The following is a 56121-nucleotide window of genomic DNA, read 5'->3' as shown; positions in this document are numbered from 1 at the left end:
CTGGGTGATGAAGAACGGTGCGCGAACGTTGATCGCGAACTCTCGGTCGAACTGCTCGGGCGTCGCCTTTTCGACGGTGGCCTCGGCGGTGGAGATCGCCGCATTGTTGACCAGGATGTCGAGCGGACGGCCATCGAGTTCCTTCTCGAGCGCGCCGAACAGGGTCTCCACGTCGCCGTCGACACCGAGGAATGCGCGCACGGGGAACGCCTCGCCGCCGGCGGCGCGAATCGCGTCGATCGTCTCGGCAGCGGCGGCGTCATTGCTTCCGTAATGCACCGCGACCAGCGCGCCGTCGGCGGCCAAACGCTGTGCGATGGCGCGCCCGATCCCTCGCGATGCGCCGGTGACAAGTGCGGTCTTACCCGTCAAAGAGGTCATGACGGCCACAACCGACGTTAGCTGACGGCTATTCCCTGCCTATTCCGGGGACTATTCCGGGTCGTCGATCTGACCCTTGTTTCGCTCGCTCACCGCACGGAACCGATCGCCGAGTCCTTCGAAGTCGCGCTGCTGCGCGAATGCGATCTTCTGCTCGGCCGCCAGAGCAGGCTCGATGACGGTCGCCGCGCCGGTCGTGTAGATCTCCTTGAGCCCCAGCATGGTTGGACCGGGCACCTCGGCGATCTGCGCGGCCAACTCGATCGCCCGGTCGAGCAGCCGATCGTGGGGGACGACCTCGGTCACCAGCCCGATGCGTTCGGCACGCGCCGCGTCGACGACTTCACCAGTCATCGACAGTCGTCTGGCCATCCCGAGCCCGACCAGTTGGGGCAGCCGCGCCGTCATGCCGCCGCCAGGCAGGATGCCGACGCGGGCGTGGGTGTCGGCGAACACCGCCCGCTCAGAGGCGATGAGAAAGTCGCAGCCGAGCGCCATTTCGAGGCCGCCCGTGAACACCGGCCCGTTGACCGCGGCGATGATCGGTGTGCGCATTCTTCCCGTGGCTTCGATGCAGCTGTGCTCACGAAACTCCGCGAAGTACATGATGCCGTCGCGCTGCGCCTCCTTCAGGTCGACACCCGCGCAGAACGCCGGATCGGTTCCGGTGAGCACCACCGCCCGCACCGACTCGTCGGAGTCGGCCTCAATGAAGGCGGCATAGGCCGCCTTGATCAGGCCGCGGCTCAACGCATTCCGCGCCTCCGGTCGATTGAGGGTCAGCACACGGACCGGGCCGTGGTCGGCGACGATGACGAGCGGCTGCGTCATGCGACGAAGCTAGCGCAGGAACTGGTTGGCGGTGTTCGCCAGGTCCAGCAGCGGCTGCGGCAGCGCGCCGAGGGCGAAGGTGATTGCCGCGGTGACTGTGACGACCGCGGTGCTCAATGCGCTGGGCACCACCACTTGCGGCGCGTCGTCGGGCGGGTCGGTGAAGAACATCAACACGATCACCCGCACATAGAAGTACGCGGCGACGGCACTGGCCAGCACGCCGACGATGACCAGCGGTATCGCGCCGCCCTCACCCGCTGCCTTGAAGACGGCGAACTTGCTGACGAACCCGCTCGTCAACGGGATGCCCGCGAACGCCAGCAGGAACAGTGAGAACACCACTGCGACAACGGGATACCGCCTACCCAACCCCGCCCAGCGCGCCATCGCGGTGTCCTCGTCACCGTTGGCGTTCCGCACCAAACTCACGACCGCGAATGCGCCGACCGTGCTGAACCCGTAGGCGAACAGATAGAACAGGGTCGACGACAGGCCTGCCTCGTTCTCGGCGATCACGCCGGTGAGGATGAAGCCGGTATGCGCCACCGCCGAATAGGCGAGCATGCGCTTCACGTCGGTCTGCGTTATCGCGGTGACGGTTCCGACCACCATGGTCAGGATCGCGATCGCCCACAGCACCGGACGCCAGTCGTCGCGCAGTTCCGGCAGTGCGACGTAGAACAGTCGCAGCATCGCGCCGAACGCGGCGATCTTGGTGGCGGCGGCCATGAACGCCGTGATCGGCGTTGGCGCACCCTGATAGACGTCGGGAATCCACGAGTGGAAGGGCACGGCCCCGACCTTGAACAGCACTCCGACGAGCAGCAGGCCCGTACCCATCAGGGCCAGCGAGGTCTTCCCGGACCCGGCCGCCACCACGCCGGCGATCTCGCGCAGATCCAGCGTTCCCGCGTAGCCGTACAGCATCGCGGCACCGAACAGGAAGAACGCCGACGAGAAGGCGCCGAGCAGGAAGTACTTCAGCGCCGCTTCCTGCGAGAGCACACGACGTCGACGCGCGAGACCGCACAGCAGATACAACGGCAGCGAAAGCACTTCGAGCGCAATGAACATCGTGAGCAGATCGTCGGCTGCAGGGAACAGCAGCATGCCGCCGACCGCGAACATCGTCAGCGGGAAGACCTCGGTCTGGATGGCGCCCGCCTTGGTGGCGAGTTGTTCGGCCACCGCGCCGGGAATCGCGGACGCCTGCGGGGTGAACGCGTCCAGCCCGCGAACTCCCTTGCCTCCCTCCGCGTCTGCACCGATCTGACGCTCGGCGATCAGCATGATTCCCAGCACGCCGACCAGCAGGATGGTGGCCTGGAGGAACAACGCGGGTTTGTCGATCACGACGGAACCCATCACCGCGGTCCGACCGACGCTGCCCTGCAGGCCTAAGGCGAGATCCACGACCGACACCAGCGCGGCGACCAGTCCGACGAGGGCCAGCGCCAGTTGTGCTGCGTACCTGCGCTGCCGCGAGACAAACGCCTCGACGAGCACACCGAGGATGGCCACGCCGAACACGATCAGCATCGGAGACAGCAGGTCGTACTCGACGACGGGAGTGGGCAGATTCATCGCGTCGGCCCTTCTGCGAACTGAGGCACCGGGTCAGGCTGATCGATCGTGGTCAACGTGTGCGTGACCGCCGGATTGATCACATCGAGTGCGGGTTTGGGATACACGCCCAGCACGATCAGCAGCGCGATAAGCGGTGCGACGACGAGGATCTCGCGGGGAACGAGATCCCGTAGTGAGTCGTTGCCCTCCTTGACGGGGCCGCCCATCATGCGTTGGTACATCCACAGGATGTACACCGCCGACAACACCAGTGCGGTCGACGCGAACACCGCGAACGCCGGGTACCGGGTGAATGTGCCTATCAGCACCAGGAACTCGCTGATGAACGGCGCCAACCCGGGCAGCGAGAGTGTCGCCAGACCCGAGACCAGGAACGTGCCCGCGAGGACCGGTGCGACCTTCTGTACGCCGCCGTACGCCTCGATGAGGCGACTGCCCCTGCGCGACACCAGGAAGCCGGCGATCAGGAACAGCGCCGCAGTGGACAGGCCGTGGTTGACCATGTAGAGCGTCGACCCGGACTGGCCCTGGCTCGTCATCACGAAGATGCCGAGGATGATGAAGCCGAAGTGGGAGATCGACGTGTAGGCGATCAGGCGCATCACGTCGGTCTGGCCGATGGCCACGATCGCCCCGTACACGATGCCGATCACCGCCAGCGTGATGATGATCGGCCGGAAATACGTTGACGAGTCAGGGAACAACTGCAGGCAGTACCGCAGCATGCCGAACGTGCCGACCTTGTCCATGATCGCCATCATCAGCACTGCGCTGGCAGGGGTTGCCTCGACCGCGGCGTCGGGCAGCCAACGATGGAAGGGCCACAGCGGCGCCTTCACCGCGAACGCGAACATGAAGCCGAGGAACAGCAGGTGCATGACGGTCGGGTTGACGACGAAGGCACCGCTCGACACCGCGGTGACGATCGCGCGGAAGTCGAAGGTGCCGCCCTCGAACGCGTCGCTGCCCGCGGTCACCACGTAGAGGCCGATGACCGCCGCGAGCATCACCAGACCGCCGAAGAGGTTGTACAGCAGGAACTTCACCGCCGCCTTCGACCGCCCCGCGCCGCCGAACCCGCCGATGAGGAAGTACATCGGGATCAGCATCGCCTCGAAGAAGACGTAGAACAGCAGCACATCCAGCGAGGCCAGCGACATGATGACCATGCCCTCGACGGCCAGCGTGAGCGCGAAGTACGCGTGCGTCGAACGACCACCCCACGCGGCCTCGTCGCTGACGTCGTTCCAGCCGGCGATCAGCAGTATCGGAACCAGCACCGCGGTGAGGGCGACGATCGCGAGCGCGATGCCGTCCAACCCGAGGATGTAGCCGGTACCGAACGACGGGATCCAGCGGTGCTCCTCGACGAATTGGTATTGCTCACCAGCGGGATCGAAGTTCACCGCCAGCAGCACCGTGATGGCCAGCACCACACCCGAGACCGCCAGCGCCAGCCACTTGGAGGCGGCGCGCAGCGACGCGGGCAGCAGGATCACCACCGCCGCGCCCACCGTCGGCACGGCCCACAGAATCGTCAGCCAGGGAATCGAGGTCACCACAGCTGCACCGCCAGGATCGCGCCGACGACAAGTAACGCGCCGGCCAACATCGACAACGCGTAGGAACGCGCATATCCGGTAGCCAACAGTCGCAAGCCCTCCGATGAGCGGGATACCAAGGCGGCCAACCCGGTTCCCGCGCCGTCCACTGCCTCGTCGTCGATTTCAACCAGCCCCTTGGTGAGCAGCTGACCCGGTCGCATGAAGAGCTCTTCGTTCAGCGCATCGCCGTAGAGGTCTCGGCGTGCCGCCACGGTGAGTGCGGAGCCGACGGGTACTTCTTCGGGGACCGGCCTGGTGCCGTACATGCGGTAGGCGATGGCGATGCCGACGGCGACGACGGCCAGGATGATGGTGGTGATGACCCACACGGGTGCGATGTGGTGGATCTCGTGGGTGCCGACGACGGGTTCGAGCCAGTGCTCCAGGGTGCCGCCGATCGCGAACGCCGCACCCGAGCCCACCGAGCCGATGGCCAGCAGGATCATCGGCCAGGTCATCACCGCCGGTGATTCGTGCGGATGCGCCTCAGGGGCCCAGCGCTTTTCGCCGAAGAACGTCATCAGCATTACCCGGGTCATGTAGAACGCGGTGATCCCCGCACCCAGGATGGCCGCGCCGCCGAGAATGATGCCTTTGGCGCCACCCGCACCCAGGGCGGCTTCGATGATGCCGTCTTTGGAGAAGTACCCCGCCAGCGGCGGGATGCCGATGATGGCCAGATACCCCAGCCCGAAGGTGGCGAAGGTGATCGGCAGGGCCTTGCGCAGGCCGCCGTAGCGACGCATGTTGACCTCGTCGTCCATCCCGTGCATGACCGAGCCGGCGCCGAGGAACAGTCCGGCTTTGAAGAAGCCGTGGGTCAGCAGGTGCATGATCGCGAACGCATAGCCCGCCGGGCCCAAACCGGCGGCCAATACCATGTAGCCGATCTGCGACATGGTGGAGGCGGCCAGCGCCTTCTTGATGTCGTCTTTGGCGCAACCGATGACCGCGCCGAACAACAGGGTCACCGCACCGACGATCACCACGCCGAGTTGGGCGTTGGGGGCCAGGTCGAACACCGGTCCCGACCGCACGATGAGGTAGACGCCGGCGGTGACCATGGTGGCGGCGTGGATGAGTGCGGAGACCGGGGTGGGGCCTTCCATCGCGTCGCCGAGCCAGGACTGCAGCGGCACCTGCGCGGACTTGCCACAGGCGGCCAGCAACAGCAGTAAGCCGATGGCGGTGAGGACGCCTTCGGAGACCTGGGGGGCGGCGGTGAAGACGCCGGCGAAGGAAATGGTGCCGATGTGGGCGAACATGACCATCAACGCGACGGCCAGGCCGATGTCGCCGACGCGGTTGACCACGAACGCTTTCTTGGCTGCGGTGGCCGCGGACGGTTTGTGTTGCCAGAACCCGATCAGCAGGTAGGAGGCCAGGCCGACGCCTTCCCACCCGACGTAGAGGCCGAGGTAGTTGTCGGCGAGCACGAGCAGCAGCATTGCCGACAGGAACAGGTTGAGGTAGGCGAAGAACCGTCTGCGGTCGGGGTCGTGGGCCATGTAGCCGATGGAGTAGATGTGGATCAGTGAGCCGACGCCGGTGATCAGCAGCACGAAACACATCGACAGTTGGTCGAGCTGCAGACCGAAGTCGACCTGCAGACCCGCGACAGGCACCCAGGAGAACAGCGCCTCATGCACGCCGCGGTGTTCGGGGTCGCGGCCGAGCATGTCGGTGAACAGCACCGCCCCGACAGCGAACGCGCCGAGTGAGGCCGCACAGCCGAGCAGGTGTCCCCAGCCGTTGGTGCGTCGTCCGCCCAGCAGCAGGATCGTCGCGCCGGCCAGCGGCAGGGCGATGGTGAGCCACACCGGAAGTGTCATCGTCACCTCAGTGCTTCAGCAGGCTGGCGTCGTCGACCGAGGCCGAGCGGCGGGTACGGAAGATCGTCATGATGATGGCGAGTCCGACCACCACCTCGCAGGCGGCGACGACCATCGTGAAGAACGCCACCATCTGACCATCGAGATGCCCATGCATGCGCGAGAACGTCACGAACGCGAGGTTGCAGGCATTGAGCATCAACTCCACACACATGAACATGATGATCGCGTTGCGCCGCAACAACACTCCGGCCGCACCAATGGTGAACAACAACGCAGATAGATACAGGTAGTTGTCGGGATTCATTCGTCTTTTCCGCCGCCGTTGGTCTGACTCACGGTTCGTTTCTGCAGTAGGGCACTGACCGACAGTTCGGAAGGCGATCCGTCGGGAAGACGAGCCGCCATGTCGACGGCGTTGTTGCGTGCGTACACACCAGGATTGGGCAGCGTCGTCGGATGGCCGCCCTTCTTGAACCGCTCCTGGGCGAGTTCACGCTGCGTCTTACGGTGTTCGAAGCGTTCGCGGTGCGCCAGCACCATCGCGCCGAGGGCGGCGGTGATCAGCAGTGCACCCGTCAGCTCGAACGCCCACAGGTACTTGGTGAAGATCAGCGCGGCCAGGCCCTGGACGTTGCCTCCGGCGTTGGCCTGGGCCAGGCCGACGAAGCCGCCGACCGAGACGCTGCCGATTCCGGCGATGAGCAGAATGCCGAATCCCAGGCCGACCACGATCGCCGCAACGCGTTGTCCCCGAATGGTTTCCACCAGGGACTCCGAGATGTCGACGCCGATGAGCATGAGCACGAACAGGAACAGCATCATCACGGCGCCGGTGTAGACCACGATCTGGACGACGCCGAGGAACAGCGCGTCCTGCGCGATGTAGAAGACCGCCAGCACGATCATCGTGGTGGCGAGGAACATCGCCGAGTACACCGCTTTCCTCGCCGCGACCACACCGACGGCTCCTGCGAGCGCCACGGCGCCCAGCACCCAGAACAACACCGCTTCAGTCGTTGACGTGCGACCGGCTACGTCGGCGGCCGCTGAGGCGAGGAGGTCCACCGTCACGTGACGTCCTCGGTGACGGGCTTGATGTTGCCGAGGTAGTAGTCCTCGTCAGTGCTTCCCGGGGCCATCGGATGCGGCGGGGGAAGCATGCCGGGCTTCAGCGGGGCGAGGAGTTTGTCCTTGCCCCAGATCAGGTCGGCGCGGTTGTCGTCGGCCATCTCGTATTCGTTGGTCATCGTCAGCGCGCGCGTCGGGCATGCCTCGATGCACAGCCCGCACCCGATGCAGCGCAGATAGTTGATCTGGTAGACGCGGCCGTAACGCTCACCGGGGGAGTACCGTTCGTCCTCCGTGTTGTCTGCGCCCTCGACGTAGATGGCATCGGCGGGGCAGGCCCACGCGCACAGCTCGCAGCCGATGCACTTCTCCAACCCGTCGGGGTAGCGGTTGAGTTGGTGCCGACCGTGATAGCGCTTGGCCACCGGGCCCGGCTTCTCCGGGTACTCCTCGGTGAGCCGCTTCTTGAACATGGTGCCGAACGTGACCCGGAAACCCGCGATCGCGTCGAGGAACTTAGGCATGTGTCTTCTCCTTTGAAGACTTCTCCTTCGGGGTCTCCGCTTTCGAGGACTCCGTGGAAGCCTGGGTAGCCGTCCCCTTGTTGGGCAGGGGCGGTATCGGGAATACGCTGGGGTCGAGCACCTGCTCGGGGACTTTGCGAATCTCCTTGCCGCGCAACCGTCTCCACAGCACGACTAGCAGGAGCAGACCGACCACAGCGGCCACGGTGATCAGCGCCGTGACGAGCTGGTCGACGCCGTGGTTGCGTAGGCTGCGCGCGGACGACACGATCACGATCCAGGCCAGCGAGACCGGAATCAATATCTTCCAGCCCAGCGCCATGAACTGGTCGTAGCGCATGCGGGGCAAGGTTCCCCGCAGCCAGAAGAACAGGAACATGAAGCCCCAGAGCTTCGCCGTGAACCACAGCAGCGGCCACCAGCCGGTGTTGGCGCCGTCCCACATGTTGATGGGCCATGGGGCGTGCCACCCACCGAGGAACAGGGTTGTCGCGAGCGCCGACACCGTGAACATGTTGACGTACTCGGCGAGCATGAACATCGCGAACTTGATCGACGAGTACTCGGTGTGGAATCCGCCGACGAGTTCACCCTCGGCCTCGGGCAGATCGAAAGGCGCGCGGTTGGTTTCGCCCACCATGGAGGTCACGTAGATGACGAACGACGGCAGCAGCGGGAAGATGAACCACAGGCCGTGCTGGGCGGCGACGATGCCCGACGTCGACATCGTGCCCGCATAGATGAAGACCGCCGCGAACGACAGCGCCATCGCGATCTCGTAGGAGATCACCTGGGCGCTCGAGCGCAGCCCGCCCAGGAGTGGATAGGTGGATCCGGAAGCCCAGCCGGCCAACACGATTCCGTACACGCCGATGGATGTGGCGGCCAGCACGAACAGCACCGCCACCGGCATGTCGGTGAGCTGCAGAGCGGTGCGATGCCCGAATATCGACACCTCACCGCCCATCGGGATCACCGAGAACGCGATGAACGCGGGCACCACGGAGATGACCGGTGCCGCAAGGTAGATGAACTTGTCCACCCCGGCGGGGATCAGTCCCTCCTTGAGGGCGAGCTTGACGCCGTCGACCAGCGACTGCAGCAGCCCCCACGGGCCGACGCGGTTGGGGCCCGGACGCATCTGCATGTAGCCGAGGATCTTGCGTTCCATCAGGATCGCCACCAGCAGGGACAGCATCAGGAACGCGAAGATGGCAACGGCCTTGATGAGAATCAGCCACCACGGATCGTGGCCGAAGAGTGTCGGATCGGGATGGGTCATCGCTGTGTCCGTCCGATCGAGACGACGGTTCCAGGAGTCACGCCGAGCTGCCGGTGGACCGCCGAGCCCGGCGAGTTCAGCGGCAGCCACACGACGCCGTCGGGCATGTCGGTGATCGAGAGTGGCAACGTGATCTCCCCGCGTTCCGTGCGGACGGTCACCAAATCGTCGTCTGCGACGCCGATCTCGGCCGCGGTGGCCGCCGACAGCCGGGTGACGGGTTCGCGGGCGGTACCGGCGAGGTGCGGTTCACCGTCCTGCAGGCGTCCTTCGTCGAGCAGCAGCCGCCAGCCGGCCAGCACCGCCTGACCCGTGCCGGGCTGTGCGGGCTGTGCCGGCGGCACCGATGGGGCGCTCGGCCGCTCGCCGGCCCAGAGTCCCAGCCGCGCCATCTCCTCACCGGCGACCAGAGCCGAAGGCACGTTGAGGTCGTACCCGAGCTCGTCGGCGAGGAACGCCAGCACCCGCCGGTCGGGTATGGCGTTGGTCTGCAACGCCGCCTCGAAGGGGCGAGTCCTGCCCTCCCAGTTGACGAATGCGCCGGCCTTCTCGACGACGGGTGCCACCGGGAAGACCACGTCGGCTCGTTCGGTGACCGCGCTCTCGCGCATTTCGAGGCTCAGTACGAACGGTGCGGCGTCGAGGGCCGCGAGGGCGGCGTCCGGGTCGGGCAGGTCAGCGAGTTCCACACCGCCGACCACCAGCGCCCCCAACTCACCCGCGCGGGCCGCGTCGAGGATGGCGGTGGTGTCGCGGCCCGGCGTGCTCGGCACCTCACCGATATTCCATCCCGCCGCGGTCTGTTCGCGCGCAGCGGCGTCGGCGAGGGGTCGGCCGCCGGGCAGCAGGCCGGGCAGTGCCCCGGCCTCCAAGGCGCCGCGCTCACCGGCACGTCGCGGTATCCACGCGAGTCGCGCACCGGTCGCGGTGGCCAATCTGCTTGCGGCGGAGAGCGCTCCGGGCGAGGTGGCCAGGCGTTCGCCGACGAGGATGATGGCGCCGGGCAGCTTCAGCAGGGTGTCGTCGGCCAGCGCGTCAAGCGCCGCACCCTCACCGCCGGGCGCCGTCGCGATCAGCTGTCCGCTCAGCTTGCCCAGCGACCGGGTGGCGAACGGTGCAATCGACTTGACCTGAAGCCCGTGCTTGCGGACGGCCTTGCGCAGCCGCAGGAACACGATCGGCGATTCCTCTTCGGGCTCGAGGCCGGCCAGCAGGATTGCGGGCGCCTTCTCCAGATCGGCGTAGGTGACCGTCATCGGCTGTCCGGCGATATGCGCGGCGAGGAACTCGGCCTCCTCAGCGCTGTGTGCACGGGCGCGGAAGTCGATGTCGTTGGTGTGCAGCACCATTCGGGCGAACTTGGAGTAGGCGTAGGCATCCTCGACGGTCAACCGTCCGCCGGGCAGCACGCCAGCGCTGCCGCGGGCGGCGGCGAGTGCCTCGGACGCCACGGTGATGGCCTCCGACCACGACGCCGGTCGAAGCTCACCGTTTTCGCGGACCAGGGGAGTGGTGATGCGATCGCCCTGGGTGGTGTAGGTGAACGCCCACCGGCCCTTGTCGCAGTTCCATTCCTCGTTGACTTCCGGGTCGTCACCGGACAACCGGCGCAAGACCTTTCCGCGGCGGTGGTCGGTGCGCTGAGCGCACCCCGAGGCGCAGTGTTCACAGACGCTGGGGCTGGACACCAGGTCGAACGGCCGGGCGCGGAAGCGGTACGCCGCACCGGTGAGCGCGCCGACGGGGCAGATCTGCACGGTATTGCCGGAGTAGTACGACTGGAACGGTTCGCCGGGGGCGATGCCGACCTGCTGCAGCGCACCGCGTTCGAGCAGTTCGATGAAGGGGTCACCGGCGATCTGCTGGGAGAAACGGGTGCAGCGCGCGCACAGCACGCAGCGTTCGCGGTCCAGCAGCACCTCGGACGAGATGTTGATCGGTTTGGGGAAGGTTCGCTTGACGTCCTCGAAGCGGGTTTCGGCCCGCCCGTTGGACATCGCCTGGTTCTGTAGCGGGCACTCGCCGCCCTTGTCGCATACCGGGCAGTCGAGCGGATGGTTGATCAGCAGCAGCTCCATGACGCCCTGCTGCGCCTTGTCCGCGGCCTCCGACGTCAACTGGGTGCGCACCACCATGTCCGGTGTGCAGGTGATCGTGCACGAGGCCATCGGCTTGCGCTGGCCCTCGACCTCGACGAGGCACTGCCGGCAGGCCCCCACCGGGTCGAGCAGCGGGTGATCGCAGAACCTCGGGATCTGGATGCCGATCAGCTCGGCGGCCCGAATCACCAAGGTGCCCTTGGGCACACTGACCTCGATGCCGTCGATGGTGAGGTTCACCATCTCGACAGCGGGGGCGTCGTGGGCCGGTTCGGTCACGGTCATCTAGACCCCCACCCCTTCCTCGGCGAGCAGACGCGAACTCCCCCTTTTTCGCGGCAATTTGGGGGTTTTCACGTCTGCTCGCGCAGAAAATGGACCCATCTAGACCCCCACCCCTTCCGTTGCCATCAGCGTCGAGGCGTGCGGGTCGAACGGACATCCGCCGGCCAGGTGCTCGACGTACTCGTCGCGGAAGTACTTGATCGACGACAGGATCGGTGCGGCGGCGCCGTCACCCAACGCGCAGAACGACTTCCCGTTGATGTTGTCGGCGATGTCCAGCAGCTTGTCGATGTCGGCTTCGGTGCCCCTGCCGGTCTCGAGCCGCTCGTAGATCTGCGCCAGCCAGTAGGTGCCCTCTCGGCACGGTGTGCACTTGCCACACGATTCGTGTGCGTAGAACTGCGTCCAGCGCCGCACCGCACGCACCACGCAGGTGGTCTCGTCGAACACCTGCAACGCCTTGGTGCCGAGCATCGTCCCGACGCTCGCCATGCCCTCGTAATCCAGTGGCACGTCGAGATGTTCGTCGGTGAGCAGCGGCGTGGACGAGCCGCCGGGCGTCCAGAACTTCAGCTTGTGGCCCGCCCTTATTCCGCCGGCGTACTCGAGCAGCTCGCGCATCGTGATGCCCAGTGGCGCCTCGTACTGTCCGGGCGTGGTGACGTGACCCGACAGCGAATACAGCGTGAAGCCGGGCGATTTCTCGCTGCCCATCGACCGGAACCAGTCGACCCCGTTGAGCAGCACGGGCGGGACGCTGGCGATCGATTCGACGTTGTTGACCACCGTCGGCGACGCGTACAGGCCCGCAACCGCCGGAAACGGCGGGCGCAGGCGCGGCTGCCCGCGTCGACCCTCCAGCGAGTCCAGCAGCGCTGTCTCCTCGCCGCAGATGTAGGCGCCCGCGCCGGCGTGCACGATGAGTTCGAGATCGAAGCCCGAGTCCAGAATGTTGGTGCCGAGATAGCCGGCGTCGTACGCCTCGGCGACCGCGGCCTGCAGGCGCCGCAGCACCGGTACGACCTCGCCGCGGACGTAGATGAACGCGTGGTGCGCCCGGATCGCGTAGGCCGCGATAATGACGCCCTCGACCAGGAAGTGCGGCGTGGTCAGCATCAGCGGAATGTCTTTGCACGTACCGGGTTCGGACTCGTCGGCGTTGACCACCAGATAGTGCGGCTTGGCGCCCGCCCCCGTGTCGTCCTGGGGAATGAACGACCACTTGGTACCCGTCGGGAACCCTGCGCCACCACGCCCACGCAGGCCCGAGTCCTTCACGGTGGCGATGAGATCGTCGGGATCCATGGCGAGCGCGCGCTCCAGCGCACGGTAGCCGTCATGGCGACGGTAGGTCTCCATCGACCAGGGTTCAGGTTCGTCCCAGAACCGGCTCAACACGGGAGTCAGTGGTGTCATTCTTTCGAATCCGTTGCCTTCGGGTCGGTTTCGGGCTTATTCGGCTCGGGCGGCACCGTGGCCGACGGGCCCGCCGCGGGCTGGTCCCTCGTGGCCTCTGCGGCGACCTTCGCGTCGTCGGGTCCACTGGCCGAGTCTGTCACCGCGTCGACCGCGGGCGCCTCCATGCCGCGTTCCTTCGCGATGCGCAGCCCCGCGAGAGTGGCGTTTCCGGCCGGTGTCTGTGCCGCGGCCGCCTCCGGATCGGGCAGGCCCGCAAGCACTCTCGCAGTCTCCTTGAACGTGCACAGCGGCGCACCGCGGGTTGGGACGGGTGGTCGGCCCTCGCGCAGTGCATCGACGAGGTCGCGGGCCGAGGATGGTGTTTGGTTGTCGAAGAATTCCCAGTTGACCATGACGACGGGTGCGTAGTCGCAGGCGGCGTTGCACTCGATGTGTTCGAGGGTGACGCGGCCGTCGGGGGTGGTTTCACCGGCGTGCACACCCAGGTGCTCTTGTAGCGTGTCGAGGATCGCGTCGCCGCCCATGATCGCGCACAGGGTGTTGGTGCACACCCCGACCAGGTACTCACCGGTCGGCGTGCGACGGTACATCGAGTAGAACGTCGCCACTGCGGTGACTTCGGCGTCGGTCAGGCCCAACTGCTTGGCGCAGAACGCGATTCCCGCCGGTGTCAGGCACCCGTCCTCGGACTGGACGAGGTGCAGCAGCGGCAGCAATGCCGAGCGGTTGTGCGGATACTTGGCGATGATCGTCTCGGCATCGGCCGCCAGGCGCGCGGCCACGTCGGCGGGATATGTCTTGGGGCCCTGGATCGGTGGGCCGGGCTCGTCGGGTCGCTGACCGAGCTCGAGGAATACGGTCATCGGTCGACGCCTCCCATGACGGGGTCGATGGATGCGACGGCGGTGATGGCGTCGGCGACCATGCCGCCTTCGCACATGGCTGCCACGGCTTGGAGGTTGTTGAAGGAGGGGTCGCGGTAGTGCACGCGGTAGGGGCGGGTGCCGCCGTCGGAGACCATGTGCACACCGAGTTCGCCGCGGGGGGATTCCACGGCGACGTAGACCTGTCCAGGTGGGACGCGGATGCCTTCGGTGACGAGTTTGAAGTGGTGGATCAGCCCTTCCATGGAGTGGCCCATGATTTTGGCGATGTGTTCGGGGGAGTTACCCAACCCGTCGGGGCCGAGTTTGAGGTCGGCGGGCCAGGCGAGTTTCTTGTCTTCGATCATCACCGGCCCCGGATTGGGCACATCCAACCGATCCACACACTGGGCGATGATCTTCAGCGACTCGTGCAGTTCTTTGACCCGGATCAGATACCGGCCGTAGGAGTCGCAGGCGTCGTCGGTGATGACGTCGAAGTCGTAGGTCTCATACCCGCAGTAGGGTTGGGCCTTACGCAGATCATGCGGCAGGCCGGTAGAGCGCAGCACCGGCCCGGTGACCCCCAGCGCGATACAGCCGGTCAGATCCAGGTAGCCGATGCCCTGGGTGCGGGCCTTCCAGATCAAGTTCTCGCTCAGCAGGTCTTCGAGGTCTTTGAGCCGTTTGGGCATCAGCTCGAGCATGTGGCGGATCTGGGGGATGGCTTCCTCGGGTAGATCCATCGCGACACCGCCGGGGCGGATGTAGGCGTTGTTCATCCGTAGCCCGGTGATGGTTTCGAAGATCGACAGGATTTGTTCGCGTTCGCGGAAGCCGTAGAACATCGCGCCCATGGAGCCCAGTTCCATGCCGCCGGTGGCCAGGGCGACCAGGTGGCTGGAGATGCGGTTGAGTTCCATCATCATCACGCGGATGACGCTGGCGCGTTCGGGGATGTCGTCGGTGACGCCGAGCAGTTTCTCCACCGCGAGGCAGTAGACGGTTTCGTTGAACAGCGGGGACAGGTAGTCCATGCGGGTCACGAAGGTCACGCCCTGGGTCCAGGTGCGGAATTCGAGGTTCTTCTCGATGCCGGTGTGTAGATAGCCGATCCCGCAGCGGATCTCGACGATCGTCTCGCCCTCGATCTCCAGGATCAACCGCAACACCCCATGGGTGGACGGATGCTGCGGACCCATATTCACGACGATGCGTTCACCGGCGTGCGCGGCGGCGTTCTGTTTGGCGGCTTCGACGACCTGGTCCCAGTCCTGTCCGCCGACGACGACCACGGTTTCGGTACCGCCGCCCGATTCGGGCGGGGTTGGCGATGTGCTCATTAGTTGTAGGCCCTCCGCTGATCGGGCGGCGGGATCTCGGCGCCGTGGTACTGCACCGGGATTCCGCCCAACGGGTAGTCCTTGCGTTGCGGGTGTCCCACCCAGTCGTCGGGCATTTCGATACGCGTCAGGGCGGGATGGCCGTCGAAGATGATCCCGAAGAAGTCGTAGGTTTCGCGCTCATGCCAGTCCACGGTCGGATACACGCCGTACAGCGACGGGATGTGCGGATCCTCATCCGGAGTGGCCACCTCCACCCGGATACGGCGGTTGTGCGTGATCGACATCAGCGGGTACACCGCATGCAGCTCACGGCCCTTGTCCTCGGGGTAATGCACCCCGCTGACCCCCAGACACAATTCGAACCGCAACCCGGGATCGTCGCGCAGCGCCTGCGCCACCGTGGGCAACTGCGTGCGGTCGACCTCCAAGGTCAGCTCATCGCGGTAGACGACGACCCGCTCGATCGACTCGGCATAGCCGTCCTCACCGAGCGCGGCTTCCAGGGTGTCGACGACGTCGTCGAAGTAACCGCCGTAGGGGCGGGGCGAGCTGCCGGGCAGTGCCACCGGGCGGATGAGGCGGCCGTAGCCCGACGTGTCGCCGGATCCTCGGGCCCCGAACATGCCGCGCCGCACGCCGATGATCTCGGGCGGGTCGATGTCGGCCTGTGGCCCGGGGCGGGCGCCGTTTTCGTCCTCACTCACCGCAGCAAACCCTTGAGCTCGATGGTCGGGGTGACCGAAAGGGCAGCCTTCTCGGCTTCGCGGATCGCCTCCTCGCGGTGAACGCCCAGCGGCATCTCTTGAATCTTGTCGTGCAGCTTGAGGATTGCGTGCAGCAGCATCTCCGGGCGCGGTGGGCAGCCGGGCAGGTAGATGTCGACCGGGACGATGTGATCGACGCCCTGGACGATGGCGTAGTTATTGAACATCCCGCCCGAGGACGCGCACACCCCCATCGACAGCACCCATTTGGGTTCGGCCATCTGGTCGTAGATCTGGCGTAGCACCGGGGCCATCTTCTGGCTGACCCGACCTGCGACGATCATCAGATCGGCTTGGCGCGGGGTCGCCGAGAACCGCTCCATACCAAACCGTGAGATGTCGAACCGCGGGCCGGCCGTGGCCATCATCTCGATCGCACAGCAGGCCAGCCCGAACGTCGCCGGCCACAGCGAGCCCTTGCGGATATAGCCGGCGACCTTCTCCACCGTCGAGAGCAGGATCCCGCCGGGCAGCTTTTCCTCTATTCCCATGACAGACCTCCCCGCCGCCAGACGTAGGCGTAGGCCACGAACACCACCACCATGAAGAGCAGCATCTCTACCAGCGCAAACAGTCCGAGATTGTCGAATGCGACCGCCCACGGGTAGAGGAAGACGATCTCGATGTCGAAGATGATGAACAACATCGCCGTCAGGTAGTACTTGATCGGGAACCGCTGGCCCGCCGAGTGCGCGCTGGCCAGCTCAGGAACCGGCTCGATGCCGCACTCGTAGGCCTCGAGTTTGCTCTGGTTGTAGCGCCTGGGGCCGACCACCAGAGCGATTCCGACCGAGCCGATCGCGAAGGCGGCCGCGACCGCGCCGAGTACCAATATTGGCGTGTACAAATCCATGCCGGGCTAACGCTCCCTCGTGGGCTGTCGATGTGAGCTTACCCACACCCTAGCGGGCCTGGCGATGAGCGCCACACGTTGGGGTTAGTATGTCTAAGATCACACTTTCGCTGCCTTGGCATGCCGCGAATCGGCAAGGGCGACAAGTGGATTCGTGCGTTTGCTATTGAACGGGTGCGCGCAGGAGCGACACCACCGCATCGCCCAATTGGATCGGGTCGATCGGGTGGGGAACCGCGGCCTCCGCCCGGGACCAGCTGGCCAGCCAACGGTCGTCGGGTCGTCCGGTGAGCAGGAGCACCGGTGGGCAGTCGGCGATCTCGTCCTTGAGCTGTTTGGCGATCCCCATGCCGCCGGTCGGAGTCGCCTCCCCGTCGAGGATCACCAGATCGAACCCGCCCTCATCCATCTGCCGGATCACCATCGGACCCGTGGCGACCTCGACGTACGTCAGCTCCGGCAGATCAGGGTGCACGCGCTTGCCGAGCGCGAGCTTCACTTGCTCTCGGGTCCTGGGATTGTCGCTGTAGACGAGGACCCGCAGCGGACGCGATGACTCGACCATGAGGCCGATCGTACGGGTTAGTCCACGTGTCGGAACACGATCTCGCCGGAGATCTTCACGGTGTCGGGGATCATCCCCGCCATGTTGCCGTCGACGCCGAAGTCATTGCGGTTGATCGTCGCCTCGGTCGACAGGCGCATTCCGCCGTCGCCTACCGGCGTCACCTTGGCCTTCAGGTTCAGCGGGTTCGTGGTGCCCTTGACGGTCAGCTGTGCGCGCAGGTCGACGGAATTGACGTCGACGGCGTCCGCGGCCGTGACCACCACGCTGATGTCCGGGAACTTCTCGGCCTCAAAGAAATCGGCGGACCGCAGATGGTCGTCCCGTCTGCCGATGCCGGTGCGCAGCGAGGCGACCTTGATGTCGAGGCGGCCGAAAACCGTTTGGGGAGCGGTGACTTGGCCGTCCCCGGTGAACTCGGTGAAGCGCACCTTGACCGGCATCGCGCCCCAGAAGGACTTCGCTTTCGCCACGATTCTGGATTGCTCGGGCACGACGGTCCACGCCCCGGTCGAGGCCGGATCGCTGAAAAATTCGCTGAGGCTTGCCATGTCGTCTCCTGTCAGGTCGTCGGCTCCAGCAGAGGGGCGATCTCCGCGGGGTCGAAGTATTCGTCGATCCGGGTGATCAGTCCGTTGCCGCCCACCTTGACCACGATGCAGACGCGCATGGCGATCAATCCGCCGTTGCGCCCGGTGGCGTGCAGGATGTGCTGCTGCATGAAACCGCCGTCGATCACGTGGCGTTCGAGGACTTCGTAGCGACGGTCAGTGGTCGTGCCGATGAACCACTCGATCACCCGCAGCGCCCGCTCCTTGTCGCGTTCGCGGTCGGCAACCTTCCAGACGACGACGTCGTCGTCCCACAGTGCTGTGACCGCGGCGATGTCGCCGTTGGTGATGGCGCCGAACAGCTGATCGGCGACGTCGACGATCGCATCCGAGTCGGTGATGGACATGACCTAGATCTCCCTTGACCTGAAGTTAGGTTGAGGTAGAACGCTGGATCGCATGGATTCCACACCCACCCTCTCCCTATTCGACAACGCCTACAAGTCCCACACCGCACCGTGGGTGATCGGCGAGCCGCAACCCGCGATCGTCGGCCTCGAACGCGCCGGCCTGGTACGCGGCAAGGTGCTCGATGCCGGTTGCGGCACCGGCGAGCACACGATCCTGCTTACCCGGTTGGGCTACGACGTACTCGGCGTCGACAGCGCACCGACCGCGATCGAGCAGGCCCGCGCCAACGCCGCCGAGAAGGGGGTCGACGCCCGCTTCGAGGTCGCCGACGCCCTGAACCTCGGCGTCGAGGCGCGCTACGACACCGTCATCGACAGCGCGCTGTTCCACATCTTCGACGACGCCGACCGGGTCAAATACGTCGCGAGCCTGCACGCCGCCTGCACCCCGGGAGCGCTGGTGCACGTTTTGGCGCTGTCCGACAAGGGTCGCGGCTTCGGCCCCGAGGTCAGTGAACGCGTGATCCGCGAGGCGCTCCGCGACGGCTGGATCCTGGAGGCGCTCGACGAGACCACCTATCGCGGTGTGGTGCACGAACCGCACGTCGACGCGATCGGCCTACCCGCCGGGTCGATTGTCGACGAGCCGGCCTGGCTGGCCCGCGCCCGTCGGATCTGAGCGATTTGTGTGCATTCGCGAGCGCTCACCGCTCCTCGATGCACACAAATCGCTAGGAATCGGCATATCCGGGGTGGGCGACGTCGAGCCGCCGCCGAACGATCGTGCGCAGCGCGGCCAACACGTCGTCGGCCCGGTTGTCGAGATCGCCGGCGCGAATGGCCATCGCGAGTGCGGTCTCGTCGGCGTACCCCAACCCCTCCAGGGCAGCGCTGACGTCGGTCGCAGGCCCGTCGAGCAGTTCGCGTTCGACGATGCGCAGTACGTTGGCGGCCACACGGGCGTGGAAGTTCACCGCCCCCGCATCGGCGGGCTGTGCGTCGGGACCGGTCGCGCGGCGCACGTCGTTGTCGAGGAAATCGGCCACCGCCGCGACCAGTTCGGCCGCTGTCGGCCGTCCGTAGATCCCGCTCATCGCGGCCCGCCCCCCGTCAGCAGATCCAGCACATCCCACTCGGTTTCGGCGACGCGGCGACCGATCGCGGCCAACTCCACCGACGGCGACACGCCCGACAGATGCCGTTCGGCCTGGAAACGGCAGATCACGCCCCAGCGCAGCGTCGCCACGGTCAGCCACCAGCGGAACGCGTCTCGATCCAGCTTGGTCCCGGCGGCCGCTTCGTAGGCGGCCAGGAAGCTTTCGACACTGCCCAACCCGCCCGCACCCATGTCCTTGGGCGCACCGAACCGCCAGGCGCGGATGCAGAACCAGGCCAGGTCCTCGTACACCTCACCGGTGTGCACCAGTTCCCAGTCCAAGACGGCCGCGAGTCCGTTCTCGTCGACGATCACATTGCCCATCCGGAAATCGCCGTGCACGAGCACATGCGGTGACGTCGGCGGGCGGTTCGCGGCCAGCCATCGAAAGGCCCACTCGAACGTCGCTGTGGTGTCGCCCATTTCGTCGAGCCGATCACGCCATTCGGTGAGCTGATCCGACTCGGCGAGGTCCACACCCGTCGGGTCCGCGCGGTGGATCGCCGCCAGCGCTTCGGCGCACTGGCGCAGCAACCGTTCGCGGCCGGAGTCGTCGAGCGTGCGGTAGATCCGCCGCACGATCGTCTCGCCGGCGATCGCATCGCAGATCAGGTACGGATTACCCAGTGCGGCTGAGGAATTGTCCGCGGTCACGATGTGGGGGACCGGCGCGCCCGCGGCGGCGGCGCGCTGCTGCACCGCCGCCTCGAGCTCCATGCTCGCGTGGATGTCGTCGGGCGGTCCGGTACGCAGGATCAACGCCCGCCGCTCCGAGGAGACGGCGTCGAACGCCCACGTGGTCCTGCTCGCCCCGCCGGTCAGCGCGCGCAGGTTCTCGACGACGACATCGCCCAACTCCGGGCGCAGCACAGCCTCGAGCTGTTCCTTCACTTGCGTCCGAATCCGAAGAGCCGCTGCGCCACCCGCCGGATCTGGATCTCCTCGGCGCCCTCGGTGATCCGGTACCGGCGGTGGTGACGGTAGATGTGCTCCATTGGCTCGTGCCGGCTGTAGCCGACGCCGCCCAACACCTGCATGGCTCGGTCGGCGGCCTCACACACCAACCGGTTGGCGCGATAGTTGGCCATCGACACCTTGTCCGAGACCTCCATGTGGTGGTTGCGGTCGAGTTCGGATGCGGCATAACGCACCAGCAGCCGCACCATCTGCGCCTCGGTCTGCAGCTCCACCAGCGGCCACTGCACGGCCTGGTTCACCGACAGCGGCTTGCCGAACACGATCCGCTCGTTGGCGTATTCGACGGCGCGGTCGATGCAGTGCTGTGCGGCGCCAAGGCTGCTGGCGGCCTGACGAATCCTGTTCTCGTGCAGGAACGTCTGGCCCACCTCGAGGCCGTGGTCCACCTCGCCGAGCACGGCATCGGCGGGTACCCGGACGTCCTTCAGTTCGACCTCGCCGTGGTCGGTCGGCATGTTGAAGGTCCACCAGTAGTAGGGGACCGTGAAGCCTGGGGTGTCGGTCGGCACCAGGAACGCCGTGATGCCGCGGGCCTGCCCCGGTTCGCCGGACGTGCGGGCGAACACGAGGTCGTGCGTGGCGCGATGCACGCCGGTGTTGAACCGCTTGGCGCCGTTGATGACCCACTCGTCGCCGTCCAGTACGGCCGTGGTTTTCAGCCAGGTGGCGTCCGATCCGTGGTCGGGCTCGGTCAGCCCGAACGCCATCGACCGTTCCCCGGTGATCAGCGCCTCGGTCCACTCCTTCTTCTGCTCCTCGGTGCCGAACCGGTCCATCATGATGACCTGCGGGAAGTTGCCGACGATCGACGACTCGTCCTGTAGATCGTTGTGCAGCCCGAGTCCCTTGTGCGCCAGGTGTTCCCGGATGACGGCCATATCGATGTTGGTGCCGTCGCGACCACCGAATTGCGACGGCAGGCCGTACCGCAGCCAGCCCGCCTTGTCGGCGCGCCTGCGCATCTCGCCGAGCAGGTCTTCCCATTCCCGGCGCGGGATGCCGCCGTTCTCCCAGTCGGTGCGCGCATACTCACGGCGATGGTCGAAGTACTGCATGTTCTCGCGTTCCAGCGGTTTGATCTCCGCTTCGATGAACGCGTCCATCTCGTCGAGCAGGCCCGGAAGGTGGTCCGGCAGGGTGAAATCCACGTTGACTCCTTTTGACGTACTTGCTCAGAACCCGTACAGCGTCTTCTTCCAGATCCTCGACAGTGTGGCGATCGCGTCCTCGTCCCCGATCTCGAGGCCGAGGCCGGACGTGCCGACGAAGACGGTGGTGAAGTTCTCGAACAGCAGGGCGATCGCCGCCGCAGTGTGCTCGGGATTCAGTTCGCCACCGTAGCCCTGTTCCTGGGCCCGGCGCACGGAGGCAGCGAAGATCTCCATGCCGAAGCGGCGGAACTCGTTCTGTACAGTTGCGAAACGCGGCTGCGTCGCGGCGAGTTGGGCGACCGCGATCATGATGCCGATGTTCTGCTTGAAGATGTTCCAGTAGCCGGTCACCACGGCGTGGAAGAACGCGTCGTCCTCGGGTGATTCGGGCAGATCGACGCTCAGGCCCGACGGTGCTACCACGTCGTGCAGAAACGATTGTGCGAGTGCCGCCAGCAGGTCCTCTTTGTCCGCGAAATAGCGATAGAACACCGCGGGCGACTTACCGGCCGCCGACGTGATGTCGCTCAGCGTGGTGCCGTGAAAGCCGCGCTCGGCGAACAGTTTACGGGCGGCCTGCTCGATGGCCTCCCGGGTCTGGCGGCCCTTGGCGCTCAGCGTCTCGGCTGGCATGGTTACGTGTCCAAAAGATCTGGGTGAGGCGCCGCATGTAACGTCAGGGTGCGATTTCTCCACGAAACTCGCCATGGCGTTACACGCGTGACGAGGGCGCGAGCTTTCATGGAATCAGAATCCGGTCGCCTGCCCGCAGCAGCGAGCTCGGCAGGTCATGTCCGACGGCGTTCTGTGCGACGCGCGCGGCTTCGATGGCCGCCTGCAGGTCGACGTCGACGCTAATTCCGCTGTCGCGTAACAGGTAGACCAGGTCCTCCATCGCGATGTTGCCGCTGGCGCCAGGTGCGAACGGACAGCCGCCGAGCCCGCCGACCGAGGCGTCGAGCCGGGTGATACCCGCCTCGACCGCCGCATAGGCGCTGGCCAGACCGGCGCCACGGGTGTTGTGGAAGTGTGCCCCCAGCGGGATGTCGCCGATCCGCGGTCGGACGAGCGCGACCAGATCGCTGACCCGCCGCGGTGTGGTGGTGCCGATGGTATCGGCGATCGCCAGACGGTCGACGCCGTTGTCGCAGGCTGCCGCCACGATATCGAGCACACGCCGCGGCGGTGTCGGGCCGTCGAAGGGGCAGTCCCACGCGGTGGCGACGATGACCTCGACGGACACGCCGCTGTCGTGGGCGATCGCGACGATCTCGGGGATCTGCGCCGTCGCCTCGGCGGTGGACCGGCCGACGTTGGAACGGCTGTGGCCGTCGGCGGCGGACACCACGTACTCGATCGATCGCAGTCCTGCGGCGATCGCGCGCTTGGCCCCGTTGGGACTGGCCACCAGTGCCGAGAATTCGATGTCGGGAAAGTTGTGCAGCTCGGCGGCGAGGTCGGCCGCGTCGGCCAGGGCGGGCACCTTCGATGGTGAGACGAACGCCGTCGCCTCCATCTCCTTGACGCCGGTGGCGGCGATGGCGGCGAGCATTTCGAGCTTGGCCGACAACGGAATCGGATCCTCGATCTGGAGTCCGTCGCGCAGTGACACGTCGCGAATGCCGACGTGCGCCGGTAGTGCGGTCATACCACACCCTCCTCCCGCAGCTGGGCGAGCTCGGCGTCGGTGCGGCCGAGCAGGCCGCGGTAGATGTCTTCGTTGTGCTGGCCAGGGCGGGCGGGACCGGCGTTGCGGATGGTCCCCGGGGTCTCCGACAGCACCGGTACGACACCGGGCCCCTTGATGTTTCGTCCGACACGTTCATCCCAGTGGTCGGCGATCATCCCGCGGGCGTTCAGCTGCGGATCCTCGACGACCTCGGCGACGGTATTGATCGGCCCGCTGATCACCCCGGCCTCCGAGAGGGTGGCGATGATGTCAGCGGGCTGACGGGTAGCCGCCCAGTCGCCGATTATCTTGTCGAGCTCATCCTGATTGCGGCCGCGTGCAACGTGATTGACGAACCGTTCGTCGGTGGCGAGCTCGGGTTGTCCCATCGCGGCGCACAGCCTGCGGAACACGGTGTCCTGGTTGGCCGCGATGACGACCCAGCTGCCGTCGGCGGTCGGGTAGATGTTCGACGGGGCGATACCCTCGAGGCGTGTGCCGGACGGCCCGCGCACCACGCCGCCCACATCATAGTCCGGAATCGTGGACTCCTGTACGGCCAAACAGGATTCGGTGAGCGCCGCGTCGACCACCTGCCCCTCGCCGGTGACGGTGCGTCGATACAGTGCGGCCAGCGCGCCCTGGGCGGCGAACATGCCCGCCAGGCTGTCGCCCAGCGACAGCGCGAGGCGCGGGGGCGGACCACCGGGAAACCCGTTCATGTGGCGCAGGCCGCTGGCCGCCTCCGCGACCGACGCGTAGCCGGCTTTGTGCGCCTCTGGACCGGTCTGCCCGTATCCGGAGACCCGCACCAAAATGATTCCCTTGTTGCGCTCGCGCAGCACGTCGTAGCCGAGGTTCCACTTCTCCAACGTTCCGGGCCGGAAGTTCTCGACGATGATGTCGGAGCGCTCGACGAGATCGAGGAACAGTTCGCGTCCCGCAGCCTCGCGCAGGTTCAGCGTGACGGCTTTCTTGTTGCGCGCGTGCACCGTCCAGAAGAAGTGGTGGCCGTCGAGTTCGGCCTGGCCCCAGGTGCGTAACGGGTCGGGCGCACCCGGCGGCTCGATCTTGATGACCTCGGCTCCCATGTCGCCGAGGAGTCGGCCCGCGAACGGTCCCGAGATCAGCGTGCCGACCTCGATGACCCGGATGCCGTCAAGTGGGCCGGTGACGCTCATTTCGAGAACTCGTGCCTGTGCAGCCAGTCGGTGCAGATGTCGACGGCCTGGCGGAGCGTCCCGCGCTGCTCCGGTCCGGAGTAGTAGTGGTTGGCGCCGGGGATTTCGTACATCTCCTTGTCGGTATGCCCGATCGCGCTGAAAAGCCGCTGTGTGTGGCTGGGCGTACAGGCGTCGTCGGCGAGGTTACCGATGACCAGCGCGGGCACCGCGATGTCGGGGCCGCACTTGACGGCGTCGCCGTTGGCGTCGTCGTAGCTCCACTGCGACAGCCAACTGCGCAGCGTGCAGAATCGGGCCAGTCCGACGGGGCTGTTGTTCACCACCCGAGGATCGCCGAGATAGCACTGTCCGGGGGTGCGTTCGTTCGGATCGACGGTGGGGTCGAGCCACCGCGGGTCGGCCATGGTCCCGTGTACAACGAATGCGAACTCGTCATCGGGTCGGCCCTGCGCCTTCAATTCGGTCAGTTTCTCCTTGACCCACTTGGTGATTCGGCGATTGCGGGCGATCTGCGCCGCACGGTAGCGCTCCAGGAACTCGGGCGTGTACGGCGGTTGGTTCGGGTTGTCCGGGTTGTACAGGTCCAACTCGGGGTCGCGTTTGGACGGGTCGGTCTCGTCGAGAATCGACGCGTCCAGCCACTCGGTCAGCGTGCCGTGGCGGCTGACGTGCGCCGCCAGCAGCATGATCCCGTCGGCAGGGATCAGGCCGAGCTTGGTGAGGTCGGGACCGTCACCGGACGGGCTGGCCGTGACGGTGGGGTTCTGGGCCTGCTGCTGATAGAACACCGACAGCGAACCGCCACCACTCCAGCCCGCGAGGACCACCTTCTCGTAGCCCAGTCGGTTCTTCGCGTCCTTGATGCACTCGCCGAGGTCCTCGACCACCTTCTCCATCAGCAGCGCGGAGTCGGTGCCGCGGAACCGGCTGTTGCAGTAGATGACGTGATGTCCCGCGCGCGCAAGCGCATTCATCATCGGCAGGTACGCGCCGCCCCCGATGGGGTGCATGAACACGAGCACGGTGTCGGACGGCTTGCCCTTCGGTCGCAGCAGGTGGCTTTCGAGGACGACGAGTTCGGCGACACCGCCGTACACGTCGCGAACACCCGAATTGTTCTGGTATGCCACGAGATACGGGATCCGGTCGTACTCGTGCTTCACAGCAGTGGTCATTCAATACTCTCGTTTCTTCGCGCGGCCGCGTATCTAATGCTGACCCAGGTCGTTCGCGAGGACCTCTTCCGACGGAACCAACCGACGTCGGGTGTCGATGGCGATCACAGACCAGTCGACGCTGTCGTAGTCGTCGAACTTGCGCCGGGCGCGCTCGCGGGCCTTCTCGGGAGCGCCGTGGTGAACCCCTTGCGGCGCATGGGACACCAGGCCGGGTGGCATCGGAATGCCGTAGAGGGATCCGCCGTGGAAGAACGCGATCTCGTCGTAGTCGACGTTGCGGTGATACCACGGTGTGCGCTCGGTGCCCGGCACGCTTTCGGCGGGCTTGGGCAGGAAGTTCATCACGTAGACGCCGGTGGCCTCCATGAACAGGTGCACCGTCGGCGGCAGGTGCACGCTGTTCGACGTCACCACGTTGTAGTCGGCGATGTTGAAGGTGAACGGGAAGTTGTCGCCGCGCCAGCCCTCCACGTCGAGCGGATTGTGTTGGTAATACAGCGTTGTAGGGCCGCCCTCGTGGATCAGCCGGACCTCGTACTCATCGCGACCGTCATCGTCGATCGGCGCCGGCTCCGGGATGACGGCCTGCGACGGGTCGAACGGGAAGTGGCGTCCGAGGTAGCCGGGCGACGGCACCCGGAACTCGTCGGTGGCCTGAATCATCAACAGCGTTGACTCTTCGTCGGGCACCTGGCGGAACGTGCACGCCTTGGGGATGTAGACCCAGTCACCCTCGCGGTAGCGCAGCGGCCCGAACTCCGTCTCCAGCAGACCCGACCCCTTGTGTACGAAGTTGAGGAGATCCCCGTCGACATAGCGGACATAGAACGGCATCGGTTCGGTGCGCCGCGACAACAGGACGAGGCAATCGGCATTGCTGAACATCAGCAGGGGACCGCCCGCGGCATCGCTGGCATCGCTGGGCTTGAGCTCCGAGGACAACACGTCGACGGGACGCAGCGGCCCGACCGAGCGATACGCCGTCGGGTCGTTGCGGCGATACATGTTCGCGGTGCGGCCGGTGAAGCCGCCGCGGCCGAGTTCGTCGTCCTTCAGGCCGTCCAGATCGGCGTGCAGGCGCCGGGGAGTGCGCCCTTTCCGCAGGTGAACAAAGGATTCCATGGTGTCTCCATCGACAACGGGGCGCTTCGAATCAGATCTGAACTAAAACTGACATTAGTTTTACTTCTGTGGCAGGGTCAACCCCCGGACTCAATCGACCAGGTCCACCCGGATGGTCAGCAGGTTGGTCCCGAAGGTCCGCACGCCGAAGCTGTTGATCTGTGGAAGGGAGCGCAACCGAGCGTGCGCGTCGTCGTCGGGAAGCAGGTGGGCGGTGCCGCTGTGCCACTTCCCGTTCAGTCGGACGCGGACCCTGGGATTGGCCTCAATGTTCTTGACGTACTGCGACTTTTCGCCGAACTCCGACACGAACCAGAACTGGTTGCCCTCGAGGCGTCCACCCAGGGGAGTCCGGCGGGGCTGGCCCGACTTACGTCCGGTGGTCTCGAGCAGAGTCTGGAACGGCATCAGCCGCAAAACGCGGTTCACGCCGTTCTTCTGGAACGCCTTCGTGATCCGGTCACGTAGATCGTCGGCCATGGTGTCCCTTCCTCAGATCATTGCGATGCGCGAGACCTTCATACCCAGTGTGAGTGCCCCGGCAAGCTCGCGACTGGTGTCGTAGTCGAACACCACGTGACCGGCAATGACATCGACGTCGCGCTTGAAGCGCTGAAGGGGGTTGTCGGTGAAGTGCACGCTGGCGCCCGATGCTTCGAGCAGATCGCCGATCACTGCGCGTGACTCGTGCACGATATGCGCTGCCGCCAGCCGGGCATCGGCACGCACCGGCTTGGATACGGGGTCGCCTGAGGCGACGACGGTTTCGATGCCGGCGACGGTGTCCCTGAGCAGTCCTCGCAGTGCGCGAAGCCGGACCCGCGCCTCGCCGAGGCGCGCCTGCGCGATCGCTTTGTCCTTCTGGGCGACACCCTCGTAGGCGAGGACGCGCTCGCCGAGTCGCTCGGCGAAGATCTCGGCGACGCGTTCGGCGCTGCCAAGTGCAGGCATCGCCGCCAACAACGACAGCGCAGGCACCATCGGCCACCGATAGGTATTGGAGTCATGCAGTGCGGCGCCCGGTGCGCTGCCGGAATAGATGTCGGTGACCCGGACGAGCCGGTGCTCCGGCACGAACGCATCGGTGATGACGACGTCATTGGATCCGGTGGCCCGCATGCCGTCGGTGTGCCAGACGTCCTCGATGCGGGCATCGGACATCGGCAGCAGCGCCAACGCCGGATATATCGCATCGTCGGGGCCGCAGAGTGCGCCCACCATGATCCAGTTGCCGTCCATCACGCCCGTCGCCCACGACCACCGGCCGGTCAGCCGGATGCCGTTGCCTGATGGGACCCCACGACCCGTCGGCGCCAGCGGCGCGGGCGCGAGGAACGGACGCGTGGCGAACGCCTCCTCCTGGGCACGCTCGTCGAAAAGGGCGAGCATCCAGTTGTGCAGTGCGTAGAAGCCGATGGTCCATGCGCTCGACGCGCAGCCGTGCGCCATCCGGCGAACCGGATCGAGGATCGCGGGAAAGTCGGCCTGCGCACCGCCGAAGCGGGCGGGTTTCAGCAGGTCGGTAAAGCCGGATGCGGTGAGGTCGGCCAATGTTTCGGCGGGTAGCCGTCGAAGTTGTTCGGCTTCCTGCGCACGTTCGGCCAACCGGGCGACGAACTCGGGGGAGATGGTCGGGGTGATCTTGACCGACGTCACGACGGCGACGCTACCATACTATTTAGTACGGAAACTGGGCGCGCATTAGCGCCGAACTGTCCCCAGCTTCGCGGGGGCCCAGCCAGATCGCGAAGTCGAGTCGAGTCGCGATCCTTTAGCAGTCTCGGCGAACAGCAGGGGAACTCATCGCGTCAGCATGATGTCGAGGAAGCGTTCTCGCTGGGCCGCCCCTCGCGCAATCGGCTTCGGCCCAGACAGATGCAGAAACCCGATCCCGGCCGCGAATGTCGCCGACGCGCGCAGGTCGGCCTCGTCGGCATCGAACCCGTAATCCAGAAAGGCCTTGCGCACAGCGGCCAGTACCCGCCGGTCCGCGGCGCGCACGCTTGCCGCGACCGCCGCGTCGGTGCGGGCCCACTCCCGCATGGCCCGTTCAAGCGTCCAATGACGCGCCTCAACCAGCGTCGTCATCATTTGCGAGAGCCGCTCCCGCGGCGGGACGTCAGCGGGGCTCTCGAAGTGGCGCCGTTCCTCGTCGCGCGAGGCGCCCCATGCGTCGACAAGCGCGATGCGATAGCTCGCGATATCGGTGAAATGCCAGTAAAAGCTGCCTTTGGTGACGCCGAGCCGGCTACACAACCGATCGATCTTGAGCGATTTGATGCCTTCTTCGGCAAGAATCGCGTAGCCCGCCTGAATCCAGTCGTCCACGGCCAGGCGGGGGCCGCGGGACTTTGCCATACCCCGCAGCCTACGACGCGAAGGGCCGGTCACGCTGACGTCGGCGTTAACCACAATGTTCACAGGAATCTCACGACCGATGCCCGTCGGACTTTCTCCGTTGCTGGCAGCATGTTTTACTGCACACGCGACAACTGAAATTTTCTCGGTCCGCTCAATGGCCACCGGGCTCAGTCGAGCGGGCACGACAACGCGGTGAATACAATGCTGCGCTGTCGATAGCGATCGCTCGATCGCGGGAAAAGGCATGCGGAAACCGGAAGATGGATGGGTTTGCAGTATGAGCTTCGTTGACAAGTTTCGAGGTCCCTGGGCGCGCCGATTTGTGGTGGCTGCCGTAGCGGCAGTACTCCTACCGGGCGTCCTCGGTCTCACCGGGCAGACAGCGACCGCTGGGGCGTTCTCGCGGCCGGGCCTGCCGGTGGAGTACCTCATGGTCCCCTCGCCGTCGATGGGCCGCGATATCAAGGTTCAATTCCAGAAGGGCACCGGCTCGAAGGCCGTGTACCTCCTGGACGGCCTGCGCGCCCGCGATGACTTCAACGGCTGGGACCTCGAGACCCAGGCGTTCGAGTGGTTCTACGAGACCCCGTTGTCGATCATCATGCCCGTCGGCGGTCAGTCGAGCTTCTACTCCGACTGGTACGCCCCGGCCTGCGGCAAGAACGGCTGCCAGACCTATAAGTGGGAGACGTTCCTGACCAGCGAGCTGCCGCAGTGGCTGGCCTCTGAACGTGGCGTGTCCACGACGGGTAACGCCGCCGTCGGCCTGTCGATGTCGGGCAACTCGGCGATGATCCTGTCGGTGTACCACCCGCAGCAGTTCGTCTACGCGGGCGCGCTGTCGGCGTTCCTCAACCCCTCTGAGGGCAGCTGGCCGTTCCTGATCAACATGGCGATGGGTGATGCGGGCGGATTCAAGGCCAACGACATGTGGGGCCCGACCGAAGACCCGAACAGCGCCTGGAAGCGCAACGACCCGATGCTGCAGATCCCTGCGCTGGTGGCCAACAACACGCGCCTTTGGGTCTACTGCGGTAACGGCACGCCGAACGAGCTGGGCGGCGCGAACGTGCCCGCCGAGTTCCTCGAGGGTCTGACGATCCGGACCAACGAGACGTTCCGCGACAACTACATCGCCGCGGGCGGTCACAACGCGGTGTTCAACTTCCCGCCTTACGGCACGCACAGCTGGGAGTACTGGGGTCAACAGCTTCAGCAGATGAAGCCCGACCTGATCGAGCACCTCGGCAGCTGACGCCGTAAGTCGCAAGGTCCCCGACACTCGGTTCGCCCGGGTGATCGGGGACCTTTGCATTCCCCTACCTTCGGTGTGGGCCCAGGTGAAAATGGGCGGCATGGCTGAAGTCAATGCACTGGTCGCACACCAGGACGCCGAAGGCAACATCACGCTGCAGCACGAGGTCGTCGACACGTCCTTCCTGCCGGACGGTGACGTCCAGATCGCCGTCGAGTACTCGAGCATCAACTACAAGGACGCCCTGGCGATCACGCCGAAAGGCGGTGTCGCGCGGGAGTATCCGCTGATACCCGGTATCGATGTCGCCGGGACGGTGACGGTCAGCTCGTCGCCGGACTTCGCCGTCGGCGACCGCGTCGTCGCCCATGGGTACGACATCGGCACCGGGCGCCACGGCGGCTACGCCGACACCGCTCGCTACCCGGCCGACTATCTGGTGAAGCTCGACGAGTTGACGACGGCCGAGGCGGCCGCCATCGGTACCGCGGGGTTCACCGCCGCCATGAGCGTCGACGCGATTCGCGCGGCGGGCGTGCAGCCGGCGGACGGTCCGATTCTGGTCACCGGCGCGACCGGAGGAGTGGGCAGCGTCAGCGTCGACCTGCTGGCCGGTCTCGGCTACGAGGTGGTCGCCTCGACGGGTAAGTCGGAGGCCCACGACTGGCTGATGGGGCTGGGTGCCTACCAGGTGATCGGACGGCTGCCTGCCGAGGGCGAGAAGATCAGGCCGCTCGGCAAGTCGCAATGGGCGGCCGTGGTCGACAGCGTCGGCGGTGACACGTTGGCGTACGCGCTGAGCACGTTGAATTACGGTGGTACAGCCGCGATCTCAGGTCTGGCCCGATCGGCTGACCTGCCGACGACGGTGATGCCGTTCATCCTGCGGGGTGTCACCCTCGTGGGAATCGACTCGGTGCAGCTGCCGATCGACGCGCGGCGCGACGTGTGGCATCAGCTCGCTGGCGAACTCAAGCCGCGCCACCTCGGCGAGATCACCAAGGACGTGTCGGTGCTCGAGGCGCCGCACACACTGCGCACCATCATCGGCGGCGGCGTCACCGGTCGGACGCGCGTCGTGGTGCACGACGGCTTCTGATCGGCGTGCTACTTCAGTTCGGACGACGACAGCCCCAATAGACGACGAGCCACCACCAGCAGCTGAATCTGTTGCGTGCCTTCGAAGATGTCGAGGATTTTGCTGTCGCGCGCCCACTTCTCCAGCAGCGTCTGCTCGGAATAGCCGACGGTGCCTGCCAATTCGACGGCTTTGAGCGTGATATCGCTGGCGACGCGGGCGGCCTTGGCCTTGCCCATCGACGCTTCCTTGGAGTTCGGAATGTCGTTGTCGGCCTGCCATGCCGAGCGCACCATCAGCAGATACGCGGCCTCCCAGTCGGATTCCATCCGCAGGAACTCCGCGGCGGGCGCGCTCTGCGCGTGTGAGGGCTTGTCGTAGGAGATCTCGACCCCTGCCTCGGTGAGGATCTTGCGCAGCTCCTCGAGCGCGGCGCGGGCGATGCCGACGGCCATCGCCGCCACCACGGGACGGGTGTTGTCGAAGGTCTCCATCACCCCGGCAAAGCCCTTCTCCACCTGGATCTCCGGGCTGCCGAGCAGGTTCTCCTTGGGGATGCGCACGTTGTCGAAGCGGATCACCGCGGTGTCGGACGCTTTGATGCCGAGCTTGTCCTCGAGTCGCTCGACGGTGACGCCGGGATGCTCACGCGGCACGACGAACGATTTGATCGCCGCGCGGCCCAACGACTTGTCCAGCGTCGCCCACACCACGATGTGCGTGGCGCGGGATCCGGCGGTGACGAAGATCTTCTCGCCGTTGATGACGTACTCGTCGCCGTCGAGCTTCGCCGTCGTCGTCACGGCCGCCGAGTCCGAGCCGAAGCCCGGCTCGGTGATCGCCATCGCGGCCCAGATGTCCTTGCCGAACCGCTCCAACTGCTCCTTGGTGGCGACGGACGAGATCGCTGCGTTGCCGAGGCCCTGACGAGGCACCGACAGCATCAACGCAACGTCGCCCCAACTGATTTCCATCACGTTGAGCACGGCCGACATGTTCGCGCCGTTATGGTTGGAGTCCTTGGTCTCGTCGCTGGCCGCGAACGCCTCGGCGCCGGCGAACGCGATCGCGTTGGCCTGCGAGATCCCTTCGAACAGCGTGGCCAGCGTGTCGAGTTCGACCGGATACTCGTGCTCGCGCAGATCCCACTTACGGGAGATCGGTCGCAACATCTCGGCGGCACCCTGGTGCGCCTTCTCTATCACCGCTTCGAGCTTGCGGGGCAGCTCCAGATTGATTGCCATGATCCGTCTTTCGGTAGGTCTTAGATGACGACGACGCCCTCGGCGACTCCGATTGCGCGCAGGTCGCGGTACCAGCGTTCGACGGGGTGTTCCTTGGTGTAGCCGTGGCCGCCGAGCAGCTGCACACCGTCCAGCCCGATCTGCATGCCCTTGTCGGTGCCGAGCCGCTTCGCCAGCGCCGCTTCCCGGGCGAACGGCAGACCCTGATCGGCGCGCGATGCGCCCCGCCAGGTGATCAACCGCAAACCGTCGAACTCGATCGCCATGTTGGCGCACATGAACGCCACCGCCTGGCGATGTGCGATCGGCTCGCCGAACGCGTGGCGTTCCTTCACGTACGGCACGACGTAGTCGAGCACCGCATGCGCCGTGCCGACGGCCAGCGCCGCCCAGCCGAGACGGGCGAGCGCGATGGCCTCCGAGTAGTCCTCATCGGTCGCACCGTCGGCGCCGAGGCGCGCCGACAGCGGGACCGTGACGTGGTCGAGCTCGACCTGTCCCAGTGCCGCCGCTCGGATGCCCATGCTCGGGTCCGGCGTGACGGACACGCCGTGCGACGACGACTCGACGATGAAGAGTGCCGGCTTTCCGTTCAATTGCGCTGCCACGATGAACAATTCGGCGTTCGCGGCCGCCGGCACCAACGACTTCACACCGTCGAGCCGGTAGCCGCTGGGGGTGCGCGTGGCCGTCGTCTTCAGCGCGGTCGGATCGAAGAGCGGATGCGGTTCGGCGATCGCCACACAGGCCTGCGGCACGTGCTCGCCTGCGAACTCCTTCAGGTACGTCGCCTGCTGATCGGCGCTGCCCCAATGGGTCAGGGCCGACGCGACGCCTGCGGGCGCCAGGATCGGCAGCGCCAGCCCCATGTCTCCGTACGCCAATGCCTCGGCGACAAGGACATTGGTGACCGCCGCGCGGTGCGCCGCGATGCCGTCGAAATCCTCGGGCACGTTGATCGCGGTGATGCCGAGCTCGGTGGCCTTGCTGACGAGGTTCTCCGGATAGGAGGCGGATTCGTCGCATTCGCGGGCCGCGGGGCGGATGACCTCTGAGGCGAACTCGCTCACTGTGTCGACGATCATCTGCTGTTCGTCGTCCGGCGTCAGGTCGAAATAGTCGGAGCCGCTCTTCTTCAGCCGCGTCGGCCCGCTCTGCGCGCCGGAGACACGCTTGAACTGCCGATTGGCCGCACCCGCAACGGAGAACACCTGCTTCACGCCGTACTTCAGACCGCGGTTGAGCGGCCCCCGCAGGTTGTAGCGGTCGAGGAAGTCCTGGCCGACCAGCGGCGTCACGATCGCCAGGCCGACATCGGTCGGGGTGCGCCTGTGTTTGCGCAGACCGACGGCACTTTCCTTACCCCGCTTGGGCCGCGGAGCGGAACCGTTTTTCGACGGCAGGGTGTTCGTCATGTCAGCTGCCTCGCTATGAGAGTTCGCGGAACTGACTCCAGAGTAAGGTATGCGCGGCTCGGGAGCCAAAGCCGCCGGAACTGTTGCCCACCGCACATAGTCGCCCGAAGCGCGGCATACTCACCTGCAACAATTCCGGAATCCGAGGTGAGCCGGCGTGCGAGGCGGACTGATCACGCGAGTCGTGGTGGTAGCCGTGATCCTCGCCGTGATCCTCGCCTCGTCGTTCTTGTTCCTGCTCTCTGCGATGTCGGGCGTGGACGACGCCCGGGCCGTCGCCGTCAACTCCGCGGAGGAGTCATTCGCCGCCCGCGATGTGCGCCGATCGCTCATCGATATGGAGACCGCCGCACGCGGCTACCTGCTCACCGGTGACAGCACCTTTCTCGGGCCCTGGGAAGTCGGCAGGCAACGCATCCCTGGCCGCCTGGCGACGCTGCGCGACATCGTCGACGATCCGGAACAGGTCCCGCAGGCCGAGGAACTTCAGCGCAACGCGCTGTCGTATGTCAACGACTACTCGATTCCTTTGGTGACGGCCGCACGGCGCGGAGAGCCGTGGGTGCGAGACCCCGCCGTGACGGAAGAGGGCAAGCGGCGGATGGACGAATTGCGAAGGCAGCTGGAGGAATATCTGGCGGCCGAAACGGTGCAGAGCCGCGAGCAACAGGAAAAGGCGGAGCTGCTCTATCAACGCGCCGTTGCGGTGGCGGGCGTCGGCCTCATCGTGACGGTGTTGGTCACTGTCGTGAGCGCGGTGTACCTGGGACGGTCGGTCGTCAACCCGGTTCGGCGCACCGCCCGCATGGCCGAGCGGTTGTCGTCGGGTGACCTGGAAGCGCGCGTTCCTCAGACCGGAAATGCCGAAATCGGGGTTCTGGAAAGCAATTTCAACACGATGGCCGAGTCGCTCAAGGATCACCGCGATGAGCTGGCCCGGCTCAATGACGAGCAGACGGCGCTGCGGCATGTCGCGACGCTCGTCGCCGAGGGCAGGCCCGCGAGTGAGGTCTTCGCTGCGGTCACCGACGAAATCGGATTGCTGGTGGGCGCCGACATCGCCCGGCTCCTGCGGTTCGAATCAGACGGCACTGCCACGGTCTGCGGGGCATGGCCGCACACACACGATCCCGTCACGGTGGGCGAACGGATTTCGATTGACACCACCGTCGCCGCACATGTGCGACGAACCGGTATGCCCGCGCGGCGTACGGAAGTCGCGCCACCGTACCTGCCCGCGGGCACCTACTCCGCGGTCGGCGCGCCGATCACCGTGGGCGGGATGGAGTGGGGCGCGATCACCGCGCTGTCGGCGATCGACCGTCCGCTGCCGGACGACACGGAAATCCGGATGGCGGAATTCACCGACCTGGTCGCAACCGCCATCGCGAACGCACAGGCGCGCGCCGACCTGATGGCGTCGCGGGCGCGCATCGTCGCGGCGGCTGACGAGTCGCGGCGACGCATCGAGCGCGATCTGCACGACGGGATCCAACAGCGCCTCGTCACCCTCGCACTGAAGCTGCGCACGGTGGACGTCGACCTTCCCGAGGCGTCGGAACTCCGGGAGCCGGTGGCGGCTGTGCACGCGGGTCTGATCGATGCCGTCGAGGAGTTGCGGGAAGTCTCCCGCGGTATCCATCCGGCGATCCTGTCCGAGGGCGGCCTCGGACCTGCACTCCGAAGCCTGTCCCGACGGTCCAGCGTGCCGGTCGAGTTGGATCTGCAGGTCGCGAACCGCCTGCCGCCGGCGATCGAAGCGGCGGCGTACTACGTGGCGGCGGAATCGATGACCAACGTCGCCAAGCATGCCGGAGCATCGTTCATCGATCTCAGCGCCGTCGTGCAGGACGATCACCTGCTGATGACGATCCACGACGACGGAGCCGGCGGTGCGGATCCGTCGCGAGGGTCGGGCCTCATCGGGCTGGTCGACCGGGTCGAGGCGCTCGGTGGATCCCTGACCGTCGACAGCCCGCCGGGTGCGGGCACCACCTTGCGTATCGCCGTCCCGCTCAACGGGCAGGCCTGACGAATTCCGGTTACCTGCAATGACCGCCGGCACCGCCGCCAGGCAAACTGACGCCATGGAAAACGGGGCGGAGGCGTTGCGCTGCGTCCTGATCGATGACAATCCGGACTTTCTCGAGATCGCGGCCAAACTGCTGGGTCGGCAGGGCGTATCGATCGTCGGTGTCGCGACCAACAGCGCCGAGGCGCTGCAGTGCATCGAGGAGCAGAAGCCCGACGTCGCGATCGTCGACATCAAACTCGGTAAGGAAAGTGGCTTCGACCTGGCCGAACAGATCGTCGGATGCCCCACGCCGTCGCCCGTGATCCTGACCTCCACCCATTCCGGGCGTGAGTACGGCGAGCTGATCGCCTCCAGCCCGGCGCTGGGTTTCGTCCCGAAGGAGCAGTTGTCGCTCGAGGCGATACGTCGCTTACTTGAGGGCTAACGAAGCCAGCACCGCGTCGTGCAGCAACCCGTTGGTGGCGACGGCGCTACCGCCGTGCGGACCCGCCTGCCCGGCCACGTTGGTGAATGTGCCACCCGCCTCACGTACCAGGATGTCCAGCGCCGCCAGGTCCCACAGCTTCACCTCGGGCTCGACGGCTATGTCCACCGAACCCTCGGCGACCAGGCAGTACGACCAGAAATCGCCGTAGCCGCGGACCCGCCACACCGCGTCGGTCAGCTCCAGGAATCGTGGCCGCAGCTCATCCCACCCGGTGGTGAGGTCCGAGTACGACAGGCTGGCCGACGCGATGTCGTCGACACCCGACACCGAGATACGGCGGGTCTGGCCGCCGAATGATGTGAACGCGCCCTCGCCGCGGCCGGCCCACCACCGCCGCTGCAACGCAGGAGCGCTGACGACGCCGACGACCGGGACACCGTCGTCGAGCAATGCGATCAACGTGGCCCATACCGGCACCCCGCGCACGAAGTTCTTGGTTCCGTCGATGGGGTCGACGACCCATTGGCGACCCTCGAAAACCGCTGTGCCACCGAACTCTTCGCCGAGGACGACGTCGCCGGGCCGTTGGCTCGACAACGCCTCGCGGACCATTTCCTCCACCGAACGGTCGGCATCCGTCACCGGGGTGAGGTCGGGTTTGGTCTCGACGCGCAGATCGAGCGCTCCGAAGCGATCCAGCGTCTGCGCATCCGCCGCATCGGCCAGTTGCAGCGCAAAGGTGATGTCATCGCGGATGCTTGTCATGCTCCACGTCCTACCATGTCGGTGTGTGGGAACTCGCGCTGCTCGTGGTCATGCTCGGTGTTCTCTTTGTAATCGCGGCCCCGTGGATCATGCGACGACGCGGTGTGGGCAGCGACTGGGTGCAGGGCCAACTGCTGGTCACCGGTGTCAGTCCGCGGCCCGACGGCGTCACCGGCGAGCAGTTCGTCACGATCACCGGTGTCATCAACGGCCCCACCGTCGACGAGCACGTCGTCTACCAACGCCTGGCGGTCGACGTCGACCAGTGGCCCACGATGTCGCAGCTCTTCCCCGTGATGTATTCGCCGAAGAATCCGGACAACTGGCGGTTCGCGCCGACCGCCGCCCCGCCGCAGGCACCGCCGGCGGGGCCCGAGATCTACTGACTCGTCGACATCGAGCCGTGGCCGATGCGCAACAGCTCCGCCACGCTGGTCAGCTTCACCCGCGGCCGACCGTGCGGCGCACCGGATGAGCGTTCGTGTTCGTCGATCAGCTTCCAGTGGTCGTCGGTGATCACCTTGGGCTGTCGCTCCACCAGCCATTCGGCCAGCCGCTCGGCGTGATCGTCGCCGAAGTCGGCCAGTGATGCGACGGCGAGATCCGCGATCAGGGTGTCGACCGTCTCCTGCGAGTCGCTCTTGTTGCTGCCGATGACGCCGGTGGGGCCGCGCTTGATCCAGCCGACGACGTACTCGTTGCGGCTGCCCTCGATGCGGCCGTCGGTGTGCGGAATGGTGCCGCTGCGCCCGTCGAACGGCAGGCCTTTCAACTCGACCCCGCGGTAACCGACGGCGCGCACCACCAGCTGGGCCGGAATCTCCTCGCGCTCCCCGGTGTCCCTGGCGACCACGCGGCCGTTCTCCTCGACCAGTTCGTTGCGCCCGAGCACGATCGACTCGACCTTCTTGTCGCCCTTGATCTCGATGGGGGAGGTGCAGAAGCGGAACACGATCCGGCGCTTGGCACCTTCGGGCGTCTTCTCGGCGTAGCCGCGCAGCACCTTGATGTTGTTGCGCACCGTCTTGCTCGCCGCCTCCAGCTGCTCCTCGCTGATGTCGGCGAAGTCCGCCGGGTCGACGATGACGTCGACGTCGCCGAGGCCCTCCAGCGCGCCGAGCTCCCGCAGTTCCAACGTGGTGAACGGCGCCTGCAGCGGCCCGCGCCTGCCGATGATGAGGACTTCTTCGACGCCGCGGTCGTGCAGCGACTTCAACGCGTGGTCGGCGATGTCGGTGGTCGCCAGCACGTCGGGGTCGGTGACCAGGATCCGCGCCACGTCCAGTGCGACGTTGCCGTTGCCGATAACAACAGCGCGACGGCACGACAAGTCGAGCGCAAGATCCGCAAAATCGGGGTGCGCGTTGTACCAACCCACGAAGTCCACGGCGGGCACACTGCCGTCCAGGTCCTCGCCGGGGATGCCCAGCGACCGGTCGGACTGCGCACCGACCGCATAGATCACCGCGTCGTAGCGCTCGGCCAGTTCGGCCGGCTGCACGTGGTCGCCGACCACGATGTTGCCGAAGAACCGGAACCTGGGATCCAACGCGGTCTTCTCGAACTGCGCGCTGATCGACTTGATCTTCGGATGGTCGGGCGCCACGCCGGAGCGCACCAGCCCCCACGGGGTGGGCAGCATCTCGAGCATGTCGACCCGCACATCTGATTCTTCTGAGGCGTCTGCGAATTTCAGAAGCGACGCGGCAGCGAAGTAGCCCGAGGGGCCGGAGCCGACGATCGCCACGTGATATGGGCGCATGGATACCTTTGCTTGAAGGTTGTCGCTGCCCGACCACGCGCAAGGGGCTGTCGCGTCGCGGCCGGGCCGGTTGCCAACACCGATGCTAAACGCGCAGCCCGTCTGTCTGCTGTGACTCACGGATAACGATGTTCAGATCGTGCACAGGTACCCTGAACTCCCGTGGATCCCGACCGTCAAACCGACCTTGCTGCCCTTGACTCCACCCTGACCACGGTGGAGCGGGTGCTCGACGTCGATGGCCTGCGATCCCGGATCGAGAAGCTCGAGCACGAGGCCTCCGACCCCAACCTGTGGGACGACCAGTCCCGTGCGCAGAAGGTCACCAGCGAGCTGTCGCACACCCAGGGCGAGCTGCGCCGCGTCGAGGATCTCCGCCGGCGCCTCGACGACCTTCCGGTGCTGTACGAGCTGGCCACCGAGGAGGGTTCGGCCGACGAGCTCGCCGAGGCGGACGCCGAGCTGAAGAAGCTGCGCGAGGACATCGAGGCGATGGAAGTCCGCACGCTGTTGTCCGGCGAGTACGACGAGCGCGAGGCGCTGGTCACCATCCGCTCGGGCGCCGGCGGTGTGGACGCCGCAGACTGGGCCGAGATGCTGATGCGGATGTACATCCGCTGGGCGGAGAAGCACGACTATCCCGTCGAGGTGTTCGACACGTCCTACGCCGAAGAGGCCGGGATCAAGAGTGCGACGTTCGCGGTGCATGCGCCGTTCGCCTACGGCACGTTGTCGGTGGAGCAGGGCACGCACCGGCTGGTGCGTATCAGCCCGTTCGACAATCAGGGCCGCCGTCAGACGTCGTTTGCGGAAGTCGAGGTGCTGCCCGTCACCGAAACCACCGACCACATCGACATTCCGGAAAGCGACGTGCGCGTCGACGTCTACCGATCCAGCGGTCCCGGCGGCCAGTCGGTCAACACCACTGATTCCGCGGTTCGACTCACACACATCCCGACCGGTATCGTGGTCACCTGTCAGAACGAGAAGTCGCAGCTGCAGAACAAGGTCTCGGCGATGCGGGTTCTTCAGGCAAAGTTATTGGAACGCAAGCGTTTAGAAGAGCGCGCCGAAATGGATGCCTTGAAGGGCGACGGCGGAAGCTCGTGGGGAAACCAAATGCGCTCCTACGTGTTACACCCCTACCAGATGGTTAAGGACTTGCGTACCGAGTACGAGGTCGGCAATCCGGCCGCCGTACTCGACGGCGATATCGACGGCTTCCTGGAAGCCGGAATACGTTGGCGCAACAGACGAGATGACGAATAGCAACCTGATCGCTTTATCCCTCGCCGACCGGTGGACCGGTTTCTGGCAGGGCAGCATGGGTATCTGGATCCTCGAGCGCGGCGTGCCGATTGCGCTGTATCTGATCGGCGGCCTGTTGGCCGCGCGGTTCATCAACTGGGCGGCGCGCCGCGTCGTCCGGCGCATCGACGCGGAGTATCAGGAAAGCGACCAGCTGGTGCGCACCGAGAGTGCCAAGCACCGCCAGGCCGTCGCATCGGTGATCTCGTGGGTATCGGTGGCCCTGTTGTTCGTCATCGTGATCATGCAGGTGACCTCGATCCTGGCGATCCCGGTCGGCTCGCTGGTCGCGCCGGCCGCGGTGCTGGGTGCCGCGCTCGGTTTCGGCGCACAGCGCCTGGTGCAGGATCTGCTCTCCGGGTTCTTCATCATCACCGAGAAGCAGTACGGCTTCGGTGACCTGGTGTCGCTCACCGTCGCCGGTATCGCGCTGCCCGCCGAAGGCACGGTGGAGGACGTCACGCTCCGCGTCACCAAGCTGCGCTCCAGCGAGGGCGAGATGTTCACGATCCCCAATGGTCAGATCGTGAAGACGGTGAACCTGTCCAAGGACTGGGCGCGCGCCGTCATCGACATCCCGGTGCCGACGTCCGCGGATCTCAACGTCGTCAACGACGTCCTGCACGGCGTGGCCGAAAAGGCGATGGAGGATCCCGGGCTGAGGGCCCTGCTGCTGGACGCGCCCCAACTGATGGGTGTCGAGAGCATCGAACTGGACACCGTGAACCTACGGATGGTGGCCCGCACGTTGCCGGGCAAACAGTTCGAGGTGGGCCGCCGCATCCGGGTGCTTGTGGTCCGTGCGCTGCGGCGCGCGGGCATCGTGTCGCCCACTGACGGGCGCACGCCGATGGTCGAGGCGATCGTGCACCCGGCGACGTCCGGCGGCGCGGAGGACGAGACGCAGGGCCCGCCGGAGGAGCGGAAATGACGTCCTGGTTGAAGTTCAAGCTCGGGGGCCGGATGCGGGTCTCGACGTTGGTGCTGCTCGTCGCGTTCATCGGGTTGTTCTGGGTGTACCACAACGTCGAGCCCGCGCGTCCGCCCCAACCGGAACAGACGCCCGCCGTCGTACCGCCGGGCTTCGTGCCGGATCCGAACTACACGTGGGTGCCCCGCACGCAGGTGCGGCTGCCGAAGGAGCCGTTGGAAACCACGACCACGACCACGACCACCACGACCACGACGACGACCACCACCAGCCCGACGGACACCACCAGCCCGACGTCGCCGACCAGCCCCACATCGACCACTCCGACGACGACGGAACCCACCCCGGAGGGCACGGTGATCGATCCGGACGGTCCGGGTCCGCTGGGGCCGATCACCCTGCCTTCGGCACCGACGTTGCCCGGGCCCAGCCCGGCGCTGACGCCTCCGCCCAGCTAGCCCGTTGAGTTTCCCCCGCTACACTGGCGACCCGTGATGATCACCCTTGACAACGTCTCGAAGATGTACAAGTCGTCGGCGCGACCCGCGCTCGACAACGTGTCGGTCAAGATCGACAAGGGTGAGTTCGTCTTCCTCATCGGACCGTCGGGTTCGGGCAAGTCCACGTTCATGCGGCTGCTGCTCGCCGAGGAGACCCCGACGTCCGGCGACATCCGGGTGTCGAAGTTCCACGTCAACAAATTGCCGGGCCGCCACATCCCCGATCTGAGGCAGGTTCTGGGCTGCGTGTTCCAGGACTTCCGGCTGCTGCAGCAGAAGACGGTCTTCGAGAACGTCGCCTTCGCGCTGGAGGTCATCGGCAAGCGCTCCGAGGTGATCAACCGCGTGGTGCCCGACGTGCTGGAGATGGTCGGCCTGTCGGGCAAGGCCAACCGGCTGCCCAACGAGCTCTCCGGTGGCGAACAGCAGCGCGTCGCCATCGCCCGTGCGTTCGTCAACCGCCCACTGGTGCTGCTGGCCGACGAGCCCACCGGCAACCTGGACCCCGAGACCAGCAAGGACATCATGGATCTACTCGAACGCATCAACCGCACCGGAACGACGGTGGTGATGGCCACGCACGACCACCACATCGTCGACTCGATGCGCCAGCGCGTCGTTGAGTTGGAACTGGGCAGGCTTGTTCGCGATGAGCAGCGCGGCGTCTACGGAATGGACCGCTAGTGCGCTTCGGATTCCTCATCAATGAGGTCCTGACCGGGTTCCGTCGCAATGTGACGATGACGATCGCGATGATCCTGACCACTGCGATCTCGATCGGCCTGTTCGGCGGCGGCCTGCTGGTGGTGCGGCTGGCCGACCAGTCGCGCGACATCTACCTGGACCGCGTGGAGAGCCAGGTCTTTCTGACCAACGACGTCTCCGCCAACGACCCCACCTGTGACGCCGATCCGTGTAAGGCGTTGCGGCAGCAGATCGAGGACCGTGACGACGTGCGCTCGGTCCGGTTCCTGAACCGCGAAGAGGCCTACGCCGACGCGGTGAAGAAGTTCCCGGAGTTCAAGGAGTTCGCGGGTCAGGACGCGTTCCCGTCGTCCTTCATCGTCAAGCTCGACGATCCCGAACAACATCAGAAGTTCGACGAGGCGATGGCCGGCCAGCCGGGTGTGCAGCAGGTCCTCAACCAGAAGGTGTTGATCGACCGGCTCTTCGCCGTCCTTGACGGTGTCCGAAACGCCGCGTTCGCTGTCGCCTTCGTGCAGGCGATCGGCGCAATTCTGCTGATCGCCAACATGGTTCAGGTGGCCGCCTACACCCGCCGCACCGAGATCGGCATCATGCGACTGGTCGGGGCCAGCCGCTGGTACACCCAGCTCCCGTTCCTCGTGGAGGCGATGCTGGCGGCGTTCGTCGGCGTGGTCATCGCGATCGTCGGGCTCATCCTGGTGCGGGCGTTGTTCCTGGAAAGCGCGCTGGACCAGTTCTATCGGGCCAATCTGATCGCCAAGGTGGACTACGCCGACGTGCTGTACTTCAGCGCGCCGTGGATGTTGTTCCTCGGCTTGGCGATGTCTGGTATCACGGCATATATCACCCTGCGGCTCTACGTCCGAAGATAGCCATGGCCAAAAAAGCCGACGCCGAAAAGTCCAACAACAAGGTCATTGCGACGAATCGAAAAGCGCGGCACAACTATTCGATTCTCGAGACGTTCGAGGCCGGCGTGCAGCTGGTGGGCACCGAGGTGAAGAGTCTGCGCGACGGGCAGGCCTCGCTGGTCGACGCGTTCGCCACCGTCGACGACGGCGAGGTGTGGCTACGCAACCTGCATATCCCGGAGTATCACCACGGCACGTGGACGAATCACGCGCCGCGACGGAACCGCAAACTTCTGTTGCACCGCAAGCAGATCGACAACCTGATCGGGCGGATCCGCGACGGCAATCTCACCCTCGTCCCGCTCTCGCTCTACTTCTCAGACGGCAAGGTCAAGGTCGAGTTGGCGTTGGCGCGCGGTAAGGAAGCCCGCGATAAGCGCCAGGACCTGGCCAAGCGTGATGCGCAGCGCGAGATCAGCCGCGAGCTGGGCCGCCGCGCCAAGGGCATGACCTGATCGCGTTCGCCACAGCGCTGATCGCGGCGCTGGGTTACGGCATAAGCGATTTCGTGGGAGGCATCGCCTCGCGCCGGGTCGCCGCGCTGCGCGTGGTGGTCATCTCCTACCCGGTGGCACTCCTCCTGCTGACGGTGGTCGCGGTGCCTGTCGGCGGCCAGATCTCGACTCCCGCGGTGGTGTGGGGGTTGGCTTCCGGGGTCGCGCAGGCGTTCGGCGTCTGGTGGTTCTACGCGGCGCTGGGCGCCGGGCCGATCTCCGTGGTGTCACCGCTGACGGCGATCCTCGTCGCCGGGATACCGGTCGGGGTCGGCCTGTGGCTGGGGGAGCGGCCGGGACTCATCGCCGGTGTCGGCGTCGTGGTGGCGTTGGTTGCGGTGGTACTCGTCAGCCGGGAGGCCACCGACGAGGACGTCAGGCCGCACACGTTCACCGCGAAGGTCGCATGGCTGACGGTCGGGTCCGGCGTCGCGTTCGGGATGAACTTCGTGCTCCTGGACCAGGTACCCGTCGAGGCCAAGCTGTGGCCGTTGGTGTTCGGCAGGCTCGCGGCGTCCGCGATCGTGATGCTGGCGGCAGTTTTCACCGCGAACCTGACGCTGGAACGCGGTGTGCCGCTGCGCCTGGCGCTGACCGCCGCGGTGCTCGACGCCGTGGCCAACGTCGCGACCCTGCTTGCGTTGCAGTCCGGAATGCTGTCGCTGGCCGGCGTGCTGATCGCGCTGTACCCCGCGGCGACGGTGCTGCTTGCGATCGTGGTGCTTCGCGAGCGGGTGACGCGCTGGCAAGCGGTCGGGATGGTGTCGGCGCTCGCCGCGGTCGCGATGATCGCCGCCGGTTAGTCCCCGGTTTCCCGCCGCGACCCCCGTCGTCCGGCACTGAGTGCGCCTCCCAAACCGGGCTAGGTGATACTGATGGCCCTTAGTTAGGTCATCGAATCGTAGGAGCATCCCCGTTGGCTGAGTCGACGATCGCGCCGGAGAAACCGGGCACCGCCTATTTCGACCGTCGGGGTGAGAGCTTCCACCCGCGTTCCATCGCCAGGGGCGGATGGGGTCCGTCGCTCAGCGGGCACGTCGTCGGCGGCCTGTTGGGCTGGACCGTCGAACGATTCGTCAACGACCCGGACTTCCTTCCCGCGCGGCTGACCGTCGACCTACCGAGGCCATGTGCCATCGAGCCGATTGAGGTGCAGACCCGCGAGATTCGCAGCGGTAAGCGATTGCGACTGGTCGAGGCCGTCATTCACCAGGAGGGCAAGGTCGTCGCCCAGGCGAGTGGACTCTTTCTCCGCCGGGGCGAACAACCTCCGGGAGACATCTGGTCGCCGAACGTCGAAATGCCCCCGATCCCAACGGATGTGAAGCCGAACGCCAACCCGTTGTTCGTCAGCACCTACGGCTGGGGTGCGTCCATACAAGACCCGGACGAAACCTGGGCCGGCGACGGCGGCGCGAAGTACACGTGGTTGAGGTTGTCCATCCCGCTCATCGACGGTGAACCGCTGACGCCGTTCACCCGCGCGGCGATGGCGGCCGATGTGATTGCCTCACTGGTCAATTGGAGCTCGGAGGGCTTGAAGTTCATCAACGCCGACTACACTCTCACGCTGAGCCGGTTGCCGAAGGGGACGCTGATCGGCCTGGCATCGCAGAGTCATTCCACCCAGGACGGCATCGCGACCGGATCGGCGATACTTTTCGACGAGGACGGGGAGATCGGCAGCGGTATCTCTGTCTCGGTGGCCCAGGGAGGGTTTCGGCCGCCCTCTAAGTAGGCGGGTCAGGGCGAAGACTGTCAGCGGCCCAGGAAGGCGAAGCGTTCGCGCAGTTCGCCGACGTCGATTCCGAAGTCTTCCGGCTGGTAACGGTGGGTCCCGTGAGCGTCGCGCGGGTGCGCCGCGTGGTAATCGGCGATGAACTCTTCCAGCGCCGGAACCGGCATATCGACGGCCGAGTAGATCTTCTCGAGCACGCGCGGGGTGTCATCGACCAGTTCCCGGTAGTCGACGTCGATGAGCGTGACCGCGTTCCGTTCCGCTGACCCGCGGAACTCCGCCGCCCGACGGAACCACAGCTCGGTCTGGTCGGCTTGCCTGCGACCGACGTCGACGGCATCCACGTTGTCGCTGTACGTCGACTGGTACACCGCGAACAGGCTGGCGCCCGAGGCGATGGTCGTCACGATATCGCGGTGAATCTGAATCACGATGGCACCGGGAAACTCTCGTGCGATATGCCGGAGCTCGGGCGTGTGGGCCGGCGCCTTCAGCACGAACCGGCGGTCGTCGTTGGACGCCAGCAACTGCAGCGCTTCGCGATACCGTGCATACGAATCACCGAAGTCCTGGTCGGCCAGCCATGTGGCGTACGACGGCAGTCGCATGAACGACGTGAAGCCCCAGTTACGCATGTCGGTGCCCATACCGAGAACGCATTCCTCCGGCAGTGTCGGACCGGACGGATGGACGAACGCCATATCGGGATTGAGGGTGTGCAGCATTTGGCTTCCGGCCGCGGACAATTCGGGTCCGGCGTGCGGCGCCGAATCCGCGAACAACCACGGCGCGGCGAGTTCGGCGGGGAGCTGTGCATGCAGTCGCGGATCGCTGCCCAGCAGACGGAACAGGAACGTCGTGCCGGTGCGCCACCCACCCACGATGACGATCGGCGGTGCCAGCGGCGCGTCGGCCCTTGCGGGATTCTCCTCGCGCCATTGCGCGATCTTCGCCCCGGCGGTCAACCGGCCGAGCGCCGACTGCACCGCCGTCCGTGCGCCCACCGCGTTGAGGCGGCCCTCCTCCTTCGCCGACTGCAGGAACATCTCCAGTCCGGCACGCCAACCCTTCGCGAACCGGCGCTCGTCAATACCGCGGGCCGCCAAGCGATCAACTATCGCGCCCGGTTCGAGGAGGTAGCGCTCCGGTCGGCTCGTGCGGTCCTGCTCGGCGGCCTCGTAGATCGCGAGAGCGGCGGCGGTGCGCGCGGACGGCCGCCACGTCATGGCCGCTCGCCCATGCGCACGACGCGCACATCGGGAAGGGTTGGTTCGGAAGCGGGCTGCAGGAAACGCATCACGAAGATCCCGAAAGCGCGGCCCTCGGTGTCCAGCCAGTCGTAGCCCTCAAGGCCAGGATCGCGGCCGGCGAGCGCGAAGCGATATCGCCCGTCTTCGATAGTGGCGTTCGCCGCGGTCCGGGACACCGTGCGGCGCCGATAGTCGAGGGAGTTCAGAAATCGGCTGTACAGCACGATGTTCCAGTGGCGGCACGCCACCAGCGGACCGTCGAGGACGAGGCTTTCGTCGGGTCTCAATGACCACGACCCCCGCAGGTAGTGGATACCGGGTTCGGTGAACGCTGCTCCACCGGTCATCGCCGACCAGTGCCGCACGGAGTTGGTCTGCGCCAGGTCTTCGGCCGCCGACACCTCGAAGGCGCGCGGAACCTTTGATATGAACGCCCCGAGGCGCGACAGATCGCGGGCGAACTTGGCGTCGTCGGGTGCGGTGGCCGGGCCGGGCGCATCGAGTCGTTCGATCCGGCACGTCCCCGGGTCGACCGGTGCCTGTTCGTCGTGGACGTAGCGCACCCAGACCGACGACGCCTCGGCCGGGATCTCCACCTCCGACGGCGAGTTGCCGGACCCGCGACACAGGGTGACGGTGAAGTTGCCGTCGGCGTCGACCGCCAGATCGTCGGAATCCACCCGGGCCACCGCCGAGGCATCGGCGACACTGCGCCCGGCGTACACCGTGATCGATTGGTACACCGACGATCCGACGTTGCCGGTGATGCGGTAACCGGTCCCGTCGCCGATGTCGGTGATCCAGTACCGGTAGTCGGGGTTGTCTATGAAGAACTTCTGCCGCCAGCCGTTGAACGGCGTGAGTTCCGGTACGTCGCTTGAGGTTTCGAATCGACTGAGCAGGTTGTTGACCGCGCGGAGCAGTGCGCGCTGACCATCGGCGCGCTCGGCGGGATCGAGATCCCGGGTGGCTTCGTCGAGGTGCTTTCCTGCGGCGTCGAGCCCGGCGACCAGATTCGCCCACCCCGATTCGGTCACGACCGGAGTGTTGCCGACACCCCGCGACGTGTCAACGCTTGCTAGCGACTACCGGCGGCATCCATCGGCTGTTGCGCCTGGGCAGCGACGGGTGGGGCGGAACGACGCGCGGGGCGGGGTCGCCGCCGGCGGGCATCCCTGGCGACCCTGCGGGCGAGGATGCGGGCCTGCCGGCTGGTGATTGCGCGGTTCTTCGCGGCGAGCTCGTCGAGCTGCTGCCAGCTGAGCCCGTCGAGGTCACCGTCAGAATCATGGGTGGCGATGACGACGCAGCCGCGCAGCAGCGGCACGGTCCGTGCGGTGAATGTCGTTGTCGCCATCAGTAGTTCGGTGGCAATGGTGTTGGCCCGGCGCTGGCACTTGGGCGGCGATGCGGCGAACCAGAAGTCGTACTGGCGGTCTGCGCTGGTCAAGCACCGCAGACCATGCGTTGCTACGAGCTGATCGATATCGGCCTTGCTATAGGCCCGGGTTTTATAAACGACGCCCTTTGGGCTGCAGTACAGAACGGTATGCATCCGAATATTCCATTCCACTCTTTCTTCTTTTCCTGGAGTGTGGCGAGCCACGCACTCCCTTGTTACCTGAGTTACCCGTGTGACAACTGAGACAAACCTGAATAACAATCGTGAAACGGGAAGTTTGGCCGGAATTGCGCCCGAAACCCGACTAGCAGCCCCAATACGGTCCCCGGTGACAGTCGACGGGTGTCGAGTTTCTATCGTGACTGGTTATGAGCAACGACGCTGATGCCGAACGGGTCGCGGAGCTGGCGCGGGCCGTGGTCGCCGACCACGACCCGAAGAACGTGCCCATCCCCGAATACCTGGGTGCGTGCTACGACGCGGGCCTGTCCTGGGTGCACTTCCCCGAAGGCCTCGGCGGGCTCGGGGTGTCGCGGGGCCTGCAGGCCGTCGCCGACCGAATCCTGCAGGGTGCGGGCGGGCCGGTGCCGCTCGGACTCAACCCGATGGGCTACGGCATGGCCGCGCCGACGATCCGTGAGCACGCGCAGACCGACGAGGTGAAGCGGCAATGGCTGCGGCCGCTGGCCACCACCGAGGACCTGTGGTGTCAGCTGTTCTCCGAGCCGGGCGCCGGATCCGATCTGGCCGGGCTCGCCACCTCCGCGGTGCGCGACGGTGACGACTGGGTGATCAACGGTCAGAAGGTGTGGACGAGCCTGGCCCACCGGGCCCGCTGGGGTCTGCTGCTGGCGCGCACCGATCCGGACGTTCCCAAGCACAAGGGGTTGACCTACTTCGTCATCGACATGCACGGCCCTGGGGTGGAAACGCGGCCGCTGCGGCAGATGACCGGGCAGGCCGAATTCAACGAGGTGTACTTCTCCGACGCGCGCATCCCGGATAAGCACCGCCTCGGCGAGGTGGGCAACGGCTGGAACGTCGCGATGACGACGCTGATGAACGAACGCACGGCCCTCGGCGGTAGCGGCAGCCGGCGCGGTGCGGGCACCATCGCCGACGCCACCGCACTGTGGGCGTCGCGCCACGAGCGCCACACTCCGGTGCTGCGCGACCGGCTCACCCAGTTGTGGCTGCGCTCGGAGGCGCAGCGGTTGACCTCGGAACGTTCGCGCGCGGCCGCGACGGTCGGCGGTCCGGGGCCGGAGGGGTCGATCGGCAAGCTGGTCGGGGCCGAGCTCAATCAGCACATCTACGAGTGGTGCATGGATTTCCTTGGGCCAGAAGGACTTCTGTATCGCGGCTACAGCCAGGGCGCGGCCACCGGCGAGAAGGACTGGCAGGGGCCGATCCAGCAGCGGTTCCTACGCAGCCGCGCCAACACCATCGAAGGCGGCACCTCGGAGGTGATGCGCAACATTCTCGGCGAGCGCATTCTCGGACTGCCCGGCGACCTGCGTGCCGATTCGGGCATGCCGTGGAAGGAGATTCCCCGTGGCTGACAAGCTTGCGGAACAGACCGTGTTCCAGGCGGAGTACAGGTTTACCGACGAGCAGGCGCAACTGCGCGATGCGGTGCGCAAGTTCAGCGCCGAGCACTTCGCCGAGGAGAAGATCCGCGCACTCATGGAGTCCGACCCGCCGTTCGACGCGAAGGTGTGGGCGCGGCTCGGCGGCGAGCTCGGTGTTCTCGGGCTGTCCGTGCCGGAGGCCGACGGGGGAGTCGGCGGCACGTTGGTCGATCAGGCGGTGGCCATCGAGGAACTCGGCGCGCGATTGGCGTGCGGTCCGTTGTTCGGCACTGTCTACCTTGCGATCCCGGCGTTGGTCGCGGCCTCATCCGGGTCGACGCGAGATGAACTGCTCGGTGATCTCATCGAGGGCAGGCGCACCGCGGCTTTCGCGGTGGTGGATCGGGCGGGCGTATTCGACCCGTCAGCGGTCTCGGTGACCGCCGATGGCGACGCGATCTCGGGCACGGTGAGCCAGGTTGTCGACGGCGGTATCGCCGATGTGCTGTTGGTCGCCGCACGCGGAGCAGGCGGGGTGGCGCTCTACGCGGTCGACGCTTCGGCCGACGGGGTCGAGCGCGCGCCGCTGGCGACGCTCGACCTGACCCGCTCCGAGGTGAACGTCACCTTCTCGAAAGCGCCGGCGACGCTGATCGCCGGACCCGACGAGGCCGCGCGGGTCCTCGACCATGCGCTGCAGGTCGGTGCGGCGCTGCTGGCGGTCGAGCAGGTCGGCGCCGCGCAGCATCTGCTCGACCTGTCAGTGGAGTACGCGAAGTCACGGCTGCAGTTCGGCAGGCCGATCGGATCGTTTCAGGCGGTCAAACACCGGCTCGCCAATCTGCTTGTGGACGTCGAGCACGCGAGATCGACGGCGTACCACGCGATCTGGGCGCTCACCGACGGATCCGACGATCCGGCGTTGGCGACGAGCATCGCGCAAGCCGTCTGCTCCGCCGCCGGTAGTCATGTCGCCGCCGACGCCGTTCAGGTGCACGGCGGGATCGGGTTCACCTGGGAGCACCAGGCGCATCTCTACTTCAAGCGCGCCGCCACCAACGCGGTGTTGCTGGGGAGCGCCGAGCAGCATCGGGAACGGGTCGCCGCGATGGTCCTCGACGGCGCCACGGCCGACAAGGTGCCGTGGGTGGCCGACGGCACCGCCGTCTAGACACGCGTGCTGTTTTGCGGGCGACGCAGTCCCGCTATCAGCGACGTATCGGTTGACTGAGGAAGTCGTTGGAACCGACTGTTGCCGGGTCGTCGAGACCGATGCCGATCTTGGCCAACAGCACTTCGCGCAGGGACACGTTGCGGTTGACGTCGATGCCTGCACGGCGTTGCGCGCGGCCGATTTCGGCGATGACGAGCCACACCAGCAGCCCGGTGAGGACGATGGTCACCAGACCTCCGAGGTAGACGAGCGCGGTGGAGCCGTTGCCGTTGAGCTCTGGATCGAAGTTGCTGTTCAGCGCGGTGAACGTCGGCCATCCGAGCGCACCGTTGAGGCCGGCGTATATGCCGGGAAGCATTGGGATCACGATCAATTGGCCCCAACCGACCAAGCGGTGCCGTAGCAGGAAGAACACGAGCCCCGCGGTCAGTTGCAAAGAGGCATCGATGGTGTACCACCACGCCGGGGCGCCGAAGAACAGGAACGGCTGCTGCCCGTAGTACTTGTAGAGGCCGAGTTGGGCGCCCGTGATCTGCAGGGCCGCGTCGAAGAGCCAGGACAGGCCGTAGGCGTAGAGGAAGAACTTGGCGCCCTTACCGAGCGCGATCGCGCGGTAGATGACGTACGCCTGCAGTCCGAAGAAGAACGAGTACCCGAGCACCACATAGAGCGGAATGTGGCGCTGGAACAGGTTGACTGTGACGGCGACGTTGTCGCTGGCGAACCAGAGCAGGCCGAGATAGTCCAAGTAGGGCTCGAGGAGTCCCATGCACAAGCCGCCGAGCAGGAAGACGAGGCCCAGTTTTTCGCCGCGCAGCGCCAGTCGGACCACCCAAGCGAGGGCAACCAGCCAGAACATGACGCAGATGACGGTGAAGGCCAGGCTCCAGCCGAAGGGCGCGGACAAATCCGCCGGCGGGACCGGATACATCGGTGGTGCCTGGCTGAGCATCAACTCCGTCAACGGTCACCTCTTCGGTCGTACCCGGGTGCTGTTCGACCCGCGTTGTCGTGCAGCGACATTCGCGGTACAGCCCCCGACCTGGTGCATTCAGAACCAATCTGCCACGATGCTCGCATATATGCGTATCAGAGATCAATAGTTAGTACGCATTCTGTCAGGATCCGCGACTGAGGGTACGAGCGCTTCTCGTCTCGGGAGAGACCCGGTCCGCAGGCGACTGCAAGCGCCGGACGTACTCCACGAGCGGCGGTGCACACTTCGCGACGAAGTGCGTGCAGGCAAGACTGATACCGATGGAGGCGAGCGCGCAGACGTACTTCGCCCACATCGGCCAACCAGAGTTGAGAGCGGTCGAGATCGGCCAGCCCACGATTCCCGCTGCGGCGCCGAGGACTACGGATGGGATCAGCAGGAGCCACAACTGCTGCGCGCCACGCAGGACCGGTACCAGGAACACCGCTAGCGTGGCGCCGAGCACGATCTGTAGGGCGTCGATGGCTGCCCACCACACCACGAAGCCGGCGACCTTCATCGGCGGGTCGCCGAAGATCTCGAGGATGCCAAGCCAGGCGGAGAGGCCGATCGCGATGAAGTCGATCACCGCCACGATGGCGTAGAGGGTCCAGATCTTGCGCGCGGTGAACTCCGTCGAGAACGCGCGGTAGAGCACATAGAGCAGGCCTCCACAGAACCACGCGTAGCCGATTGGGACGAATATCGGGACAGCCCGCTCGAAAGCCACGAACACCGGAGTGACCTGGTGTGGCGGATAGCCGACCAATACGACGTTGTCCAACCATGGCTCCATCAGTCCGGAGATTGCACCCCCGACGAGGAACAACAGGAGTGCGGGTCCGCGCTTGCGTTCACGCAAGGCCCACCACATGAAGAACGCCAACGTGGTCAGCACCATCAGCACCGTGTAGGCGATGAGCGCGCCCTGTGGCGCCTCGCGGATCGGCATGTCCGGGACGGTGGGGTTCATCGTCTTCCCTCCTGACTTCGCGCGGCTCATACGAATGTATGCGGCGTCATAAGCTTGAAAAAATACGCAAAATATTGACTATAGATCGGAAGGGTAAATAATATGCGTTTTGAGACCGCTCCTAACCGCACTTCTGACACCGGCTACGTTCCGCCGGTGCGACGCCCGAATGCAGAGAGGCTTGATATGAAGATCGCGGCCGTATCGACCGGCGAATCGGGCAGTCCTGCGATCCCGCCGGAAGAAGGTCCAACGGAATTCGCGCTCGGACCCGGCTCCGTCACCTGGCGCGTGATGATGGACCCGACGGTGTTCATCATCGGTCTTCTGCGTGAGGCGATGCTGTTGACACTGCATCCGGCCTTCGCAGCGGCAGCGGTCGACCACGACAGCTTCAACGACGACCCAGTCGGTCGGTTCAAGCACGTCGCCTGGTACACGTACGCGGCAACGTACGGAAGCCCCGAGGACGCCGAGCATGTGAGTGGCATCGTGCGTCGACGACATGCCCAGATCGTGGGTGTGGAGCCCTTGACGCAGATCCCATATCGGGCGGACGCCGAGTACGAACTGGCATTGACCCAAGCGATGCTGTCGGATTCCTTCCTCGCCACTTATGAACTGCTGCACGGTGAGTTGACGAGCGTCGAACGCGATCAGTTCTGCATGGAGCAGAAGGTGCCTGCCGCACTTCTGGGTACCAACCCCGACCATCTGCCGTCGACATACGGCGAACTCGTCGACTTCATCGCACACGCGAGAAACCGCTTCGCCACCGGCCTGCAGGCACGGGAGATCCTGTCTCCCTTCGCTACTGGTGACTATCCGGCGGGAACTGTGATCGGCGATCTGCATCCTGTTCTGCGCAAGCCCGCGATGTTCGTGCTCCGAGCGTTCGCCGACATGGCGCTGCTGACGATGTCCTGGGAAGAGCGGGAGCTGGTCGCGATCAACCGTCGGCCCAAGCTCGGTTCACAGCTGGCGACCAAGATGGCCCTGCGGGCACTCTCGAAATGGTTCACCGGAGAACAAGGTCAGGCGGTGTTCGAGAAGTTCCTCGGCGAGCACATAGCGCCGATCTACCGTCGCGGCAAGGTGGCGGATAGCGCGCCTGGGGGACGCACCCGCCGAGCCAAGTTCGAGGTTCCCGATGCCGCGCGGTGCCTGGTGAAGGTTGACCATCTGTCCAAGAACTGGCCAGGATCCACGGCGGAGTACGTCCTCGGTAAGGAGGCGCTCGAAGTCGATCCTCCACCGCCCCAGGCGATGCCGGTTCTGCGAAGCACGTCGGCCTCGAAGTCGTAACACAGACTCACGTACAACCGATCGACGCGAACGCTCCCCGTTCGCGGGTGATTTTCTGACCAGTGAAAGAGAGAAGGCCACGTGGGCGTTCAACATGTGCTACAGAACGTGACTCGTCGGCGCCCGAGGACCGAGACATCGGTTGCGATCGTCGGGTGCGGTTTCGGGGGCCTCGCAGCGGCGATCGAGCTCAAAAGGTCGGGAATCGAGGACATTACGATCTTCGAGCGGGCTTCAGCGGTCGGCGGGGTTTGGCGCGACAACACCTATCCAGGGGCCGCGTGCGACGTGCCGTCGCCAATCTATTCGTTCTCATATGCATTGAAGCCGGACTGGTCGGCGCTATTCGGCTCACAGTCGGAGATCCAGCACTACCTGTCCGAAGTGGCGGTCGAGTTCGGCATTCAGCCGCTGATTCGTTTCAACTCCGAGGTCGCCACTGCCGATTTCGACGACGCCACCGGCAAATGGACGGTGACGACCACGGCGGGGGACTCGGTGACGGTCGACATCCTCGTCTTGGCGACTGGCCAGTTGAGCCGGCCGAAGATGCCGAACGTGGCCGGGTTGGAGAAGTTTCGGGGCGATTCCTTCCACTCGGCGCAGTGGAATCACAATGTGGATCTCACCAACAAGAAGGTCGTTGTGGTCGGCAGCGGCGCCAGTGCGATTCAGGTCGTGCCGGCGATCGCGGACCGGGTCAAGGACCTCACCGTGGTCCAGCGTTCGCCGAACTGGGTGATGTGGAAGAGCAAGCGAGTTCCTGGGCGGCTGCAGACCGCGTTGATGCGTCGGTTCGGATGGCTGCGCACACTGCACCACATCACGTTGTTCCTTGCCTACGAGGTGCGCTATCCACTGGTAACACGAGCGGCCGAGCCGGTGCGGCGACTCTCGCAGTGGTATTTGATCTTTCGGTTGAAGCGGCACGTGAAGGATCCGGCGGAGGTGGCCGCCGCGATTCCCGACTACCGGCTGCTCTGCAATCGGCTGCTGCTGTCCAACGATTGGTATCCGACGATCGGCCGAGACCATGTGCACCTCATCGGCTCGGCGGTCGAGTCTGTCGATGAGAGTGGCGTGATCACCGCTGACGGTCGGCACATCGATGCCGACGTCATCGTGTGGTGCACCGGGTTCAAGGCAAGCGAATTTCTTGCGCCCATCAGAATTCGCGGACGCGGTGGCGCCGATCTGCACGAGCAGTGGGCGGGCGGACCTGCGGCGTACCTGGGCATTACGGTCCCCAACTTCCCGAATATGTTCATGCTGTTCGGTCCCAATACCAACAGCATCACCAACACGATTGTGTTCCTGCTGGAGAGGCAGGCGTCCTATATCCGCCAAGCAGTTGAGCACAAGCAACGCGAGCAGCTGGCGTCGCTCGAGGTCAGCCCGTTCACTTATCAGAGGTTTCAAGCCTGGCTGGAGGCCAAACTCGACCGCACCGTTTTCACGGACAACTGCCCAGGCTGGTACACCAACGACGAGGGCAAGGTCACGGCGATGTGGCCCGCTTCGCACCTCGCGTACGCACGAGCGACCCGGCGCTTCAAACCTGAGGAGTACGTCGCGCAGCTCAGTCGGCCGGCGACCGCACCAAAGAACGCGCCCGCGGAGAATTTCACCCAACCCGAGGTAGCCAAGAAATGACAGCGACCGGAAGGTGCATGAGGCAGTCTGACTAGCGGCATTGCAAGAGAAGGTGGTTGAGAACTTGTCTGACTCCGCACTGTCTGTGGCGACAGCGGCGCCGTCACAGCCACTGCGCGGCCGCGTGGCCCTGATCACTGGCGGCTCGCGCGGGGTGGGAGCAGAGGTGGCCCGTGA

Annotated in this window: 58 protein-coding genes (2 of these 58 running past the window's edge); 19 read left to right on the top strand and 39 right to left on the bottom strand. The window is 65.9% G+C overall.

Annotation, left to right across the window (positions count from 1 at the left end; genetic code table 11):
• The 19 genes from G6N43_RS24585 to G6N43_RS24495 form a co-directional block, all read right to left on the bottom strand.
• Positions 1-381, bottom strand: partial view of an SDR family NAD(P)-dependent oxidoreductase gene (locus tag G6N43_RS24585; RefSeq protein WP_083149472.1) — the 5' portion only. The gene continues 399 nt to the left of window position 1, outside the view; 381 of the gene's 780 nt are visible here — the first part of the coding sequence; its start codon is at positions 379-381; the stop codon falls past the left edge of the window.
• 51 nt (positions 382-432) lie between these two features.
• Positions 433-1212, bottom strand: a complete 780-nt coding sequence (locus G6N43_RS24580; protein WP_083149234.1) for an enoyl-CoA hydratase — start codon at positions 1210-1212, stop codon at positions 433-435.
• Positions 1213-1221: 9 nt separating this feature from the next.
• A complete protein-coding gene (gene nuoN, locus G6N43_RS24575; protein ID WP_083149235.1) occupies positions 1222-2799 on the bottom strand; it encodes an NADH-quinone oxidoreductase subunit NuoN in 1578 nt (525 codons plus the stop codon).
• Positions 2796-4364, bottom strand: a complete 1569-nt coding sequence (locus G6N43_RS24570) for an NADH-quinone oxidoreductase subunit M (RefSeq protein ID WP_083149236.1) — start codon at positions 4362-4364, stop codon at positions 2796-2798. Before G6N43_RS24570 ends, nuoN begins: the two co-directional genes overlap by 4 nt.
• Positions 4358-6238 (bottom strand): NADH-quinone oxidoreductase subunit L, encoded by a 1881-nt coding sequence (gene nuoL / locus G6N43_RS24565; RefSeq protein ID WP_083149473.1) that lies wholly within the window; start codon positions 6236-6238, stop codon positions 4358-4360. Before nuoL ends, G6N43_RS24570 begins: the two co-directional genes overlap by 7 nt.
• Before the next feature lie 7 nt (positions 6239-6245).
• Complete coding sequence (gene nuoK / locus G6N43_RS24560) at positions 6246-6545, bottom strand: NADH-quinone oxidoreductase subunit NuoK (RefSeq protein ID WP_006245521.1); 300 nt, start codon at positions 6543-6545, stop codon at positions 6246-6248.
• Positions 6542-7312 (bottom strand): NADH-quinone oxidoreductase subunit J, encoded by a 771-nt coding sequence (locus tag G6N43_RS24555; protein WP_083149237.1) that lies wholly within the window; start codon positions 7310-7312, stop codon positions 6542-6544. The genes nuoK and G6N43_RS24555 overlap by 4 nt, the downstream gene beginning before the upstream one ends.
• Positions 7309-7833, bottom strand: coding sequence for an NADH-quinone oxidoreductase subunit NuoI (gene nuoI, locus G6N43_RS24550; RefSeq protein WP_083149238.1), 525 nt, complete (start codon positions 7831-7833; stop codon positions 7309-7311). Before nuoI ends, G6N43_RS24555 begins: the two co-directional genes overlap by 4 nt.
• A complete protein-coding gene (gene nuoH / locus G6N43_RS24545; RefSeq protein WP_083149239.1) occupies positions 7826-9115 on the bottom strand; it encodes an NADH-quinone oxidoreductase subunit NuoH in 1290 nt (429 codons plus the stop codon). Before nuoH ends, nuoI begins: the two co-directional genes overlap by 8 nt.
• Entirely contained in the window at positions 9112-11499 is a 2388-nt protein-coding gene (locus tag G6N43_RS24540; protein ID WP_083149240.1) for an NADH-quinone oxidoreductase subunit G, read from the bottom strand. The genes nuoH and G6N43_RS24540 overlap by 4 nt, the downstream gene beginning before the upstream one ends.
• A 99-nt stretch (positions 11500-11598) precedes the next feature.
• Positions 11599-12915 carry an NADH-quinone oxidoreductase subunit NuoF gene (gene nuoF / locus G6N43_RS24535; protein WP_083149241.1) on the bottom strand — a complete coding sequence of 439 codons (1317 nt, stop codon included), beginning with the start codon at positions 12913-12915 and terminating at the stop codon, positions 11599-11601.
• Entirely contained in the window at positions 12912-13781 is an 870-nt protein-coding gene (gene nuoE, locus G6N43_RS24530; RefSeq protein ID WP_083149242.1) for an NADH-quinone oxidoreductase subunit NuoE, read from the bottom strand. The genes nuoF and nuoE overlap by 4 nt, the downstream gene beginning before the upstream one ends.
• Positions 13778-15124, bottom strand: coding sequence for an NADH-quinone oxidoreductase subunit D (locus G6N43_RS24525; protein ID WP_083149243.1), 1347 nt, complete (start codon positions 15122-15124; stop codon positions 13778-13780). The genes nuoE and G6N43_RS24525 overlap by 4 nt, the downstream gene beginning before the upstream one ends.
• Positions 15124-15750, bottom strand: a complete 627-nt coding sequence (locus G6N43_RS24520; protein ID WP_234810001.1) for an NADH-quinone oxidoreductase subunit C — start codon at positions 15748-15750, stop codon at positions 15124-15126. Before G6N43_RS24520 ends, G6N43_RS24525 begins: the two co-directional genes overlap by 1 nt.
• Positions 15751-15827: 77 nt before the next feature.
• Positions 15828-16382, bottom strand: a complete 555-nt coding sequence (locus G6N43_RS24515) for a NuoB/complex I 20 kDa subunit family protein (RefSeq protein WP_083149244.1) — start codon at positions 16380-16382, stop codon at positions 15828-15830.
• Complete coding sequence (locus tag G6N43_RS24510) at positions 16373-16744, bottom strand: NADH-quinone oxidoreductase subunit A (protein WP_083149245.1); 372 nt, start codon at positions 16742-16744, stop codon at positions 16373-16375. Before G6N43_RS24510 ends, G6N43_RS24515 begins: the two co-directional genes overlap by 10 nt.
• 163 nt (positions 16745-16907) lie before the next feature.
• On the bottom strand, positions 16908-17309 hold the full coding sequence (locus tag G6N43_RS24505; RefSeq protein WP_083149246.1) for an Rv3143 family two-component system response regulator: 402 nt from the start codon (positions 17307-17309) through the stop codon (positions 16908-16910).
• 17 nt (positions 17310-17326) lie between these two features.
• A complete protein-coding gene (locus tag G6N43_RS24500) occupies positions 17327-17860 on the bottom strand; it encodes a YceI family protein (RefSeq protein ID WP_083149247.1) in 534 nt (177 codons plus the stop codon).
• A gap of 11 nt (positions 17861-17871) precedes the next feature.
• Positions 17872-18267, bottom strand: a complete 396-nt coding sequence (locus G6N43_RS24495; RefSeq protein WP_083149248.1) for a nuclear transport factor 2 family protein — start codon at positions 18265-18267, stop codon at positions 17872-17874.
• A 52-nt stretch (positions 18268-18319) separates the two neighbouring features.
• On the opposite strand from G6N43_RS24495, the gene G6N43_RS24490 reads away from it, so the two are divergent.
• On the top strand, positions 18320-18949 hold the full coding sequence (locus tag G6N43_RS24490) for a class I SAM-dependent methyltransferase (protein WP_083149249.1): 630 nt from the start codon (positions 18320-18322) through the stop codon (positions 18947-18949).
• A gap of 52 nt (positions 18950-19001) precedes the next feature.
• Here the strand turns inward: G6N43_RS24490 and G6N43_RS30555 are convergent, their stop codons facing one another.
• From G6N43_RS30555 to G6N43_RS24435, 11 genes are all read right to left on the bottom strand, one after another.
• Complete coding sequence (locus tag G6N43_RS30555) at positions 19002-19364, bottom strand: DUF6285 domain-containing protein (RefSeq protein WP_083149250.1); 363 nt, start codon at positions 19362-19364, stop codon at positions 19002-19004.
• Complete coding sequence (locus G6N43_RS24480) at positions 19361-20317, bottom strand: phosphotransferase family protein (RefSeq protein WP_083149251.1); 957 nt, start codon at positions 20315-20317, stop codon at positions 19361-19363. Before G6N43_RS24480 ends, G6N43_RS30555 begins: the two co-directional genes overlap by 4 nt.
• Positions 20314-21552, bottom strand: coding sequence for an acyl-CoA dehydrogenase family protein (locus tag G6N43_RS24475; protein ID WP_083149252.1), 1239 nt, complete (start codon positions 21550-21552; stop codon positions 20314-20316). Before G6N43_RS24475 ends, G6N43_RS24480 begins: the two co-directional genes overlap by 4 nt.
• Positions 21553-21576: 24 nt before the next feature.
• Positions 21577-22188: a TetR/AcrR family transcriptional regulator gene (locus G6N43_RS24470; RefSeq protein WP_083149253.1), complete on the bottom strand. Its 612-nt coding sequence runs from the start codon at positions 22186-22188 to the stop codon at positions 21577-21579.
• A 106-nt stretch (positions 22189-22294) separates the two neighbouring features.
• On the bottom strand, positions 22295-23203 hold the full coding sequence (locus G6N43_RS24465) for a hydroxymethylglutaryl-CoA lyase (RefSeq protein ID WP_083149254.1): 909 nt from the start codon (positions 23201-23203) through the stop codon (positions 22295-22297).
• Complete coding sequence (locus tag G6N43_RS24460; protein WP_083149255.1) at positions 23200-24405, bottom strand: CaiB/BaiF CoA transferase family protein; 1206 nt, start codon at positions 24403-24405, stop codon at positions 23200-23202. The genes G6N43_RS24465 and G6N43_RS24460 overlap by 4 nt, the downstream gene beginning before the upstream one ends.
• Positions 24402-25583: an alpha/beta hydrolase gene (locus G6N43_RS24455; RefSeq protein ID WP_083149256.1), complete on the bottom strand. Its 1182-nt coding sequence runs from the start codon at positions 25581-25583 to the stop codon at positions 24402-24404. The genes G6N43_RS24460 and G6N43_RS24455 overlap by 4 nt, the downstream gene beginning before the upstream one ends.
• A gap of 33 nt (positions 25584-25616) precedes the next feature.
• Entirely contained in the window at positions 25617-26708 is a 1092-nt protein-coding gene (locus tag G6N43_RS24450) for a homogentisate 1,2-dioxygenase (RefSeq protein ID WP_083149257.1), read from the bottom strand.
• A gap of 90 nt (positions 26709-26798) precedes the next feature.
• Positions 26799-27188 (bottom strand): nitroreductase/quinone reductase family protein, encoded by a 390-nt coding sequence (locus tag G6N43_RS24445; protein WP_083149258.1) that lies wholly within the window; start codon positions 27186-27188, stop codon positions 26799-26801.
• Between the two features lie 12 nt (positions 27189-27200).
• Positions 27201-28364 carry an acyl-CoA dehydrogenase family protein gene (locus G6N43_RS24440; protein WP_083149259.1) on the bottom strand — a complete coding sequence of 388 codons (1164 nt, stop codon included), beginning with the start codon at positions 28362-28364 and terminating at the stop codon, positions 27201-27203.
• Between the two features lie 144 nt (positions 28365-28508).
• Positions 28509-29066 carry a TetR/AcrR family transcriptional regulator gene (locus G6N43_RS24435; RefSeq protein ID WP_083149260.1) on the bottom strand — a complete coding sequence of 186 codons (558 nt, stop codon included), beginning with the start codon at positions 29064-29066 and terminating at the stop codon, positions 28509-28511.
• Between the two features lie 280 nt (positions 29067-29346).
• Between G6N43_RS24435 and G6N43_RS24430 the strand changes: the two genes are divergently transcribed.
• Together G6N43_RS24430 and G6N43_RS24425 are read left to right on the top strand one after the other, a co-directional pair.
• Positions 29347-30324, top strand: a complete 978-nt coding sequence (locus G6N43_RS24430; protein ID WP_083149261.1) for an esterase family protein — start codon at positions 29347-29349, stop codon at positions 30322-30324.
• 100 nt (positions 30325-30424) lie between these two features.
• Positions 30425-31423 (top strand): acrylyl-CoA reductase family protein, encoded by a 999-nt coding sequence (locus G6N43_RS24425; RefSeq protein WP_083149475.1) that lies wholly within the window; start codon positions 30425-30427, stop codon positions 31421-31423.
• A gap of 8 nt (positions 31424-31431) precedes the next feature.
• On the opposite strand, the gene G6N43_RS24420 is transcribed toward G6N43_RS24425, so the two are convergent.
• Both G6N43_RS24420 and G6N43_RS24415 read right to left on the bottom strand, forming a co-directional pair.
• Positions 31432-32646, bottom strand: a complete 1215-nt coding sequence (locus G6N43_RS24420; RefSeq protein WP_083149262.1) for an acyl-CoA dehydrogenase family protein — start codon at positions 32644-32646, stop codon at positions 31432-31434.
• A 20-nt stretch (positions 32647-32666) separates the two neighbouring features.
• Entirely contained in the window at positions 32667-34061 is a 1395-nt protein-coding gene (locus G6N43_RS24415; protein ID WP_083149263.1) for an acyl-CoA dehydrogenase family protein, read from the bottom strand.
• A gap of 157 nt (positions 34062-34218) precedes the next feature.
• On the opposite strand from G6N43_RS24415, the gene G6N43_RS24410 reads away from it, so the two are divergent.
• Positions 34219-36093 (top strand): CHASE3 domain-containing protein, encoded by a 1875-nt coding sequence (locus G6N43_RS24410; protein ID WP_083149264.1) that lies wholly within the window; start codon positions 34219-34221, stop codon positions 36091-36093.
• A gap of 55 nt (positions 36094-36148) precedes the next feature.
• The gene (locus G6N43_RS24405; RefSeq protein WP_083149476.1) at positions 36149-36520 is read left to right on the top strand and encodes a LytR/AlgR family response regulator transcription factor; all 372 of its coding nucleotides are present in this window, start codon (positions 36149-36151) and stop codon (positions 36518-36520) included.
• On the opposite strand, the gene hisN is transcribed toward G6N43_RS24405, so the two are convergent.
• The gene (gene hisN / locus G6N43_RS24400; protein ID WP_083149265.1) at positions 36506-37288 is read right to left on the bottom strand and encodes a histidinol-phosphatase; all 783 of its coding nucleotides are present in this window, start codon (positions 37286-37288) and stop codon (positions 36506-36508) included. The genes G6N43_RS24405 and hisN overlap by 15 nt on opposite strands.
• 23 nt (positions 37289-37311) lie before the next feature.
• Between hisN and G6N43_RS24395 the strand changes: the two genes are divergently transcribed.
• Positions 37312-37674 carry a hypothetical protein gene (locus G6N43_RS24395; RefSeq protein ID WP_083149266.1) on the top strand — a complete coding sequence of 121 codons (363 nt, stop codon included), beginning with the start codon at positions 37312-37314 and terminating at the stop codon, positions 37672-37674.
• On the opposite strand, the gene G6N43_RS24390 is transcribed toward G6N43_RS24395, so the two are convergent.
• Complete coding sequence (locus tag G6N43_RS24390) at positions 37668-39050, bottom strand: FAD-dependent oxidoreductase (protein ID WP_083149267.1); 1383 nt, start codon at positions 39048-39050, stop codon at positions 37668-37670. The genes G6N43_RS24395 and G6N43_RS24390 overlap by 7 nt on opposite strands.
• A 162-nt stretch (positions 39051-39212) precedes the next feature.
• On the opposite strand from G6N43_RS24390, the gene prfB reads away from it, so the two are divergent.
• The 8 genes from prfB (at position 39213) to G6N43_RS24350 (ending at position 45640) form a co-directional block, all read left to right on the top strand.
• Positions 39213-40319, top strand: coding sequence for a peptide chain release factor 2 (prfB, locus tag G6N43_RS24385; RefSeq protein ID WP_083149268.1), 1107 nt, complete (start codon positions 39213-39215; stop codon positions 40317-40319).
• Positions 40309-41289: a mechanosensitive ion channel family protein gene (locus G6N43_RS24380; protein ID WP_083149269.1), complete on the top strand. Its 981-nt coding sequence runs from the start codon at positions 40309-40311 to the stop codon at positions 41287-41289. The genes prfB and G6N43_RS24380 overlap by 11 nt, the downstream gene beginning before the upstream one ends.
• On the top strand, positions 41286-41747 hold the full coding sequence (locus G6N43_RS24375) for an Rv3103c family proline-rich protein (RefSeq protein ID WP_083149270.1): 462 nt from the start codon (positions 41286-41288) through the stop codon (positions 41745-41747). The genes G6N43_RS24380 and G6N43_RS24375 overlap by 4 nt, the downstream gene beginning before the upstream one ends.
• Before the next feature lie 36 nt (positions 41748-41783).
• Complete coding sequence (ftsE, locus tag G6N43_RS24370) at positions 41784-42473, top strand: cell division ATP-binding protein FtsE (RefSeq protein ID WP_083149271.1); 690 nt, start codon at positions 41784-41786, stop codon at positions 42471-42473.
• Positions 42473-43369: a permease-like cell division protein FtsX gene (ftsX, locus tag G6N43_RS24365; RefSeq protein ID WP_083149272.1), complete on the top strand. Its 897-nt coding sequence runs from the start codon at positions 42473-42475 to the stop codon at positions 43367-43369. The genes ftsE and ftsX overlap by 1 nt, the downstream gene beginning before the upstream one ends.
• Before the next feature lie 2 nt (positions 43370-43371).
• Positions 43372-43863 carry an SsrA-binding protein SmpB gene (gene smpB, locus G6N43_RS24360; RefSeq protein ID WP_083149273.1) on the top strand — a complete coding sequence of 164 codons (492 nt, stop codon included), beginning with the start codon at positions 43372-43374 and terminating at the stop codon, positions 43861-43863.
• Between the two features lie 53 nt (positions 43864-43916).
• The gene (locus G6N43_RS24355) at positions 43917-44705 is read left to right on the top strand and encodes an EamA family transporter (protein ID WP_234809983.1); all 789 of its coding nucleotides are present in this window, start codon (positions 43917-43919) and stop codon (positions 44703-44705) included.
• A gap of 113 nt (positions 44706-44818) precedes the next feature.
• Complete coding sequence (locus G6N43_RS24350; RefSeq protein ID WP_083149275.1) at positions 44819-45640, top strand: thioesterase family protein; 822 nt, start codon at positions 44819-44821, stop codon at positions 45638-45640.
• Between the two features lie 20 nt (positions 45641-45660).
• Here G6N43_RS24350 and G6N43_RS24345 read toward each other — a convergent pair whose 3' ends face one another.
• The 3 genes from G6N43_RS24345 to G6N43_RS24335 are packed head-to-tail and all read right to left on the bottom strand — an operon-like array spanning position 45661 to position 48445.
• A complete protein-coding gene (locus G6N43_RS24345) occupies positions 45661-46866 on the bottom strand; it encodes a sulfotransferase family protein (RefSeq protein WP_083149276.1) in 1206 nt (401 codons plus the stop codon).
• Positions 46863-47927 (bottom strand): DUF1214 domain-containing protein, encoded by a 1065-nt coding sequence (locus tag G6N43_RS24340; protein WP_083149277.1) that lies wholly within the window; start codon positions 47925-47927, stop codon positions 46863-46865. The genes G6N43_RS24345 and G6N43_RS24340 overlap by 4 nt, the downstream gene beginning before the upstream one ends.
• A gap of 41 nt (positions 47928-47968) precedes the next feature.
• Entirely contained in the window at positions 47969-48445 is a 477-nt protein-coding gene (locus G6N43_RS24335) for a hypothetical protein (RefSeq protein ID WP_083149477.1), read from the bottom strand.
• 215 nt (positions 48446-48660) lie between these two features.
• Here G6N43_RS24335 and G6N43_RS24330 point away from each other — a divergent pair, with 215 nt between their 5' ends.
• Positions 48661-49854 (top strand): acyl-CoA dehydrogenase family protein, encoded by a 1194-nt coding sequence (locus tag G6N43_RS24330; RefSeq protein ID WP_083149278.1) that lies wholly within the window; start codon positions 48661-48663, stop codon positions 49852-49854.
• Complete coding sequence (locus tag G6N43_RS24325; RefSeq protein ID WP_083149279.1) at positions 49847-51034, top strand: acyl-CoA dehydrogenase family protein; 1188 nt, start codon at positions 49847-49849, stop codon at positions 51032-51034. The genes G6N43_RS24330 and G6N43_RS24325 overlap by 8 nt, the downstream gene beginning before the upstream one ends.
• Positions 51035-51071: 37 nt before the next feature.
• Here G6N43_RS24325 and G6N43_RS24320 read toward each other — a convergent pair whose 3' ends face one another.
• Entirely contained in the window at positions 51072-52001 is a 930-nt protein-coding gene (locus tag G6N43_RS24320) for a hypothetical protein (protein ID WP_083149280.1), read from the bottom strand.
• 154 nt (positions 52002-52155) lie between these two features.
• A complete protein-coding gene (locus tag G6N43_RS24315) occupies positions 52156-52986 on the bottom strand; it encodes a hypothetical protein (protein WP_083149281.1) in 831 nt (276 codons plus the stop codon).
• 186 nt (positions 52987-53172) lie between these two features.
• Here G6N43_RS24315 and G6N43_RS24310 point away from each other — a divergent pair, with 186 nt between their 5' ends.
• The 3 genes from G6N43_RS24310 to G6N43_RS24300 form a co-directional block, all read left to right on the top strand.
• Positions 53173-54291, top strand: coding sequence for an oxygenase MpaB family protein (locus tag G6N43_RS24310; RefSeq protein WP_163658187.1), 1119 nt, complete (start codon positions 53173-53175; stop codon positions 54289-54291).
• Between the two features lie 81 nt (positions 54292-54372).
• Positions 54373-55944, top strand: a complete 1572-nt coding sequence (locus G6N43_RS24305; protein WP_083149283.1) for a flavin-containing monooxygenase — start codon at positions 54373-54375, stop codon at positions 55942-55944.
• 64 nt (positions 55945-56008) lie between these two features.
• Positions 56009-56121 carry the start of an SDR family NAD(P)-dependent oxidoreductase gene (locus tag G6N43_RS24300; protein ID WP_234809984.1) on the top strand. It continues 703 nt past the right edge of the window, so the window shows 113 of its 816 coding nt (coding positions 1-113); its start codon is at positions 56009-56011; its stop codon lies beyond the right edge, outside the window.

The organism is Mycolicibacterium moriokaense, assembly GCF_010726085.1.
In the GTDB taxonomy this organism is placed as follows: domain Bacteria; phylum Actinomycetota; class Actinomycetes; order Mycobacteriales; family Mycobacteriaceae; genus Mycobacterium; species Mycobacterium moriokaense.
This window is presented reverse-complemented; position numbering and strand designations above follow the sequence as displayed.

Excerpts from the sequence above, each read along its gene's own strand:
- nuoI (WP_083149238.1), bottom strand. The coding sequence starts at position 7,833 with ATGCCTAAGTTCCTCGACGCGATCGCGGGTTTCCGGGTCACGTTCGGC.
- G6N43_RS30555 (WP_083149250.1), bottom strand. The coding sequence starts at position 19,364 with ATGAGCGGGATCTACGGACGGCCGACAGCGGCCGAACTGGTCGCGGCG.
- nuoL (WP_083149473.1), bottom strand. The coding sequence starts at position 6,238 with ATGACACTTCCGGTGTGGCTCACCATCGCCCTGCCGCTGGCCGGCGCG.
- nuoF (WP_083149241.1), bottom strand. The coding sequence starts at position 12,915 with ATGACACCACTGACTCCCGTGTTGAGCCGGTTCTGGGACGAACCTGAA.
- G6N43_RS24315 (WP_083149281.1), bottom strand. The coding sequence starts at position 52,986 with ATGAACCCCACCGTCCCGGACATGCCGATCCGCGAGGCGCCACAGGGC.
- G6N43_RS24425 (WP_083149475.1), top strand. The coding sequence starts at position 30,425 with ATGGCTGAAGTCAATGCACTGGTCGCACACCAGGACGCCGAAGGCAAC.
- G6N43_RS24490 (WP_083149249.1), top strand. The coding sequence starts at position 18,320 with ATGGATTCCACACCCACCCTCTCCCTATTCGACAACGCCTACAAGTCC.
- G6N43_RS24540 (WP_083149240.1), bottom strand. The coding sequence starts at position 11,499 with ATGACCGTGACCGAACCGGCCCACGACGCCCCCGCTGTCGAGATGGTG.
- nuoE (WP_083149242.1), bottom strand. The coding sequence starts at position 13,781 with ATGACCGTATTCCTCGAGCTCGGTCAGCGACCCGACGAGCCCGGCCCA.
- G6N43_RS24500 (WP_083149247.1), bottom strand. The coding sequence starts at position 17,860 with ATGGCAAGCCTCAGCGAATTTTTCAGCGATCCGGCCTCGACCGGGGCG.
- G6N43_RS24380 (WP_083149269.1), top strand. The coding sequence starts at position 40,309 with ATGACGAATAGCAACCTGATCGCTTTATCCCTCGCCGACCGGTGGACC.
- G6N43_RS24435 (WP_083149260.1), bottom strand. The coding sequence starts at position 29,066 with ATGGCAAAGTCCCGCGGCCCCCGCCTGGCCGTGGACGACTGGATTCAG.
- G6N43_RS24330 (WP_083149278.1), top strand. The coding sequence starts at position 48,661 with ATGAGCAACGACGCTGATGCCGAACGGGTCGCGGAGCTGGCGCGGGCC.
- G6N43_RS24505 (WP_083149246.1), bottom strand. The coding sequence starts at position 17,309 with ATGGTCGAGTCATCGCGTCCGCTGCGGGTCCTCGTCTACAGCGACAAT.
- G6N43_RS24525 (WP_083149243.1), bottom strand. The coding sequence starts at position 15,124 with ATGAGCACATCGCCAACCCCGCCCGAATCGGGCGGCGGTACCGAAACC.
- G6N43_RS24375 (WP_083149270.1), top strand. The coding sequence starts at position 41,286 with ATGACGTCCTGGTTGAAGTTCAAGCTCGGGGGCCGGATGCGGGTCTCG.
- G6N43_RS24460 (WP_083149255.1), bottom strand. The coding sequence starts at position 24,405 with ATGAGCGTCACCGGCCCACTTGACGGCATCCGGGTCATCGAGGTCGGC.
- G6N43_RS24415 (WP_083149263.1), bottom strand. The coding sequence starts at position 34,061 with ATGACGAACACCCTGCCGTCGAAAAACGGTTCCGCTCCGCGGCCCAAG.
- G6N43_RS24445 (WP_083149258.1), bottom strand. The coding sequence starts at position 27,188 with ATGGCCGACGATCTACGTGACCGGATCACGAAGGCGTTCCAGAAGAAC.
- smpB (WP_083149273.1), top strand. The coding sequence starts at position 43,372 with ATGGCCAAAAAAGCCGACGCCGAAAAGTCCAACAACAAGGTCATTGCG.
- G6N43_RS24580 (WP_083149234.1), bottom strand. The coding sequence starts at position 1,212 with ATGACGCAGCCGCTCGTCATCGTCGCCGACCACGGCCCGGTCCGTGTG.
- G6N43_RS24390 (WP_083149267.1), bottom strand. The coding sequence starts at position 39,050 with ATGCGCCCATATCACGTGGCGATCGTCGGCTCCGGCCCCTCGGGCTAC.
- nuoK (WP_006245521.1), bottom strand. The coding sequence starts at position 6,545 with ATGAATCCCGACAACTACCTGTATCTATCTGCGTTGTTGTTCACCATT.
- G6N43_RS24515 (WP_083149244.1), bottom strand. The coding sequence starts at position 16,382 with ATGGGAATAGAGGAAAAGCTGCCCGGCGGGATCCTGCTCTCGACGGTG.
- G6N43_RS24430 (WP_083149261.1), top strand. The coding sequence starts at position 29,347 with ATGAGCTTCGTTGACAAGTTTCGAGGTCCCTGGGCGCGCCGATTTGTG.
- hisN (WP_083149265.1), bottom strand. The coding sequence starts at position 37,288 with ATGACAAGCATCCGCGATGACATCACCTTTGCGCTGCAACTGGCCGAT.
- nuoN (WP_083149235.1), bottom strand. The coding sequence starts at position 2,799 with ATGAATCTGCCCACTCCCGTCGTCGAGTACGACCTGCTGTCTCCGATG.
- G6N43_RS24335 (WP_083149477.1), bottom strand. The coding sequence starts at position 48,445 with ATGCATACCGTTCTGTACTGCAGCCCAAAGGGCGTCGTTTATAAAACC.
- G6N43_RS24345 (WP_083149276.1), bottom strand. The coding sequence starts at position 46,866 with ATGACGTGGCGGCCGTCCGCGCGCACCGCCGCCGCTCTCGCGATCTAC.
- G6N43_RS24520 (WP_234810001.1), bottom strand. The coding sequence starts at position 15,750 with ATGTTCGGGGCCCGAGGATCCGGCGACACGTCGGGCTACGGCCGCCTC.
- nuoH (WP_083149239.1), bottom strand. The coding sequence starts at position 9,115 with ATGACCCATCCCGATCCGACACTCTTCGGCCACGATCCGTGGTGGCTG.
- G6N43_RS24470 (WP_083149253.1), bottom strand. The coding sequence starts at position 22,188 with ATGCCAGCCGAGACGCTGAGCGCCAAGGGCCGCCAGACCCGGGAGGCC.
- G6N43_RS24455 (WP_083149256.1), bottom strand. The coding sequence starts at position 25,583 with ATGACCACTGCTGTGAAGCACGAGTACGACCGGATCCCGTATCTCGTG.
- G6N43_RS24405 (WP_083149476.1), top strand. The coding sequence starts at position 36,149 with ATGGAAAACGGGGCGGAGGCGTTGCGCTGCGTCCTGATCGATGACAAT.
- G6N43_RS24495 (WP_083149248.1), bottom strand. The coding sequence starts at position 18,267 with ATGTCCATCACCGACTCGGATGCGATCGTCGACGTCGCCGATCAGCTG.
- G6N43_RS24420 (WP_083149262.1), bottom strand. The coding sequence starts at position 32,646 with ATGGCAATCAATCTGGAGCTGCCCCGCAAGCTCGAAGCGGTGATAGAG.
- G6N43_RS24465 (WP_083149254.1), bottom strand. The coding sequence starts at position 23,203 with ATGACCGCACTACCGGCGCACGTCGGCATTCGCGACGTGTCACTGCGC.
- G6N43_RS24310 (WP_163658187.1), top strand. The coding sequence starts at position 53,173 with ATGAAGATCGCGGCCGTATCGACCGGCGAATCGGGCAGTCCTGCGATC.
- ftsE (WP_083149271.1), top strand. The coding sequence starts at position 41,784 with ATGATCACCCTTGACAACGTCTCGAAGATGTACAAGTCGTCGGCGCGA.
- G6N43_RS24510 (WP_083149245.1), bottom strand. The coding sequence starts at position 16,744 with ATGGATTTGTACACGCCAATATTGGTACTCGGCGCGGTCGCGGCCGCC.
- G6N43_RS24450 (WP_083149257.1), bottom strand. The coding sequence starts at position 26,708 with ATGGAATCCTTTGTTCACCTGCGGAAAGGGCGCACTCCCCGGCGCCTG.